The 55,626-nt window shown below is 60.4% G+C and carries 54 protein-coding genes and 2 pseudogenes (2 of these 56 only partly in view); 18 read left to right on the forward strand and 38 right to left on the reverse strand.

Going from position 1 to position 55,626, the window contains the following annotated elements; all coding sequences use genetic code 11:
• Together ptsP and HBO10_RS07075 are read right to left on the reverse strand one after the other, a co-directional pair.
• Nucleotides 1-1,488 carry the 5' portion of a phosphoenolpyruvate--protein phosphotransferase gene (gene ptsP / locus HBO10_RS07070; protein WP_014720364.1) on the reverse strand. The gene continues 792 nt to the left of window position 1, outside the view, so the window shows 1,488 of its 2,280 coding nt (coding positions 1-1,488); it begins with the start codon at nt 1,486-1,488; its stop codon lies beyond the left edge, outside the window.
• Nucleotides 1,489-1,510: 22 nt separating this feature from the next.
• Complete coding sequence (locus HBO10_RS07075) at nt 1,511-1,990, reverse strand: RNA pyrophosphohydrolase (RefSeq protein ID WP_003176750.1); 480 nt, start codon at nt 1,988-1,990, stop codon at nt 1,511-1,513.
• A gap of 143 nt (nt 1,991-2,133) precedes the next feature.
• On the opposite strand from HBO10_RS07075, the gene HBO10_RS07080 reads away from it, so the two are divergent.
• Nucleotides 2,134-2,790 carry an HAD family hydrolase gene (locus tag HBO10_RS07080; protein WP_034128976.1) on the forward strand — a complete coding sequence of 219 codons (657 nt, stop codon included), beginning with the start codon at nt 2,134-2,136 and terminating at the stop codon, nt 2,788-2,790.
• 105 nt (nt 2,791-2,895) lie between these two features.
• Here HBO10_RS07080 and HBO10_RS07085 read toward each other — a convergent pair whose 3' ends face one another.
• Nucleotides 2,896-3,309 carry a DUF2269 family protein gene (locus tag HBO10_RS07085; protein WP_034128977.1) on the reverse strand — a complete coding sequence of 138 codons (414 nt, stop codon included), beginning with the start codon at nt 3,307-3,309 and terminating at the stop codon, nt 2,896-2,898.
• Between the two features lie 40 nt (nt 3,310-3,349).
• Complete coding sequence (gene ilvA, locus HBO10_RS07090) at nt 3,350-4,864, reverse strand: threonine ammonia-lyase, biosynthetic (protein WP_034128978.1); 1,515 nt, start codon at nt 4,862-4,864, stop codon at nt 3,350-3,352.
• A gap of 138 nt (nt 4,865-5,002) precedes the next feature.
• On the opposite strand from ilvA, the gene rpiA reads away from it, so the two are divergent.
• Nucleotides 5,003-5,674, forward strand: coding sequence for a ribose-5-phosphate isomerase RpiA (rpiA, locus tag HBO10_RS07095; RefSeq protein WP_034128979.1), 672 nt, complete (start codon nt 5,003-5,005; stop codon nt 5,672-5,674).
• 333 nt (nt 5,675-6,007) lie between these two features.
• Nucleotides 6,008-7,954 carry an autotransporter domain-containing protein gene (locus tag HBO10_RS07100; RefSeq protein WP_034128980.1) on the forward strand — a complete coding sequence of 649 codons (1,947 nt, stop codon included), beginning with the start codon at nt 6,008-6,010 and terminating at the stop codon, nt 7,952-7,954.
• On the opposite strand, the gene HBO10_RS07105 is transcribed toward HBO10_RS07100, so the two are convergent.
• The 4 genes from HBO10_RS07105 to HBO10_RS07120 all read right to left on the reverse strand — a co-directional run bounded on the left by HBO10_RS07105 (nt 7,955) and on the right by HBO10_RS07120 (nt 12,238).
• Nucleotides 7,955-8,863, reverse strand: a complete 909-nt coding sequence (locus HBO10_RS07105; RefSeq protein WP_034128981.1) for an SdiA-regulated domain-containing protein — start codon at nt 8,861-8,863, stop codon at nt 7,955-7,957.
• Between the two features lie 121 nt (nt 8,864-8,984).
• Nucleotides 8,985-9,908 carry an SdiA-regulated domain-containing protein gene (locus HBO10_RS07110; protein WP_034128982.1) on the reverse strand — a complete coding sequence of 308 codons (924 nt, stop codon included), beginning with the start codon at nt 9,906-9,908 and terminating at the stop codon, nt 8,985-8,987.
• A gap of 247 nt (nt 9,909-10,155) precedes the next feature.
• On the reverse strand, nt 10,156-10,821 hold the full coding sequence (locus HBO10_RS07115; RefSeq protein ID WP_034128983.1) for a fumarylacetoacetate hydrolase family protein: 666 nt from the start codon (nt 10,819-10,821) through the stop codon (nt 10,156-10,158).
• 22 nt (nt 10,822-10,843) lie between these two features.
• Nucleotides 10,844-12,238, reverse strand: coding sequence for an FAD-binding oxidoreductase (locus tag HBO10_RS07120; RefSeq protein ID WP_034128984.1), 1,395 nt, complete (start codon nt 12,236-12,238; stop codon nt 10,844-10,846).
• 205 nt (nt 12,239-12,443) lie between these two features.
• Between HBO10_RS07120 and serA the strand changes: the two genes are divergently transcribed.
• On the forward strand, nt 12,444-13,673 hold the full coding sequence (gene serA / locus HBO10_RS07125; protein ID WP_003195214.1) for a phosphoglycerate dehydrogenase: 1,230 nt from the start codon (nt 12,444-12,446) through the stop codon (nt 13,671-13,673).
• A gap of 67 nt (nt 13,674-13,740) precedes the next feature.
• On the opposite strand, the gene HBO10_RS07130 is transcribed toward serA, so the two are convergent.
• Nucleotides 13,741-14,181 carry a DUF4399 domain-containing protein gene (locus tag HBO10_RS07130; protein WP_034128985.1) on the reverse strand — a complete coding sequence of 147 codons (441 nt, stop codon included), beginning with the start codon at nt 14,179-14,181 and terminating at the stop codon, nt 13,741-13,743.
• A gap of 134 nt (nt 14,182-14,315) precedes the next feature.
• Between HBO10_RS07130 and HBO10_RS07135 the strand changes: the two genes are divergently transcribed.
• Nucleotides 14,316-14,789 (forward strand): transporter substrate-binding domain-containing protein, encoded by a 474-nt coding sequence (locus HBO10_RS07135; protein ID WP_020301833.1) that lies wholly within the window; start codon nt 14,316-14,318, stop codon nt 14,787-14,789.
• Between the two features lie 48 nt (nt 14,790-14,837).
• Here HBO10_RS07135 and HBO10_RS07140 read toward each other — a convergent pair whose 3' ends face one another.
• Both HBO10_RS07140 and HBO10_RS07145 read right to left on the reverse strand, forming a co-directional pair.
• Nucleotides 14,838-15,320 carry a DUF523 domain-containing protein gene (locus tag HBO10_RS07140; RefSeq protein ID WP_034128986.1) on the reverse strand — a complete coding sequence of 161 codons (483 nt, stop codon included), beginning with the start codon at nt 15,318-15,320 and terminating at the stop codon, nt 14,838-14,840.
• A 2-nt stretch (nt 15,321-15,322) separates the two neighbouring features.
• Nucleotides 15,323-15,955, reverse strand: coding sequence for a 2OG-Fe(II) oxygenase (locus HBO10_RS07145; protein WP_003195222.1), 633 nt, complete (start codon nt 15,953-15,955; stop codon nt 15,323-15,325).
• A 131-nt stretch (nt 15,956-16,086) separates the two neighbouring features.
• Here HBO10_RS07145 and HBO10_RS07150 point away from each other — a divergent pair, with 131 nt between their 5' ends.
• Nucleotides 16,087-16,839: a DUF2059 domain-containing protein gene (locus HBO10_RS07150; RefSeq protein ID WP_034128987.1), complete on the forward strand. Its 753-nt coding sequence runs from the start codon at nt 16,087-16,089 to the stop codon at nt 16,837-16,839.
• 86 nt (nt 16,840-16,925) lie between these two features.
• Here the strand turns inward: HBO10_RS07150 and HBO10_RS07155 are convergent, their stop codons facing one another.
• Nucleotides 16,926-17,867 carry an alpha/beta hydrolase gene (locus HBO10_RS07155; RefSeq protein ID WP_034129074.1) on the reverse strand — a complete coding sequence of 314 codons (942 nt, stop codon included), beginning with the start codon at nt 17,865-17,867 and terminating at the stop codon, nt 16,926-16,928.
• Between the two features lie 98 nt (nt 17,868-17,965).
• Here HBO10_RS07155 and HBO10_RS07160 point away from each other — a divergent pair, with 98 nt between their 5' ends.
• Both HBO10_RS07160 and HBO10_RS07165 read left to right on the forward strand, forming a co-directional pair.
• The gene (locus HBO10_RS07160) at nt 17,966-18,541 is read left to right on the forward strand and encodes a DUF6436 domain-containing protein (protein WP_034128988.1); all 576 of its coding nucleotides are present in this window, start codon (nt 17,966-17,968) and stop codon (nt 18,539-18,541) included.
• A 26-nt stretch (nt 18,542-18,567) separates the two neighbouring features.
• Entirely contained in the window at nt 18,568-20,922 is a 2,355-nt protein-coding gene (locus HBO10_RS07165) for a penicillin acylase family protein (protein WP_169921959.1), read from the forward strand.
• 109 nt (nt 20,923-21,031) lie between these two features.
• Here the strand turns inward: HBO10_RS07165 and HBO10_RS07170 are convergent, their stop codons facing one another.
• Nucleotides 21,032-21,940 (reverse strand): AraC family transcriptional regulator, encoded by a 909-nt coding sequence (locus tag HBO10_RS07170; protein WP_034128990.1) that lies wholly within the window; start codon nt 21,938-21,940, stop codon nt 21,032-21,034.
• Between the two features lie 99 nt (nt 21,941-22,039).
• On the opposite strand from HBO10_RS07170, the gene HBO10_RS07175 reads away from it, so the two are divergent.
• On the forward strand, nt 22,040-22,393 hold the full coding sequence (locus HBO10_RS07175; protein WP_034128991.1) for a carboxymuconolactone decarboxylase family protein: 354 nt from the start codon (nt 22,040-22,042) through the stop codon (nt 22,391-22,393).
• Here HBO10_RS07175 and HBO10_RS07180 read toward each other — a convergent pair.
• Entirely contained in the window at nt 22,371-23,336 is a 966-nt protein-coding gene (locus tag HBO10_RS07180; protein ID WP_034128992.1) for a GlxA family transcriptional regulator, read from the reverse strand. The two genes, HBO10_RS07175 and HBO10_RS07180, sit on opposite strands and share 23 nt — an antisense overlap.
• 248 nt (nt 23,337-23,584) lie before the next feature.
• Here HBO10_RS07180 and HBO10_RS07185 point away from each other — a divergent pair, with 248 nt between their 5' ends.
• Nucleotides 23,585-24,226 carry an HD domain-containing protein gene (locus HBO10_RS07185; protein WP_034128994.1) on the forward strand — a complete coding sequence of 214 codons (642 nt, stop codon included), beginning with the start codon at nt 23,585-23,587 and terminating at the stop codon, nt 24,224-24,226.
• An 8-nt stretch (nt 24,227-24,234) separates the two neighbouring features.
• On the opposite strand, the pseudogene HBO10_RS31240 reads toward HBO10_RS07185, so the two are convergent.
• The 9 genes and pseudogenes from HBO10_RS31240 to HBO10_RS07225 all read right to left on the reverse strand — a co-directional run.
• Nucleotides 24,235-24,354 (reverse strand): annotated as a pseudogene (locus tag HBO10_RS31240) (outer membrane lipoprotein carrier protein LolA); the annotation flags it as partial.
• Nucleotides 24,355-25,239, reverse strand: a complete 885-nt coding sequence (locus HBO10_RS07190; RefSeq protein WP_003195236.1) for an ABC transporter permease subunit — start codon at nt 25,237-25,239, stop codon at nt 24,355-24,357.
• Complete coding sequence (locus tag HBO10_RS07195; RefSeq protein WP_003195238.1) at nt 25,236-26,156, reverse strand: ABC transporter permease subunit; 921 nt, start codon at nt 26,154-26,156, stop codon at nt 25,236-25,238. Before HBO10_RS07195 ends, HBO10_RS07190 begins: the two co-directional genes overlap by 4 nt.
• On the reverse strand, nt 26,153-27,295 hold the full coding sequence (gene potA / locus HBO10_RS07200) for a polyamine ABC transporter ATP-binding protein (RefSeq protein WP_003195240.1): 1,143 nt from the start codon (nt 27,293-27,295) through the stop codon (nt 26,153-26,155). The genes HBO10_RS07195 and potA overlap by 4 nt, the downstream gene beginning before the upstream one ends.
• Before the next feature lie 66 nt (nt 27,296-27,361).
• On the reverse strand, nt 27,362-28,456 hold the full coding sequence (locus HBO10_RS07205) for a polyamine ABC transporter substrate-binding protein (RefSeq protein ID WP_034128995.1): 1,095 nt from the start codon (nt 28,454-28,456) through the stop codon (nt 27,362-27,364).
• Between the two features lie 241 nt (nt 28,457-28,697).
• Nucleotides 28,698-29,792, reverse strand: coding sequence for a polyamine ABC transporter substrate-binding protein (locus HBO10_RS07210; protein ID WP_034129075.1), 1,095 nt, complete (start codon nt 29,790-29,792; stop codon nt 28,698-28,700).
• 183 nt (nt 29,793-29,975) lie between these two features.
• Nucleotides 29,976-31,340, reverse strand: coding sequence for an aspartate aminotransferase family protein (locus HBO10_RS07215; protein WP_014720386.1), 1,365 nt, complete (start codon nt 31,338-31,340; stop codon nt 29,976-29,978).
• A 57-nt stretch (nt 31,341-31,397) separates the two neighbouring features.
• Entirely contained in the window at nt 31,398-32,756 is a 1,359-nt protein-coding gene (locus HBO10_RS07220; RefSeq protein WP_003195249.1) for a glutamine synthetase family protein, read from the reverse strand.
• Nucleotides 32,757-32,835: 79 nt separating this feature from the next.
• A complete protein-coding gene (locus HBO10_RS07225) occupies nt 32,836-33,075 on the reverse strand; it encodes a hypothetical protein (RefSeq protein WP_080757756.1) in 240 nt (79 codons plus the stop codon).
• Between the two features lie 278 nt (nt 33,076-33,353).
• Between HBO10_RS07225 and HBO10_RS07230 the strand changes: the two genes are divergently transcribed.
• Nucleotides 33,354-34,730: a glutamine synthetase family protein gene (locus HBO10_RS07230; protein WP_003195252.1), complete on the forward strand. Its 1,377-nt coding sequence runs from the start codon at nt 33,354-33,356 to the stop codon at nt 34,728-34,730.
• A 229-nt stretch (nt 34,731-34,959) separates the two neighbouring features.
• Entirely contained in the window at nt 34,960-35,589 is a 630-nt protein-coding gene (locus HBO10_RS07235; protein WP_019817784.1) for a TetR/AcrR family transcriptional regulator, read from the forward strand.
• A 122-nt stretch (nt 35,590-35,711) separates the two neighbouring features.
• Here HBO10_RS07235 and HBO10_RS07240 read toward each other — a convergent pair whose 3' ends face one another.
• From HBO10_RS07240 to HBO10_RS07275, 8 genes are all read right to left on the reverse strand, one after another.
• Nucleotides 35,712-35,927 carry a TOBE domain-containing protein gene (locus HBO10_RS07240; protein ID WP_003176783.1) on the reverse strand — a complete coding sequence of 72 codons (216 nt, stop codon included), beginning with the start codon at nt 35,925-35,927 and terminating at the stop codon, nt 35,712-35,714.
• 19 nt (nt 35,928-35,946) lie between these two features.
• Nucleotides 35,947-36,753 (reverse strand): aliphatic sulfonates ABC transporter ATP-binding protein, encoded by an 807-nt coding sequence (gene ssuB, locus HBO10_RS07245; RefSeq protein ID WP_032902254.1) that lies wholly within the window; start codon nt 36,751-36,753, stop codon nt 35,947-35,949.
• Nucleotides 36,750-37,535, reverse strand: coding sequence for an aliphatic sulfonate ABC transporter permease SsuC (gene ssuC / locus HBO10_RS07250; protein ID WP_003195258.1), 786 nt, complete (start codon nt 37,533-37,535; stop codon nt 36,750-36,752). Before ssuC ends, ssuB begins: the two co-directional genes overlap by 4 nt.
• A 9-nt stretch (nt 37,536-37,544) precedes the next feature.
• Entirely contained in the window at nt 37,545-38,693 is a 1,149-nt protein-coding gene (gene ssuD, locus HBO10_RS07255) for an FMNH2-dependent alkanesulfonate monooxygenase (protein ID WP_003195260.1), read from the reverse strand.
• 26 nt (nt 38,694-38,719) lie between these two features.
• On the reverse strand, nt 38,720-39,688 hold the full coding sequence (locus tag HBO10_RS07260; protein ID WP_169921960.1) for a sulfonate ABC transporter substrate-binding protein: 969 nt from the start codon (nt 39,686-39,688) through the stop codon (nt 38,720-38,722).
• Between the two features lie 97 nt (nt 39,689-39,785).
• Nucleotides 39,786-40,379, reverse strand: coding sequence for an NADPH-dependent FMN reductase (gene ssuE, locus HBO10_RS07265; protein ID WP_014720392.1), 594 nt, complete (start codon nt 40,377-40,379; stop codon nt 39,786-39,788).
• A gap of 328 nt (nt 40,380-40,707) precedes the next feature.
• Nucleotides 40,708-41,346 (reverse strand): peroxiredoxin, encoded by a 639-nt coding sequence (locus HBO10_RS07270; RefSeq protein ID WP_034128997.1) that lies wholly within the window; start codon nt 41,344-41,346, stop codon nt 40,708-40,710.
• Between the two features lie 274 nt (nt 41,347-41,620).
• The gene (locus HBO10_RS07275) at nt 41,621-42,964 is read right to left on the reverse strand and encodes an OprD family porin (RefSeq protein WP_034128998.1); all 1,344 of its coding nucleotides are present in this window, start codon (nt 42,962-42,964) and stop codon (nt 41,621-41,623) included.
• Between the two features lie 370 nt (nt 42,965-43,334).
• Here HBO10_RS07275 and tauA point away from each other — a divergent pair, with 370 nt between their 5' ends.
• On the forward strand, nt 43,335-44,321 hold the full coding sequence (gene tauA / locus HBO10_RS07280; protein WP_034128999.1) for a taurine ABC transporter substrate-binding protein: 987 nt from the start codon (nt 43,335-43,337) through the stop codon (nt 44,319-44,321).
• Between the two features lie 113 nt (nt 44,322-44,434).
• Here tauA and argA read toward each other — a convergent pair whose 3' ends face one another.
• Both argA and argE read right to left on the reverse strand, forming a co-directional pair.
• The gene (gene argA / locus HBO10_RS07285) at nt 44,435-45,733 is read right to left on the reverse strand and encodes an amino-acid N-acetyltransferase (protein ID WP_003195273.1); all 1,299 of its coding nucleotides are present in this window, start codon (nt 45,731-45,733) and stop codon (nt 44,435-44,437) included.
• 133 nt (nt 45,734-45,866) lie between these two features.
• On the reverse strand, nt 45,867-47,015 hold the full coding sequence (argE, locus tag HBO10_RS07290; RefSeq protein ID WP_034129000.1) for an acetylornithine deacetylase: 1,149 nt from the start codon (nt 47,013-47,015) through the stop codon (nt 45,867-45,869).
• Between the two features lie 158 nt (nt 47,016-47,173).
• On the opposite strand from argE, the gene HBO10_RS07295 reads away from it, so the two are divergent.
• Nucleotides 47,174-48,541 (forward strand): CYTH domain-containing protein, encoded by a 1,368-nt coding sequence (locus HBO10_RS07295; protein WP_060763926.1) that lies wholly within the window; start codon nt 47,174-47,176, stop codon nt 48,539-48,541.
• A gap of 11 nt (nt 48,542-48,552) precedes the next feature.
• Here HBO10_RS07295 and HBO10_RS31245 read toward each other — a convergent pair.
• Together HBO10_RS31245 and HBO10_RS07300 are read right to left on the reverse strand one after the other, a co-directional pair.
• Nucleotides 48,553-48,663, reverse strand: a pseudogene (locus HBO10_RS31245) (outer membrane lipoprotein carrier protein LolA); the annotation flags it as partial.
• 5 nt (nt 48,664-48,668) lie between these two features.
• Complete coding sequence (locus tag HBO10_RS07300; RefSeq protein WP_003195279.1) at nt 48,669-49,139, reverse strand: Lrp/AsnC family transcriptional regulator; 471 nt, start codon at nt 49,137-49,139, stop codon at nt 48,669-48,671.
• Between the two features lie 127 nt (nt 49,140-49,266).
• Here HBO10_RS07300 and HBO10_RS07305 point away from each other — a divergent pair, with 127 nt between their 5' ends.
• From HBO10_RS07305 to HBO10_RS07320, 4 genes are all read left to right on the forward strand, one after another.
• Nucleotides 49,267-49,605: a hypothetical protein gene (locus HBO10_RS07305; protein WP_014720398.1), complete on the forward strand. Its 339-nt coding sequence runs from the start codon at nt 49,267-49,269 to the stop codon at nt 49,603-49,605.
• A gap of 79 nt (nt 49,606-49,684) precedes the next feature.
• Nucleotides 49,685-51,382, forward strand: a complete 1,698-nt coding sequence (locus HBO10_RS07310; protein ID WP_034129002.1) for a GspE/PulE family protein — start codon at nt 49,685-49,687, stop codon at nt 51,380-51,382.
• A 78-nt stretch (nt 51,383-51,460) separates the two neighbouring features.
• Nucleotides 51,461-51,775 carry a DUF2388 domain-containing protein gene (locus HBO10_RS07315; protein WP_003176799.1) on the forward strand — a complete coding sequence of 105 codons (315 nt, stop codon included), beginning with the start codon at nt 51,461-51,463 and terminating at the stop codon, nt 51,773-51,775.
• A 164-nt stretch (nt 51,776-51,939) separates the two neighbouring features.
• Nucleotides 51,940-53,082, forward strand: coding sequence for a DegT/DnrJ/EryC1/StrS aminotransferase family protein (locus HBO10_RS07320; protein ID WP_034129003.1), 1,143 nt, complete (start codon nt 51,940-51,942; stop codon nt 53,080-53,082).
• Between the two features lie 144 nt (nt 53,083-53,226).
• Here HBO10_RS07320 and gcvH read toward each other — a convergent pair whose 3' ends face one another.
• From gcvH to HBO10_RS07335, 3 genes are all read right to left on the reverse strand, one after another.
• Entirely contained in the window at nt 53,227-53,610 is a 384-nt protein-coding gene (gene gcvH / locus HBO10_RS07325; protein ID WP_003195293.1) for a glycine cleavage system protein GcvH, read from the reverse strand.
• Nucleotides 53,611-53,662: 52 nt separating this feature from the next.
• Nucleotides 53,663-54,745 (reverse strand): glycine cleavage system aminomethyltransferase GcvT, encoded by a 1,083-nt coding sequence (gene gcvT / locus HBO10_RS07330; protein WP_034129004.1) that lies wholly within the window; start codon nt 54,743-54,745, stop codon nt 53,663-53,665.
• 156 nt (nt 54,746-54,901) lie between these two features.
• Nucleotides 54,902-55,626 carry the 3' portion of an iron ABC transporter permease gene (locus HBO10_RS07335; protein WP_020301817.1) on the reverse strand. The gene runs 892 nt beyond the window's last position, so 725 of the gene's 1,617 nt are visible here — the last part of the coding sequence; its start codon lies off the right edge, out of view — the gene reads right to left on this strand; it ends in the stop codon at nt 54,902-54,904.

The raw sequence follows: 55,626 nt of genomic DNA on the forward strand, positions 1-55,626 counted from the left end.
TTGCAGTTGCTCGCGATAAATCGCCAGCTGCTCCTTCTCGCTCGGGAAACGCTGGTTGATCATGAACGGCACTTCGGTGCGGTACAGACCCACCCCTTCGGCGCCGCGTTGTTGCGCACGGGCTACATCCGCCAGCAGGCCGGTGTTGACCAGCAGCGGTACGCGGTGGCCGTCGGGGGTGACACACGGCAGCTCGCGCAGCGAATCCAGGCCCTGGGCCAGTTGCTTCTCTTCTTCCACCACCTCGGCGTATTGCTTGCGCAGCACGTCGCTGGGGTTGGTGAACACCTCGCCGCGATGCCCATCGACGATCATGTCGATGCCATCGACCTTGGAGTACGGCAGGTCCACCAGGCCCATCACCGTCGGGATACCCATGGCCCGGGCCAGGATCGCCACGTGGGAGTTACCCGAACCCAATACCGAAACCAAGCCCACCAGCTTGCCTTCAGGCACTTCGCCAAGCTGGGTGGCGGTCAACTCTTCACTGACCAGGATGGTGTTATCGGGGAAGACCATGTTGGTGCTGCGGTCTTCCTGCAGGTACGCCAACAGACGTCGCCCCAGGTCGCGCACATCCGATGCGCGCTCGCGCAGGTAGGCGTCGTCCATCATTTCGAAACGGTTGACGTGATCGGTGACCACCTGGCGTAACGCGCCCTGGGCCCACTGGCCGGTCTTGATCACGGTCTTGACTTCGTTACCCAGGGACGCGTCGTCGAGCATCATCTGGTACACGTCAAACAGCGCACGCTCTTCGGGGCGCAGCTGGGTGGCCAGCTTGGTCGACAGGTTGCGCATGTCGGCGCGCACGCCTTCGAGGGCGGTCTTGAACAATTTGATTTCGGCGTCGATGTCACTGACGGTCTTGTCCGGCACCACATCGAGGTCGGCGGGCGGCAGCATGACCACCGCGGTACCCACCGCAGCGCCTGGCGAACCCGGTACGCCGACGAACTTGGCTTCCTGGATGCCCTTGCCCTGGCGCCCCAGGCCGCGAATCGAGCCGGTCGCTTCGGCGTGGGCGATAACCCCGGCCAGTTGCGCGCTCATGGTCACCAGGAAGGCTTCTTCGCCTTCGTCGAACTGGCGACGCTCTTTTTGCTGGATGACCAACACGCCGACAACACGGCGGTGGTGAATGATCGGTGCGCCAAGGAACGAGGCGTAGCGCTCTTCACCGGTTTCGGCAAAGTAGCGATAACGCGGGTGATCGGCCGCGTTCTCGAGGTTCAGGGGTTCTTCACGCGTCCCCACCAGGCCCACCAGACCTTCATTGGGCGCCATGCTGACCTTGCCGATGGAGCGCTTGTTCAAGCCCTCCGTGGCCATCAGCACAAAACGGTTGGTCTCGGGGTCCAGCAGGTAAACCGAGCAGACCTGGCTGCCCATGGCTTCCTTGACGCGCAACACAATAATCCCCAACGCCGCCTTGAGATCCTTGGCGGAGTTAACTTCCTGGACGATCTTGCGCAGCGTATTGAGCATGGCTCGGGGTCGAACTCCGTCGTCAGTCGCGCGCTAAAAGGCGCGGGGCAAGCTCTTTGAGAGCGCGACGATAAACCTCGCGCTTGAATGTCACCACCTGGCCCAACGGATACCAATAGCTGACCCAGCGCCAGCCATCGAACTCCGGTTTACCGGTCAAATCCATCCGCACCCGCTGCTCGTTGGAGATCAGGCGCAAAAGAAACCATTTCTGCTTCTGGCCGATGCACAGCGGTTGGCTGTGGGTACGCACCAGGCGTTGCGGCAAACGATAGCGCAACCAGCCACGGGTACAGGCCAGAATTTGCACATCTTCGCGCTCAAGGCCGACTTCTTCGTTCAACTCACGGTACAAGGCGTCTTCAGGGGTTTCGTCGGGGTTGATTCCACCTTGAGGAAACTGCCAGGCATCTTGGTTGATTCGGCGAGCCCATAGCACCTGTCCGGCATCATTCGTCAGAATAATGCCGACATTAGGACGGAAACCATCGGGGTCGATCACGGCAACAACCTCGCAAACGCATGTCGCCGCATTGTTCCACAAAGGTTGTTCCAGCGGCAACGAGGCTTCTTACCTTATGTGCACTCTTGTGAAAAGACCGTATTCTGGACGCCTTTTTACAGACTTTTCAGCGAGTAACTGCAATGCGCCTGGCTTTATTCGACTTGGACAATACCCTTCTGGGCGGTGACAGCGATCACGCCTGGGGCGATTACCTGTGTGAACGCGGGATTCTCGACGCGGTAGCCTACAAGGCCCGCAACGACGAGTTCTACCAGGACTACCTGGCCGGCCGGCTGGATAACGCCGCCTACTTGAACTTCTGCCTGGAAATCCTCGGCCGCACCGAGATAGCCCAGCTGGACGCGTGGCACAACGACTACATGCGCGACTGTATCGAGCCCATCATGCTTCCCAAGGCCGTTGAACTGCTGGCCAGGCACCGCGCCGCCGGTGACAAGCTGGTGATCATCACCGCCACCAACCGCTTCGTCACCGCGCCGATTGCCGAACGCCTGGGCGTCGAGACCCTGATTGCCACCGAGTGCGAAATGGTGGATGGCCGCTATACCGGGCGCAGTACCGATGTGCCGTGCTTTCGCGAGGGCAAGGTGACACGTTTGAACCGTTGGTTGGAAGAAACCGGTTATAGCCTGGAAGACAGTTACTTCTACAGCGACTCGATGAATGATTTGCCGTTGCTGGAGCAGGTGACGCACCCGGTGGCAGTGGATCCGGATCCGAATCTTCGTGCTGAAGCCCAGAAACGGGGTTGGCCGGTGATTACGCTGCGCAGTTGACAACGCTATCGCAGGCAAGCCAACTCCCACATTTTGACCCTGTTTTCATGTTGGAATCCGGTCAAGTGTGGGAGCTGGCTTGCCTGCGATGAAGGCGACGCGGTTTCAAACAGGCTTGGCGCCCATGAGCCCTGCAATCGCCACAAACCCCACCAGGCTGACCACCGCCAGCACCAGGGTGAAATTCAGGCTCCCGCCCTCGCCCTTGCGCAGCCGATTGAGCCGCGCCACCAGCCAGAACCAGGCCAGCGCCGCCACGGTGTAGAGGATGCTGGAGCCCAAGATCCAGGTTTGCCCCAATGGCCAGCCGAGCAAGTGCACCAGCCACCATCCGGTAAAGGGCATGCTCACCAGGCAAATTCCCATCAGCAGCCATACAAATGCCCAGGGGCGCTGCACGGTCGCGGCCGGGCCGGCGCTGCGTTTACGCCACGCCAATACGGCCAGGCCGAGGCCGCTGAGCAGCAGCAATGCGGTGGCGGTGATGTGGATCACCTTGAGGGTGGTCAGCGTTTCCATGGTCTCTATTCCTTATAGGCCGCTCAGTCAGCGTAGTCGCTCAACCGAGGAACAGCTGGTAAGCCGGGTTTTCGCTTTCATCCCAGTACGGGTAACCGATTTGCGCCAACGCGGCAGGCACCAGGTGGCGCTCGTCCGCCGGTACTTGCAAGCCCGCCACCACTCGGCCGTCAGCCGCGCCGTGGTTGCGGTAGTGGAACATCGAGATGTTCCAGCGCCCGCCGAGCTTGTGGAGAAAGTTGAACAACGCCCCCGGCCGCTCCGGAAACTCGAAACGAAACACCAGCTCGTCGCTGACTTTGGCAGCATGCCCGCCGACCATATGGCGAATGTGCAACTTGGCCAGTTCGTTCTCGGTAAGGTCCAGCACCGGGAAACCCTGGCTGGTCAGGCTGGCCACCAACGCGCTGCGCGGGTCGTTCTCCGGGTGGGTCTGCACGCCGACGAAAATGTGCGCTTCGCTGCCGGAGTGGTAGCGGTAATTGAATTCGGTGATCTGGCGCTTGCCCACCGCCTCGCAGAAGGCCTTGAAGCTGCCCGGCCGCTCGGGGATGGTCACCGCGATGATGGCCTCACGACCTTCACCCAGTTCGGCGCGCTCGGCCACATGGCGCAAACGGTCGAAGTTGACGTTGGCGCCCGAGTCGATGGCGACAAAGGTCTGGCCGCTGACACCGCGGGTCTCGACGTACTTTTTGATCCCGGCCACGCCCAGCGCGCCGGCCGGCTCGGTGATGGAGCGGGTGTCGTCGTAGATGTCCTTGATCGCCGCACAGATTTCATCGGTGCTGACGGTGATCACTTCATCCACATAGTCTTTGCAGATGTCGAAGGTGTGCTGGCCGATCTGCGCCACTGCCACGCCGTCGGCAAAGAGGCCGACGGTCGGCAATACCACGCGCTCGCCCGCCGCCATGGCGGCTTGCAGGCAGTTGGAATCGTCCGGCTCCACGCCGATGATCTTGATCTCCGGGCGCAGGTATTTCACGTACGCCGCAATCCCGGCGATCAGGCCGCCGCCGCCCACCGGTACGAAAATCGCGTCCAGCGGCCCTGGGTGCTGGCGCAGGATTTCCATCGCCACGGTGCCCTGCCCGGCAATGGTGTGCGGATCATCGTAGGGGTGGATGTAGACGTAGCCTTTTTCGTCGACCAACTTGAGCGAGTAGGCCAGGGCTTCCGGGAAGGAATCACCGTGCAACACCACTTTGCCACCACGGGAGCGCACGCCTTCGACCTTGATCTCCGGGGTGGTCTTGGGCATCACGATGGTGGCTTTCACCCCCAGCACCTTGGCCGCCAGGGCCAAGCCCTGAGCATGGTTGCCGGCCGACGCGGTGACGACGCCGCGCGCACGTTCTTCGGCACTGAGCTGGGTCAGCTTGTTGTAGGCGCCGCGAATCTTGAACGAGAACACCGGCTGCAAGTCTTCGCGCTTGAGCCAAATCTTGTTACCCAGCCGCTCGGAGAGCTGGCGGGCAGTCTGCAAGGGGGTTTCGACAGCGATGTCGTAAACGCGCGAGGTGAGGATTTTTTTGACGTAGTGTTCAAGCATCGGCAGGCATCTACTTCACGGGTTGGGCAGGGCCAAGGAGTCTAACCCAGCGTTTGGCCGGGCGACCACACGAATCCCGAGGTTTTGTTGGGTTATACTCGCCGCCCTCGTTAACTCCCCGCCCGTTCCGGAGCCCGCATGACCCAGGATCAACTCAAACAGGCAGTGGCCCAGGCCGCTGTCGATTTAATCCTTCCTAAGCTCGACGACAAGAGCATCGTCGGTGTCGGCACCGGTTCCACCGCCAACTGCTTTATCGACGCACTGGCCCGGCACAAGGGCGCGTTCGACGGCGCCGTGGCCAGTTCCGAAGCCACCGCCGCCCGCCTCAAGGGCCATGGCATTCCGGTGTACGAGCTCAACACCGTGAGCGACCTGGAGTTCTACGTCGACGGCGCCGATGAAAGCGACGAGCACCTGAACCTGATCAAAGGCGGCGGCGCGGCCCTGACCCGCGAGAAGATTGTCGCGGCCGTGGCCAAGACCTTCATTTGCATCGCCGACGCGAGCAAGCTGGTTCCCGTGCTGGGCACGTTCCCACTGCCGGTGGAAGTCATCCCCATGGCCCGCAGCCACGTGGCCCGCGAGCTGGTGAAACTGGGCGGCGACCCGGTGTACCGCGAAGGTGTGTTGACCGACAACGGCAACATCATCCTCGACGTGTTCAATATGCAGATCACCAACCCGGTGGAGCTTGAGACGCAGATCAACGCCATTGTGGGCGTGGTCACCAACGGCCTGTTCGCAGCGCGCCCGGCGGATGTATTGCTGCTGGGCACCCCGGAAGGCGTAAAAACCCTCAAGGCCTGACCCTGTGGGAGCCGGGCTTGCCCGCGATGCAGACGACTCGGTGTATCAATGGATACCGAGGCGATGCCATCGCAGGCAAGCCAGCTCCCACATGTGTTAGCGCTCGACTCTAGAGCGATGTAACAAAAACGCTACTTTTCGCAGCACTCCTCGCCAAAACCGTGCGCTCTGTCACGGCATCCCCTGCCACGCCTGGTATCCAATCCGTTACAAATTACAGCCACGCGACCCACGCGTTTAACAATGCGCCAATTCGCAGCCGCCCATGGAATGAGGCGCGCATTGTGCAAAGGGTCTGGGCTTGCACATTCCCATCACCTCAAGGAAGACCTTGTGATAAAGCCTCTAGCCTTCGCCATCAGCGTTGCCGGTGCCCTGCTGTCCACGCATACCCAGGCCTACGATTACGGCCAGCACGCCAACACCACCCTGGAAAAACTGATCAACGACTACCCTGGCCGATATCGAGGCACGGCAAATTTTGCCGGGGCAGCCGACTGGATGCAGAGCCAGATGGGCACGGCCTATAGCTTCAGCCGCCAGGACTTCACCTGGAACAACGGCAGCCGGGCTTCGCAAAACGTGGTGGCCTCTGCCGCTGGTACCAAGGCCCAGTACGTGGTGATTGGCGCGCACTTCGACACTTACTTCGGCCGCCCGACCCTGCAAGGCCTGGATGACAACGGTTCCGGCGCCAGCGTGTTGACCGAGGTGGCGAAGAACCTCGGCGGCCTGTCACTGGAAAATGGCCTGCAAATCGTTGGCTTCGGCGCCGAAGAAGAAGGCCTGCGCGGCTCCCGTGCCTTTGTCGACTCACTCAGCGCCAGCCAGCGTGCCAACATGCTCGCGATGATCAACCTCGACAGCCTGATCACCGGCGACATGATGTATGCCCACGCCGGCCAGAACAGCACCGCCAACCCGGCCTTGGCCTCCTTGCGCGAGCACGCCTTCCAGATCGCCAAGGAGTTGAACATTCCCTTGTTCAGCAACCCCGGCCTCGACCCGCAGTACCCGAAGGGCACGGGCTGCTGCAGCGATGGTGAAGCGTTCGAACCGCTGAATATCCCGATCCTTTATATAGAGGCCACCAACTGGGAACTGGGCGACCTGGACGGCTACACCCAGACCGACAACCCGAAAATCCCCGGCGGCTCGACCTGGCACGACCCGAACGAAGACAACAAAGCCGTGCTGACCGATGCGTTCGGCCAGGCGCGCATCGACCAGCGCCTGCGCGACTATTCACGCCTGCTCAGCCGCCTGGTACTGGAACTGACCAACGCCGACCTGATGGCCTCGACCGCTTCTGGCGGTGCCGTTGCGCGCAATATGCAAGACAACCTGCAGCGCCAGCATCAGGCCCTGGTGCGCCTGCATGATCGCCGTTGGCTGACCCTGCAAGCGGCCAGCCGCGAGGTCGGCAGCTTCGATGGCGAGATCGGCGTGGATGGTGAATACAACCCGGACAGCGGCTTCGACAGTACCCCCAACCCCGAAGCCCGGCGCGTGGGCCTGCATGCCCTCGGCGACTACCAACTGACTTCAAGCCTGAATATCGGCGCCAGCCTCAGCTACCTCAATGGGCGCGACAAACTGGAGCATCGCGGCAAGCTCGACAGCGACACCTGGCAGGCAGCCGTCTATGCACTGCTCAACGATGGCGGGCCAAGCTGGCTGGCCGGTGACCTGAGCGTGGGCCACACGCGCTTCGACTCCAAGCGCAACCTGGTCATCCAGGCCAATGGCGGGCCGATCCTGCTCAACCAGCAACTGACGGGCGACACCGATGCCCTGGCGTTGGGCGCACGAGTGCTGGGTGGCTATGACTTTGACTTTGGCGCGATCAAGAGCGGGCCGTTCGCCGGCCTGGACTACAGCCATTACCGCATCGACAAGTTCCACGAAAAGCAGAGCCTGCGCACGGCCCTGGAGTACGAAGAGCAGTCTTTCGACTCGCTGGAAGCCAGCCTCGGTTGGCGCGTGCGCGGCGCTGTTGCCCTGCCCTATGGCCTGAACCTGATGCCCTACGGCGACATCGCCTGGGTCAAGGAATTGGCCGACGGCCGCCTGGACGACCTGCAACTCACCGCACGCGCCGATGGCCAGGCCCGCACCGCCAGGCTGGGTTCAGTGGATAAGAGCTTCGCTCGCGCACAACTCGGCAGCCAACTGGCGATCACCCCACAGTTGGGCGTGTTTGCCGAGGTCAATGGCCGCCTAGGGCATGCTGAAGGCAGCCAGACCGGTTATTCACTGGGTGTGCAATGGATGTTCTGATCAGGGTTTCTTGAACACGTAAAACAGGTTGGGCTCGCTGACCATGTACAGCGTGCCGTCGTCATCCATGGCGATCCCTTCGGCCTGGGGCACGCGCTTGCTCAGCCCATGACGCCCTTTAAGCAACGACAGACTGCTTAGAGGGCGACCATCAATATCCAGCTCCAAGACCAGGAACGACTCATCCGACAGCGCCAACAGATGGCCACTGCGCTCGTCGTATTGCAGGCTCGACAGGTCGCGCACAAACAGCCCGGCATCGCGCTTGGGGTTGTTGATCACATGTACCGAATAGGTTTTTTCCGGCTTGAAATGGGGAAACCCGTGCACCTCGTAGATCAGCATGGGGTCGCGTTCCTTGGCCACGAACAAGCGCTTGCCCACCGAGTCGTAGGCCAACCCTTCAAAGCCCTTGTTGCCGCCAACGTGCACGCCCAGGGTCATTTGCTCCGCATCGGCGGCGTCGAGGAACGTGGTGTCATCGTCCACATGCACTTTGATCAAGCGCTGCTGGCGCTCATCGCTGATGACGTAGATGTTGTCGCTGATAAATTCCACCGCTTCGGCATCGCCAAAGCCCACCAGCGGAATGCGCCGCAGGATCTTGCCCTCCAGCGACAACTCGACCAGTTCGGCGTTTTTATTGGTGACGGTAAACAGGCTTTTGCGCACGGGGTCGTAGGTCAGGGCCGAGACATCGTCGTCGAGCCCTTCGATCACCTGGCCTTCGAGGGTGACACGGTAGTCCGCCAGGCCAATGGCGCGCTCATCCGCAGGCTGGTACCACACCTGCCAGTTGAACCAGGCGCGTTCGAACAGACGGAACTGCTGTGCCACCAGCCCGGCAGCGACCAAGGCGAGCAATAGCAGGATAAAAACAGCAGGTTTGGGGCGGGCAAGTCGACGCATCGGGGCGGGCTCAGAGAAAAAACTGGCGAATAGATATCAAGGTCACCTGAATTTAAACTTAAACGCACCGGACTGCCTGGCGAATGCCGTTTATAAAGAAAACTCTGACGTAATTCGTCAGTTATTTCTGCTTTTCAAAGCGATAGAACAGGTTTGGCTCACTGACCATGTACAGATTGCCGCTCTCGTCCATGGTCACGCCTTCGGCACGTGGGATCGTGTCTTTCAGGCCATTGAAGCCGCCAAGCAAGGTCATGAAGCTGACTTGCTCGCCCGTTTCATCCAGTTCCAGCAGCAGGTGGGAATCGGCCGACAGCACCAGCAAATGCCCGGTACGTGGGTCGATGGACAGGGCCGACAGGTTGCGCACATCCAGTTCGGTGCTGGCCAGTTTTTGCTTGTCGCCGGTCAGCGTATTGCCATCGCTTTTCCAGGTGAACAAGGCCGGCGGACGCTCTTCGCCCAGCACCAGCTGCTGGTTGCGCTTGTCCCAAGTGACGGCTTCAAAGGCTTTGTTCTGATCTTTGGACGGGCCCAGGTCATGGCTGGGGAAATCGGCCTTGTTCAGCGCCGTAGTACCGGCGTCGACCTTGACCACGGTCAGGCTGTGATCGCGTTCATCGACTACCGCCATCAAGCCGTTTTCCATCACCGCCACGCCTTCCGGGTTGTTCCAACCGTTGAGCGGCATTTTGCGCAACACATCGCCTTGCAGGCTCAGTTCGACCAAGAAGGGGTTCTTGCCCATCACTGAAAACAGGGTTTTGGTCTGAGGGTTGTAGGACAGGTCCGAAGCCTCATCCTTTTCCATACCGGGCAGCAACTTGGCGTCGATCACCGCGTGATAGTCGGGCAGCCACACACTCTCCCGGCGCTCAGCCGAACTCTCGAAACGCTCCAGCACCCACAGCAGACCGCGATCGTCCCAGTGCATGGCCCAGGCCACGCCATACAAAATGGCACCGGCCAAGAACACCCAGGAATACCAGCGCATAGACAAGCGGGAGCGGAGCGAGGTTTTCGAAGTGGGCAGAGGCACGACCATTGAGCGCTTTTCCGGAAAGTCAGCTTTAGGGGACAGCACAGGATTCAAGGACCCGCGCGCAAGAGCAGGGAATTATCCGGATGGCGTGTGAAAAAAATGCAAAACGCCGAATCCTGCAGATGTACACAAACAACTGTGGGAGCGGGCTTGCCCGCGATTGAGGGTGTTCAGTCAACTATTCAGTGACTGTCACACTGCCATCGCGGGCAAGCCCGTTCCCACAGTTTAATTGCAGTTTGGCAGTGATTTAGCGCACAACGCTTTCGAAGCGATTGACACCCGCCAGCTCCAACACCACTTCATCCCCCACATTCAACGGGCCAACGCCCGCCGGGGTGCCGGTCAGGATCACGTCGCCCGCTTGGAGGGAGAAGCAACCCGCCATGTACTGAATCATCGGCACAATCGGGTTGAGCATCTGCGCGCTGTTGCCGTCCTGGCGCACTTCACCGTTGATGCTCAGGCGAATGCCGATATCGGTCACGTCTGCAAAGGTACTGCTGACCACGAAGGGGGCAATCACCGCCGCGCCATCGAAAGACTTGGCGATTTCCCACGGCAGGCCCTTGGCTTTGAGCTCGGCCTGTTTGTCGCGCAGGGTCAGGTCCAGGGCCGGGGCGAAGCCCGAGATGGCGTCCAGCACTTCTTCCCGGCTCGGCTTGGCGGACAAAGGCTTGCCGATCAATACGGCGATTTCCGCTTCGTAGTGCACCGAACCGCGCTCGGTCGGAATGGCAAAGCCGCCTTCCAACGGCACCACGCAACTGCCCGGTTTGATGAACAGCAGCGGCTCGGTGGGCACCGGGTTGTCCAGTTCCTTGGCGTGTTCGGCGTAGTTACGCCCGATGCACACCACTTTACCCACCGGGAAGTGGATGTTGGTGCCGTCGACATACTTGTGCTGGTAGCTCATGGAACGACTCCTTCAGGTGCGATTAAACAGCGAAGATCTTGCCGGGGTTCATGATCCCGTTAGGGTCGAACACGGCTTTGACGGCCTTCATGTATTCGATTTCAACCGGTGAACGGCTGTAGGTCAGGTAATCGCGCTTGGTCATGCCCACGCCGTGCTCGGCGGAGATCGAGCCGTTGTACTTGGCGACGGTCTCGAATACCCACTTGTTAACGGTGGCGCACTTGGCAAAGAACTCGTCTTTGCTCAGGTTTTCCGGCTTGAGGATGTTCAGGTGCAGGTTGCCGTCACCGATATGGCCGAACCAGACGATTTCGAAGTCCGGGTAGTGTTCACCGACGATCGCGTCAATTTCGCTCAGGAACGCTGGCACTTTCGACACGGTCACCGAGATGTCGTTCTTGTACGGCGTCCAGTGGGAAATGGTTTCGGAGATGTACTCGCGCAGTTTCCACAGGTTGTGCAGTTGGGTTTCGCTCTGGCTCATCACGCCATCCAGCACCCAGCCCTGCTCCACGCAATGTTCGAAAGTTTCCAGAGCGTGGTTGGCGACTTCTTCGGTGGTGGCTTCAAATTCCAGCAACGCGTAGAACGGGCACTCGGTTTCGAACGGCGCCGGCACGTCGCCACGGCCAAGGACTTTGGCGAGGGCCTTGTCGGAAAAAAATTCGAAGGCGGTCAGGTCCAGCTTGCTCTGGAAGGCGTGCAGCACCGGCATGATCGAGTCGAAATCAGTCGTGCCGAGCACCATCGCCGTGAGGTTCTTTGGCGCACGGTCCAGGCGCATGGTGGCTTCGACCACAAAGCCCAGGGTGCCCTCAGCGCCGATAAACAGCTGGCGCATGTCGTAGCCGGTGGCGTTCTTGATCAGGTCGCGGTTCAGCTCCAGCACATCGCCTTTGCCGGTGACGACCTTCATGCCGGCCACCCAGTTGCGGGTCATACCGTAGCGAATCACTTTGATCCCGCCGGCATTGGTGCCGATATTGCCGCCAATCTGACTGGAACCGGACGAGGCGAAGTCCACCGGATAATACAGGCCGTTTTCTTCTGCGACGTTCTGCAGTTGCTTGGTGACCACACCCGACTGGCACACGGCGGTGCGGTCGGTGAGGTTCACGTCGAGGATCTGGTTCATATAGTCGAACGACACCACCACTTCGCCGTTGGCGGCAACGGCAGCAGCCGACAAGCCCGTGCGCCCGCCCGATGGCACCAGCGCCACCTTGTGCTCATTGGCCCAACGCACGATGGCCTGTACCTGCTCGGTGGTCTTGGGGAACACGATGGCGCTAGGTGCGGGAGCGAAGTGCTTGGTCCAATCCTTGCCGTAAGCCTCCAGGGAGTCGGCGTCGGTCAGCACTTTGCCGGGCTCAACCAGGGTCTTTAGCTCATCAATCAGGGCAGGATGGGTCATCGACAGAACTCTCGAACAATTCATGGTCATCCTGAGAACGCTTCACGTCGCAGGAATAGGTGTTTAGCGGGGTGCGTATGCTAGCATACCGCCCCCGCAGGACAGACCCAAAGGGCGTTTCTGCGGTGACGGCTTTCCTGCCGTCCGGGTCAGCTTGCGCTGCTCGACTCCCTGCCAATTTTCTCCGGGATACAGGTTTACGCAGATGAGCAAGACTTCTCTCGATAAGAGCAAGATCAAGTTCCTTCTTCTGGAAGGCGTCCACCCATCGGCTGTCGACGTTCTGAAAGCCGCCGGGTACACCAGCATTGAGTACATCACCAGTTCTCTGCCGGAAGCCCAGCTCAAGGAAAAGATCGCCGACGCGCACTTTATCGGCATTCGCTCCCGCACTCAGCTGACCGAAGAGATCTTCGACCACGCCAAGAAACTCGTGGCTGTCGGCTGTTTCTGCATCGGCACCAACCAGGTCGACCTCAATGCAGCGCGCGAGCGCGGCATCGCGGTGTTCAATGCACCGTACTCCAACACCCGTTCCGTAGCGGAGCTGGTGCTGGCCGAGGCCATCCTGCTGCTGCGCGGTATCCCTGAGAAGAACGCTTCCTGCCACCGTGGCGGCTGGATCAAGAGCGCGGCCAACTCCTTCGAAATCCGCGGCAAGAAGCTGGGCATCGTCGGCTACGGCTCGATCGGCACGCAACTGTCGGTGTTGGCTGAAGGCCTGGGCATGCAGGTGTTCTTCTACGACACCCTGACCAAGCTGCCATTGGGCAACGCCACCCAAGTGGCCAGCCTGACCGAGCTGCTGGGCATGTCCGACATCGTCACCCTGCACGTTCCGGAAACGGCCGAGACCCAGTGGATGATCGGTGAGAAGGAAATCCGCGCGATCAAGAAAGGCGGGATTCTGATCAACGCCGCTCGCGGCACCGTGGTCGAGCTGGATGCCCTGGCCGACGCGATCAAGGACAAGCACCTGATCGGCGCTGCCATCGACGTGTTCCCGGTGGAGCCACGCTCCAACGATGACATCTTCGAAAGCCCGCTGCGTGGCCTGGACAACGTGATCCTGACCCCGCACATCGGCGGCTCCACCGCTGAAGCCCAAGCCAACATCGGCCTGGAAGTCTCGGAAAAACTGGTCAAGTACAGCGACAACGGTACCTCGGTATCGTCGGTCAACTTCCCGGAAGTGGCCCTGCCGGCTCACCCGGGCAAGCACCGTCTGCTGCACATCCACCAGAACATCCCTGGCGTGATGATGGAGATCAACAAGGTCTTCGCGGAAAACGGCATCAACATCTCCGGTCAGTTCCTGCAGACCAACGAGAAGGTCGGCTACGTGGTAATCGACGTCGACGCCGAGTACTCGGACCTGGCGCAAGAGAAGCTGCAGCACATCAACGGCACTATTCGTAGCCGCGTGTTGTTCTAAGGCTTCAAGCGCTGGATAAAAAATGGGAGACCCGCAGGGGTCTCCCATTTTTTTGCCCGAATAACGCTTATTTGACGTTAACGGTGATCACTTTCGAGGCGACTGTGGGTTCGAACTGGCGATGCACGTTGTCGCCGGCCACCAGTTGCAGGGTGTGCTTGCCTGGCGTCAGGGTCAGCTCGGTTTCGGTCTGCGCCTTGCCGAAGTGAATCGAGGTAGGCGTGGCCGGGATCGCCTCATTGGCGTTGAGCGACTCCACCTTCTGGTCTACCAACAGGTGGTGGTGCCCGGCGTTAGGCACTTGCTTGTCGATCGGTTCCAGGTCCAGCTTCTTGACGCCGAATTTGACGGTGAAGGTTTTATCAACGGTGGCGCCATCTTTCGGCGAGACGATGAACACTTCGGCACCTTCAGGCGCAGGCGTACGAGGAAGGTCTGCGGCACTGGCCAACATCGAGGTACCCAGCAAAAGGCTGGCAATCGTTGCACGGGACAAAAGGGCTTTCATTCGCTTCTCCAGTTTTTCTGTGAAATCTGTAGGGTTATGACAACTTCGCGATAAATTGCGGTCCAAGGCACCCGACACCATAACAAAACGTTGCTGAGCGGCGCCTCGCCTGTACGAATTCTTTAGGAGTGACCATGCGCTTTTCGCCTGGCCTGTTGCTGTTGCTTCCTCTTCTGAGCCCCTTGGCTCATGCCGAACTGATTGACGACGTCAACGATCGCGGTGAACTGCGCATAGCCCTGGAAGCCAATACCCCGCCGTACAATTTCAAAGAGGGCGACAAACTCGCCGGCTTTGAAGTGGAGCTGGGTGAACTGCTGGCCAAGGAAATGGAGGTGCGCTCCTCGTTTATCACCACCGATAACGCGGACCTGCTTTCCGGTGTGGAAACCGGCAAGTACGACGTGGCCATTAACCATATGGCTATGACTGCCGAGCTTGAGGATCGTTTCGATTTCAGTGAGCCTTATCACCAGAAGCCGGCATTGGCGATCCCCTTCCAGAAGGGCAACCCGGCGTTCAAGACCAGTTTGAACGGGGCGTTGAAGCGGGTTAAGGACGATGGCCGGTTGAAGGCGCTGTCGCAGAAATGGCTCAAGGCGCAATAAATGTGGGAGCTGGCTTGCCTGCACCCACATTTGATCTGTTTAAGCTTCTTAAAGCTGCGTGAGGGCAATCGCCGCCTGTGGCAACTCCAGCTCACTGAACACCTGCACACCATGGCGCTTGAGCAGCGCCGCCGTGACGCCTTCGCCACTGACCTTCACCCCGCTGAAGGTGCCGTCATAGGTCAACAGATTGCCGCAGGATGGGCTGTTGGCCTTGAGAATGGCGATGCGGATGTGATGGCGTTGCACCAGCGCCAAGGCTTGGCGGGCACCGTCGAGAAAGGCGCTGGTGAAGTCTTCGCCCTCGGCCGTCAGCACCTGGGCGCGGCCTTCCCACACGTCGATGCCCTGCCCGCCTGGGATTTCGGCCGAGGGCCGCGGTGTGGGCAAGCCGCCCGCCACTTCCGGGCAGATGGCAACCACGCGACCTTCAGCTTGCCACGCCGCCAGTTGATCGAACGGGCCGCTGGCCCCGCCGTCATAGCGCACCTTGTGCCCGAGCAGGCAGCGGCTGACCAGAATCTTTTCCATGTTTAAAACGGCTCGTTGCCCCGCCGGCGAAACCAGCCCGTCAAGGACAGGCGTTCGCGCGTAGCGGGCAGGACTTCGTGAGGCACCTCGCCCGACAGGAATACCACCAGGCAGCCCCCGGTGGGCACCACGTCGTATTCGACACCGCCCTTGAGGTACATGCGCAGTTGGCCGCCATGCTCGGGCAGCCAGGCGTCGTTCAAGTAGATCACCGCCGAGACCATGCGCCGGTCATCGTCGCGAAAACGGTCTACATGCTTGAGGTAAAACGCGCCCGGCGGATACATCGCGAAGTGGCTTTCGAAATCTTCCAGGCCCAGGAACAGGCTGCGATTCATCGCCAGGCGCAGGCCGTCCATCACGCCCATGTAGGTATCGCAGATAGGCGCGTCCCCCTCCTCCAACCACTGGATATGGTCACCGCGAATGCCCTCGCGAATCTCCTGGGCCGGCCCACGACCTACCGCTGCGGGCGCCAGTTCACCTTGTGCCGCACGTTTACGGCACTCAGCCGCCAGCTCCAGGGTCAGAGCCTGGGGCAGGAAGCCATTTTGCTGCGACCAGCCTTTTTCGGCCAGGTCGTCGACGATGCGTTGCAGCAGCGGGTGATCGAGGGGTATTTGCATGGCGCGCATAGTATCCATACGCCTGAAAATCCGACAGCGCCGTTGAGCGTCTGAATACACTTTAGTCAGGTGACTGATAGGACTTCTCGACAAATCCTACGCCCGACACGGACAATAGTGGCCGACTGACAGGAGTCCTTATGCGTCGTTTGTTTTTTTCTGTGTTGATGTTCTGCGTTTTGCCCGCCTGGGCAGACGGCCATGACCAGTTGTACAAGGTCGCCGGCTGGGCCGAACAACGTGCGCACTTCAATGACGCCCTCAGTGCCGCCCAGCAGCGCTACCGCAATAGCCTGCCGCCGGTGGTGTACCAGGCGCTGGTGGACAACAGTAATAAACGCTTTGCCGCCCAGGCCATGGACCAGCGTGCCGAGGCGCAATTGCGCAAGCACTTGCCCGACCCGAAACCTGCCCTGGCGTTTTTCCAATCGCCCCTGGGCCGCAAGATCGTCGCCGCCGAGTTGCTGGCCACGCGCCGCGACCAACTGGCAAAAAACGCCCAGGGTCTGCCTAAACTCGAAGCCGATGCCACCCGCAGCCTGATCATCGGCCACTTGGCCCAGGCCCTGCCCGCCCGCGAGGCCGGCGCCGAGGTCAGCCTGGCGATTGCGGGCGTGGCGGCCGACAGCTTGAGCCAGATGATCCCAGGCCTGCTCGGCGGCGATCAGGCGCAAGGAATGTTGAATGGCCAGCGTGAGCGGTTGATGCAGCAGATCGACAAGGATTTGAACAATACCTTGCTGTATGTCTATCGGGATTTGTCCGACCCGGAGCTGGAAGAGTTCGCCACCTTTGCCGAGTCGCCGGAGGGCAAGGCGTATTACCAGGCCGCCCTTGCAGCCATTCGCGCAGGGCTTGCCGTTGGTCAAAGCACCTCAAGCCTGACGCAGTAAACCCTGTCGGAGCTGGCTTGCCTGCGATTGCGCTGTGTCAGTGACACCGCTATCGCAGGCAAGCCAGCTCCCACATTTGGACTGCGTTATTTCAGGTGATCCGTGAGGAAGTTAAAATATGCTTCGCGAATCTGCGGAATTTCATTGGCCAAGTGATGCCTACCCCGCTTGAGCATCAACACCTCAGGCCGGTCGAACTTACCCCGCAACACCTGCAAATTGTGCTGCCAGTCCACCGTCATATCTTCCTCACCCTGCACGATCACCGGGCGCCGGGGGCTGCGTGGTGCGGCTTCGATGCGTTTGATCCAGCGCGCCAGCGACCCCACCCAGGCGGTCGGCAATTGGCGAGGCTGCAGCGGGTCGGCTTCCAGGAACGGCTTGAACGCAGGGTCGTTGGAGTTATCGCTGAAACGCCGGGCGATGCCTTTGACGAACGGGCGCAGCAGGTAATAGCTGACCTGCGACCAACCCCAGGCACGCGGCCGCACCAAAGGCGACAGCAGGAAAGTCTTGCCCTGGGCCGGACTCTGGGCGCCGTGGTTGAGCAGGTGGTCCACCACGATGGCGCCGCCGGTGCTTTGCCCGAACAGGTGCCAGGGTTGCGGCAATTGCAACGCCTTGGCCTCGACGAACAAGGCCTGCACCACGCTCTGGTACACCGCAAAGTCATCGATGCTGGCGCGTGCGCCGCTGGACAAGCCATGGCCAGGCAGGTCGCAGGCGATCACCACGAAGTCCTGGTCCAACGCCCAATCCACCACATGGCGATACAGCCCCATGTGATCGTAGAAACCGTGGAACAGGAACATCGTCGCCACTGGCGCTGGCGGCCACCAGACCTGGGCCACCACCTCGAACCCATCCACCTGCAAGCGCCCCAGGCGGCTCACCGCCGGCACCTGGCGTGCGGCCAGGTCGAGCCCGTAGAAACGCTGGTAAACCCTCGCCTCGGCTGACAGCGGTTGCGCATCCACCAGGGGGCGCAAGCTTTCGCGCAGATGATCAGGGTCAAAGGTGACGGGCATAAAGGTTTCCAGACTTGCGGTGAAGATGAATATCGAGCTGCGATATTCATCTGTCAGGACAAGCATGGCAAGCTACGCGACCTGCGAGGATACATTCAATGCGACCGCCCTACCGTAACGCCCTGTTCGCCAGCCTGATCCTGGTTATCTGCGCCGGGGTGCTGTGGGTGGCCTATGACTGGTTCCAGGGCCGCTACCTGCGCGCCTTCAGCGAACACACCGCGGTATTTTCCGGCGATGCGCTGCAACTACCCGCAGCTCTCAGCGGCCCTGGCCCGATTCGCCTGGTGCACTTCTGGGACCCGGCGTGCCCGTGCAATGTCGGTAACCAGCAACACCTGGGCGAGTTGATCGAGCAGTACGCGCCCCAAGGGGTGGAGTTCTATGCCCTGCAAAAACCCGGCAGCCACGGCCAGTTGCCCGAGAACCTGCGCCATCTGAAAGTCCTCGATTCCCTGCCCGGCGCGGACCAGATCCCCGCCAGCCCGGCCGTGGGCATTTGGGACCGCACCGGCAAGCTGGCGTATTTCGGCCCCTACAGCGAAGGCCTGACGTGCAACGCCAGCAACAGTTTTATCGAGCCAATCCTCAAGGCCCTCGGAGCCGGACGCGAAGTGAATGCCACTCACACCCTCGCGGTAGGCTGCTATTGTTCGTGGCCTAAGGATCTGTAGTCCGTCCACTTTGGTAAGGAATGTTCATGAAGCGCGTCTTGCAGGTTTTTGCGGTGCTGATTGTGCTGGTCGCCCTGGGCGTCGGTTGGTACGTCTACAGCAAACAACCCACGCGCCAGGGCACGGTGACGCTGGCGCACCTGCAAGGCTCGGTCACGGTGCGCTACGACGACCGTGGCGTACCGCATATACGCGCCGAAAACGAAGCCGACCTGTACCGCGCCCTGGGCTATGTGCATGCCCAGGACCGCCTGTTCCAGATGGAGATCATGCGGCGCCTGGCCCGTGGCGAACTGGCCGAGGTGCTGGGGCCCAAGCTGCTGGAGACCGATAAGCTGTTTCGCAGCCTGCGCATTCGCGAGCGTGCCTTGAGCTATGTGGAGCACATGGACCCTGGCTCAGCCTCGTCCAAGGCCCTGCAAGCCTACCTGGACGGGATCAACCAGTATCAGGACAGCCACGCCAGCCCCATGGAATTCGATGTGCTGGGCATCGCCAAGCGCCCGTTTACCGCCGAAGACAGCATCAGCGTCGCCGGGTACATGGCCTACAGCTTTGCCGCAGCCTTTCGCACCGAGCCGGTACTGACCTATGTGCGCGACCGACTGGGCAGCGCCTACTTGAACGTCTTCGATCTCGACTGGCAACCCAAGGGCGCCCTCAACCTGGCGGCCAGCGATTGGCAGACGCTTGGCGCCATCGCCGCCCTGAGCGAAAAGGCCCTGGCCGACAGCGGCCTGCCGCAGTTCGAAGGCAGCAATGCCTGGGCCGTCAGCGGCAGCCATACCCAAAGCGGCAAACCGTTGCTGGCGGGCGACCCTCATATCCGTTTCTCGGTGCCTTCGGTCTGGTACGAGGCGCAGCTGTCGGCGCCAGGCTTCGAGTTGTACGGCTACCACAACGCGCTGGTACCGGTGGCGTTCCTGGGGCACAACCTGGACTTCGGCTGGAGCCTGACCATGTTCCAGAACGACGACCTCGACCTGGTCGCCGAGAAGGTCAACCCGGACAACCCCAACCAGGTTTGGTATCACGGCCAATGGATGGACATGAGCAGCAGCGAGCAGCAGATCCAGGTCAAGGGCCAGGCGCCGGTAACCCTCACCCTGCGCCGTTCGCCCCACGGCCCGATCATCAACGACGTGCTCGGTGAGAACGCCGGCAGCACACCGATTGCCATGTGGTGGGCGTTCCTGGACAGTGAAAACCCGATCCTCGATGGCTTCTATCAGCTCAACCGTGCCGACACCCTGGCCAAGGCACGTGCCGCAGCCTCCAAGGTGTCGGCGCCAGGCCTGAACATCGTGTGGGCCAATGCCAAAGGCGATATCGGCTGGTGGGCGGCAGCGCAGTTGCCGATCCGCCCGGCCGGCGTCAACCCGGCGTTCATCCTCGACGGTAGCACTGCCCAGGCCGACAAGCTGGGTTTCTACCCCTTCAGTGCCAACCCCCAGGAAGAAAACCCACCGCGCGGCTATGTGGTGTCTGCCAATGCCCAGCCGGCATCGCCCACCGGCATGCCGATCCCCGGTTATTACAACTTGGCTGACCGCGGCCAGCAGTTGAACGCGCAGTTGAGCGACACAAGCGTGAAGTGGGATGTGACCAACAGCCAGGCCCTGCAACTGGGCACCACCACCGCCTACGGCCCACGCCTGCTGGCACCGCTGTTGCCGGTGCTGCGCGAGGTGGTCAAGGACCCGGCGCAACTCAAACTGGTGGAGCAGCTTGCCAACTGGAAGGGTGACTACCCGCTGGACTCCACCAATGCCACGCTGTTCAACCAGTTGCTGTTCAACCTCAGCGACGCAACCTTTCACCCCAAACTCGGCGATGCCTTGTTCAAGACCCTGCTCGGCACCCGCGTGATCGACGCCGCATTGCCCCGCCTGGCCGCGTCGGCAGACTCGCCCTGGTGGAACGGCAATCGGGCCGACACCGTCAAGCTCGCCTGGGACAATAGCCTGGCCCACCTCAAGGCTACGTTCGGCGATGACCCGGCACAGTGGCAGTGGGGCAAGGCGCACACCCTGACCCACGGCCACCCGCTGGGCCTGCAAAAACCGCTGGATAAAATCTTCAACGTCGGCCCCTTCCCGGCACCGGGCAGCCACGAAGTGCCGAACAACCAGACCGCCCCGATTGGCCCGGCGCCGTGGCCTGTGACCTACGGCCCGTCGACACGGCGCCTGATCGACTTCGCCGACCCGGCCCACGCCTTCACCATCAACCCGGTGGGGCAAAGCGGTGTGCCCTTTGATACGCACTATGGCGACCAGGCGCAGAGCTATATCGAGGGCAGGTATGAGCAGGCTCACTTCAGTGAGGAGGAAGTGACGGCCAATACCCGCGGCACCTTGAAACTGCTGCCCGCCCGATGATCGTTCCCACGCTCCGCGTGGGAATGCAGCCGTAGACGCTTCGCGTCCGCCCTTAGAAGCGGGACGCAGAGCGTCCCAAGAGGCGTTACCACTCAGAGCGTGGGAACGATCATCGGGTGTGAGCCCGCATGCGCCCTGGCGCTTGGCCGTAGGTGTCCTTGAATTTCTTGCTGAACGCCGCCTGGGACTGATAACCCACCTGGGCGGCGATATCGATCAGGCTCAGGCGTGACTGGCGCAGCAGGTTGAACGCCATCTCCATGCGCAATTGGGTGAGCAACACCCAGGGCGATACACCTGCCACTTTGACGAACGCACGCATAAAGGTCGCACGGGACATGCTGGCCGCCGACGCCAGACCATCGATGGTCCATTCATGCCCAGGTTCGGCCAGCATGGCTTGCCAGGCCTTGCTCAAGCGCTTGTCAGCGAGCAAGGCGAAGGTTCCCGCCCCTGGCGCCTGGTCGCTCAGCCAACTGCGCAGAATCAAGGTGAACAGGGCTGACGACAGTGCATTGATAAACGAACGGGCACCCACTTGCTGCCCGTCCGCTTCACTGCGCAGCAACGCTATCAACGCCGCCAGTTGCCCATCGCCTTGCCACTGGCGGCTGGACACCACCAGGTAGTCCGGCAACGCATCGAACAACAGCGATTGGCGGTTGTAGTGAAAGCTGCCACACAGCATATCCACATCCGGCTGTTCACCGCCCAAACGGTGCACGGTTAGCGCACCCCCTTCGATAACGCGAGGCTGCATCGGGCGGATCCGCGCGCCCTGGCTGCGCAGCAAGTGGGTACCGCCACCGGGCATCAGCAGGATATCGCCCTCCTCCAACGTTACATATTGCCCGCCAGACAACTCGGCGCGGCAGGTGCCGCTAAGCACGATGTGATAAGGCGCCACGCCGAGGTTTTCCGGCGCATGGTCCAACGCCCAGTCCCCTTGGAACTGGCAACGCAAATCCAGGCTGCCGCGCAGGTTGGCCAGCGCGATAAGGGTGTCGATGGCATTCATTTGCGAGCATCGGTCAAAAAAATGAGCGGATTGAACAATAGCCGCAGCCCTCAACGCTACAGACTGGCTTCACACCCAACCTGTTCAGGAGTTACCGCAATGTTCAATAACTGGTCCGACTTGCTGCCTACCGTGAAGAAAGCCTTTGGCTCACTGGGCAAGAGCAACCCGAAGATGGTCAAAGCCTACATGGCGCTGGGGGAAGCTGCCGAGGAAAACAATGTACTCGACGCCAAGACCCGTGAACTGATTTCCATCGCGGTGGCGATCACCACCCGCTGCGACGGTTGCATCGGCGTGCATGCCGATGCCGCGATCAAGGCCGGGGCAACCCGCGAAGAAGTGGCGGCCACGCTGGCCACCGCGATCTCGCTGAATGCAGGCGCGGCCTACATCTACTCGTTGCGCGCCCTGGAAGCCTACGACACGCTCAAACCGGCGCCGCAAAGTTAAGCCTGAACTGTTGCGGCGTGACGCCCAGCCGGCGGTTGAACACACTGCGCATGTGCTGGGCGTCGCGAAAGCCGCATTGATAGGCCACGGTTTTAAGCGGTGCGTGGCTGCTTTCAAGCATCACCCGTGCCGCATCCACCCGCGCCCTCTCGACAAATTCCGCCGGCGTAATCCGCGCTTCACGGGCGAACACCCGGGAGAAATTACGCGCACTCATATTGGCCGCCTTGGCCAGGTCGGCAATGGTCAAGTCTCCCGTCAGGTTGGCCAGCACGTACAACTGCACCAGCGCCACCGCCGAGGTGGTTTCGGCATGGGGCGTGAGGAACGGGCTGAACTGCGATTGCCCGCCCGAGCGCTGGGTGAACACCACCAGGCGCTTGGCCACGCTCAGGGCCACTTCCGGGCCGTGATCCTGGGCCAGCAAGTACAACGACAGGTCGATACCTGCCGTGACCCCAGCGGAGGTGTAGAGCTTGCCGTCCTGCACATAGAGACGGTCGGCTTCGACCTGGGCCGAGGGACACAGGCGCGCCAGGCTGGCGGCATCGTTCCAATGGGTAGTGACGGTCTTGCCGTCCAGCAGACCTGCACGGGCCAGCATGAAGGCGCCATTGCAGATCGAGCCGAAGCGCTGCGCCTTCGCGGCGGCCGCGCGCAGCCAAGCGTCAAACTCGAAGCCGAAATCCTCGAAGGGTAACTGCGGGCCACCGGCGACCAGCAACAGGTCATAGGGTTGCCGGGCTTCGCTGTAGTGCTTGTGCGCCTGCAGTGACAAACCGTTGGACGCCGCCATGGCGCCGTGGCCAAAGCCGAGTACTTCCAGCCGATAGTGATCCTCGGGCGCCAGGAAGCGGTTGGCCTCGCAGAACACATCCATCGGCCCGCTCACGTCCAGCGACTGGACACCGGGGAAGATCAGGATGGCGACGGTTTTGCCCATGGTCACAAACACCTTTTTCCAACTGGATAAACGCGACCCCCTTGTGGGAGCTGGCTTGCCTGCGATGCAGACGACTCGGTACCTCAGGTACACCGAGGTGATGCTATCGCAGGCAAGCCAGCTCCCACAGGGGATCGCCTACATGCTTGGCACGATGTGGCGGCACATTGGCCGGGATCGCCTCCCTGTCGCAATAGCCGCTTCAGGGTCATGGGACCAGACTGAAGTCTTTCCAGAGGAGATCCACCATGAGCATCACCATAGCCGGTATTCAGATCCCTGATAGCGCCTTGGCCAGGGCCACCACCGAATACATCCGCGACGTCGAATCGGACCTGCTCTACCACCATTCGCGCCGCGTCTTCCTGTTCGGCGCCTTGAGCGGTGAGCGCAAGCAATTGGCCTACAACCCGGAGTTGCTCTACGTCGGCGCGATGTTCCATGACCTGGGCCTGGTGGAAGGCCACCGCAGTGACGACGAGCGTTTTGAAGTGGACGGCGCCAACGCCGCCGCCGCATTTCTCAAGCCCTATGGGTTGAGCGATGACGATATCGAACAAGTGTGGCTGTCCATCGCCCTGCATACCACGCCGGGTGTGCCGCAACACCTGCGCCCCACCGTAGCGCTGGTTACCGCCGGTGTGGAGATGGACGTGCTGGGCATCGACTACGCCGCGTTCAGCAGCGCGCAGCGCGAAGCGGTGGTGCACGCGCATCCACGGGGTGAGGGGTTTAAGGAGTGCATTATCTGCGCGTTCGCCGACGGCTTGCGCCATCGCCCGCAGACCACGTTTGGCAATGTTAAGACCGACGTGCTGGTGGACCAGGAGCCGGGGTTCAAGCCGATGAATTTTGTGCAGGTGATCCGCACGTCGCCGTGGGCTGCATAGCTAAACCCCACTGTAGGAGCGAGCTTGCTCGCGAAAAACCTGAGAGCGCCGCTGGGTGTCAGGTACCCAGCGTCATCGTTAACGTTCTTCGCGAGCAAGCTCGCTCCTACAGTGGATCGCGTCGGCAGTCAGACCGGCGCTGGCGCCCGGCGCTTGTCCGGCTGCTGCCAGCCATCCGCTGCGGCTTCTTCAATCGCTTGCTGAATAGCCTTCTTGCGATGCTCTTCGGCCCGACGGCTGAAGAACCACACCAGGAAGGTCACCAGCGACACCGCCAACAGAATCAGGCTCGCCACGGCGTTGATCTCGGGTTTAACCCCCAGACGCACCGCCGAGAACACTTCCATCGGCAAGGTGGTGGAACCGGGGCCCGACACGAAGCTGGCCAGTACCAGGTCGTCCAGCGATAGCGCGAACGACATCATGCCGCCCGCTGCCAGCGATGGCGCGATCATCGGGATGGTGATCAGGAAGAACACCTTCCACGGCCGCGCGCCCAGGTCCATCGCCGCTTCTTCGATCGACAGGTCCAGCTCACGCAAGCGCGCCGACACCACCACCGCCACATACGCCGCACAGAAGGTGGTGTGGGCGATCCAGATGGTGACGATGCCACGCTCCTGGGGCCAGCCGATCATCTGCGCCATGGCCACGAACAGCAGCAACAGCGACAGGCCGGTGATCACTTCCGGCATCACCAACGGCGCCGTCACCAGGCCACCGAACAGCGTGCGGCCCTTGAACTGGCTGATGCGCGTCAGCACGAAGGCGGCCAGGGTACCCAACGCCACCGCCGCCACCGCCGTGTAGCAGGCGATTTCCAGGGAGCGGGCCACCGAGCCCATCAACTGGGTGTTGTCCAACAGGCCCACGTACCACTTGATCGACCAACCGCCCCACACTGTCACCAGCTTGGATTCGTTGAACGAGTAGATCACCAGGATCAACATCGGCAGGTAGATGAACAACAAGCCTGCGACCAGCATGAAGCTGGAGAAACGAAAGCGCTTCATATCTTGCCCTCCAGCTCTTTGGCTTGGCTGCGGTTGAACAGGATGATCGGCACGATCAGGATCGCCAGCATCACCACCGCCAGGGCAGACGCCACCGGCCAGTCACGGTTGTTGAAGAACTCTTGCCACAACACCTTACCGATCATCAAGGTTTCCGGGCCGCCGAGCAGTTCAGGAATCACGAACTCGCCCACCACCGGGATAAACACCAGCATGCAACCGGCGATGATGCCGTTCTTGGACAGCGGCACGGTGATTTTCCAGAAGCTGTTGAAGGTGCTCGACCCCAGGTCGGACGCGGCTTCCAGCAGGCTCTGGTCGTGCTTAACCAGGTTGGCGTACAGCGGCAGGATCATGAACGGCAGGTACGAATAGACCACGCCGATGTACACCGCGATGTTGGTGTTGAGGATCTGCAGCGGCTCGTTGATCAAGCCCATGGACATCAGGAAGCCATTGAGCAGGCCGTTGTTGCTGAGGATGCCCATCCACGCATACACCCGGATCAGGATCGCGGTCCAGGTGGGCATCATGATCAGCAGCACCAGCACGGTCTGCATCTCTTTGCGCGCGGTGGCAATGGCGTAGGCCATCGGGTAGCCGATCAGCAGGCACAGCAGCGTGCTGAAAAACGCCATCTTCAGCGAGCCCAGGTAGGCGGCGATGTACAACTCGTCGCCCGCCAGCAAGCTGTAGTTGGCCAGGTTCAGCACCACCTCCAGCTTTTGCTCAACGTAGGTATAGATCTCGGTATAGGGCGGGATCGCCACATCGGCTTCGGCAAAGCTGATTTTCAGCACGATGAAAAACGGCAGTGCGAAAAACAGGAACAGCCAGAGGAAGGGAATCCCGATGACCACCTGCTTGCCATTGGGCACGATGCGATCCAAGCGCCGCTTGAATTTCTTCATGTTCATGAGCGAAGTACCACGCCGCTGTCGTCTTCCCACCACACGTACACCTGGTCACCCCAGGTTGGGCGCTGGCCACGGCGTTCGGCGTTGGCGACGAAAGACTGCACCAGCTTGCCGCTCGGCAGCTCCACGTAGAACACCGAGTGGCCGCCCAGGTAGGCGATGTCGTGCACCTTGCCGCTGGACCAGTTGTGCTCGCAGGTTGGCATTTCAGTGGTCACCAGCAGCTTTTCCGGGCGAATCGCGTAGGTCACCGACTTGTCTTCCACCGAGGTGGCGATGCCGTAGCCCACGTAGATGTCGCGGTCCAGGTCCGGGCACTTGAGCACCGCGTGGCCTTCAGCGTCGTCCACCACTTGGGTGTCGAAAATGTTGACGTTACCAATGAACTCGCACACCAGGCGGCTGGTGGGCGTTTCGTAGATATCGATGGGGCTGCCGATCTGGGCGATCCAGCCCAGGTGCATGATCGCGATGCGTTCGGCCATGGTCATGGCCTCTTCCTGGTCGTGGGTCACCATCACGCAGGTCACGCCGACGCGCTCGATGATTTCCACCAACTCCAGTTGCATCTGCGAGCGCAGCTTCTTGTCCAGGGCGCCCATCGGCTCATCGAGCAGCAGCAGTTTCGGGCGCTTGGCCAGGGAGCGGGCCAGTGCCACGCGCTGGCGTTGACCGCCGGACAATTGGTGCGGCTTGCGCTTGGCATATTGGCTCATCTGTACCAGCTTGAGCATCTCGGCCACGCGTGCGTCGACTTCAGCCTTGGGGATCTTGTCCTGTTGCAGGCCGAAGGCGATGTTCTGCGCCACGGTCATGTGCGGGAACAAGGCGTAGGACTGGAACATCATGTTGATCGGCCGCTCGTAGGGCGGCATGTCGGTGATGTCCACACCGTCGAGGTAGATGCGACCTTCGGTTGGGCGCTCGAAACCTGCAAGCATGCGCAGCAAGGTGGATTTGCCCGAACCCGAACCGCCGAGCAAGGCGAAGATCTCGCCTTTCTTGATTTCCAGGGACACATCGTCCACGGCGATCGTCTCGTCGAACTTCTTCGTGACCCGGTCGATTTTGACCAGCACCTTTTTCGGTGTCTGGTCGCCCTCGAGGGCTTTCTTATAGGCGCCGGAGGCAACTGCCATTTACGAAACTCCCAAAAAAAACTGTGCAGCCGGCCCAATGCGGGCCAGCCTTGGATAGTTTTAGCCTTACTTGCCCGTCTTGACCTTGGTCCAGCTACGGGTCATTAAACGCTGCACTTTCGGGGGTAGCTCAAAGTTGACGAATGTCCGCTCGAGAACCGCCTGCGGTGGGTAAACCGCTTCGTCGGTGCGTATCGATTGCTCCATCAGTTTGTCCGCCCCTGGGTTAGGGTTGGCGTAACCGACTTGATCGCTGACCTGAGCGATCACCTCAGGCTGCAGCAAATAGTTGATGAAGGCGTGGGCTTCCTTGACGTTGCTGGCATCCTTGGGAATCGCCAGCACGTCGAACCACAGGTTGCCGCCTTCTTTGGGAATCGTGTAGGCGATGTTCACGCCTTTGCCCGCCTCCGCCGCACGGGCCTTGGCCTGGAACACATCGCCGGAGAAACCGGCCGCCACGCAGATGTTGCCGTTGGCCAGGTCCGAGATGTATTTGGAGGAATGGAAGTAGGTCACGTAGGGCCGCACTTTCAGCAGTTTTTCCTCGGCTTTCTTATAGTCGGCCGGGTTGGTGCTGTTGGGGTCCAGGCCCATATAGTTGAGTACCGCCGGTAGCATTTCATCGGCCGAGTCCATGAACGACACGCCGCAAGTGGCCAACTTCTTCATGTTTTCCGGTTCGAACAACACCGCCCAGGAGTCGATCTTGTCGACACCCAGCACTTCCTTGACCTTGTCGACGTTGTAGCCAATGCCGTTGGTGCCCCACAGGTACGGCACCGCGTACTGGTTGCCCGGGTCGTTCTTTTCCAGGCGCTTGAGCAGCACCGGGTCGAGGTTGGCGTAGTTTGTCAGCAGTGACTTGTCGAGCTTCTGGAACGCTCCAGCCTTGATCTGCTTGCCCAGGAAATGGTTGGACGGCACCACGACGTCGTAGCCGGTACGCCCGGCGAGCAACTTGCCTTCCAGGGTTTCGTTGGAGTCAAACACGTCATACACAGGCTTGATACCGCTGGCCTTTTCGAAGTTGGCCAGGGTGTCGGGGCCGATGTAGTCCGACCAGTTATAAATATGCACCGTCGGTGCGGCCTGTACGCTGGCAGCCAGCGTGATACCTGCACCCACCAGCATGGCTTTGCGAAATAAAGAAATTGGCAAGTGGAGGTCCTCTTGAATAGTTGGGGGCCTTGAAGTTGTTGCCCGGCAACAAAACCGGCGCGCAACTTACCGTCGATAAACCGATCCGGCAAAACTTTCTGTCATTTATTTTCTGTACGGCTGCCACTGTTTGTAGGAGCGAGCTTGCTCGCGAAGAACTCACAGGCATCGCGGGCTATCAGAGGCCCCGCGTTATCGTTGACGATTTTCGCGAGCGAGCTCGCTCCTACAGGTTTGTGCGTTATTTACCGGACTTGATCTTGGTCCAGCTACGGGTCATTTCACGCTGAGTTGCCGCTGGCATGTCGGCAATGGCGTAGAGCTTGGATTGCACTTCGGCCGACGGATAAATACCCGGGTCGCTGGTGATGTCTTTATCGACCAGGGCAGTGGCTTTCTCGTTACCGTTCGGGAAACGCACACTGTTGGTGATCGCGGCCATGACGTCTGGCTTGAGCAGGTAGTTCATGAATGCGTAGGCAGCCTCGACGTTTTCGGCATCCTTGGGAATGGCGACCATGTCGAAGAAGCTGCCAGCACCTTCCTTGGGAATGTCGTAGGCGATCTTGACCTTGCCACCGGCTTCAGCCGCGCGGGTTTTGGCCTGCTCGATGTCACCCGAGTAGCCCACAGCCACGCAGATGTTGCCGTTGGCCAGGTCGGAGATGTACTTGGAGGAGTGGAAGTAGCCGATCGAAGGACGGATTTTCATGAACAGGTCTTCGGCCTGTTTCAGATCAGCCTTCTTCGTAGTGTCGGTCGGCAGGCCCAGGTAATGCAGCGCTACCGGCAGCATTTCGGTTGGCGAATCGAGGAAGCTCACGCCGCAGCTTTTCAGCTTGGCGATGTTTTCCGGCTTCATCAGTACGTCCCAGGAGTCGATCTTGTCCACGCCCAGTGCGGCCTTGACCTTCTCCGGGTTGTAGCCGATGCCCATCGAGCCCCACATGTACGGGAAGGCGTGCTTGTTGTCCGGGTCGCTGACCGATACGGCCTTGAGCAGGGATTTGTTCAGGTTGTCGTAGTTGGACAGCTTGGACTTGTCCAGCTCCTGGTAGACACCGGCCTTGATCTGCTTGGCGAGGAAGCTGTTCGACGGCACAACGATGTCGTAGCCGGACTTGCCTGCCAGCAACTTGGCTTCCAGGGTTTCGTTGCTGTCAAAAACGTCGTACACCACTTTGATGCCCGACTCTTTTTCAAAGTTGGCGATGGTGTCCGGTGCAATGTAGTCGGACCAGTTGTAGACATGCAGCACTTTATTGTCTGCCTGGGCCGCGCCCGCCATTGCACCCATCAGGGACAAGGCGAGGAGGGTCTTGCCAGCGTTCTTCAAACCTAATGCCTTCATTTGGTGATGCTCCAATTTTTTCTTTTTTGGGCCACAAGCGTTGTATGTTTTACGGCCCAACCGAAGGGCAACAAAACAGGGCGACAGTCTGGCAAGTTCAGGGGCCGGCTTTCAACCAAAGCCCCTGCATTTTTAACTGCCCAGTGCACCGCGCACTGAGCCTAGCACTTAGCCCTGCAAGGCAGCCAAAGTCAGGTCCAGGCAATGGCGGGCCTTGGTTACCAGCTCGTCGATTTCAGCCTTGCTGATGACCAGTGGCGGCGAAATGATCATGGTGTCGCCCACGGCGCGCATGATCAGGCCATTTTCAAAGCAGAAGGTTCGGCAGATCATGCCGGCGCCTTTGCCTTCGTGACGCTTGCGCGTCGCCTTATCCTGCACCAGCTCGATCGCACCGAGCATACCGACGCCGCGTACTTCACCCACCAGCGGATGATCGCCCAGTTCCCTCAGACGCTTTTGCAAATACGGTGCCGTTTCGTCGTGCACACGGTTAACGATTTTTTCATCGCGCAGGATGCGGATGTTTTCCAGCGCCACGGCCGCGGCCACCGGGTGGCCGGAGTAGGTAAAGCCGTGGTTGAAATCGCCCCCTTCGTTGAGCACCGCCACCACTTCGTCACGCACGATCAGGCCGCCCATGGGCACGTAGCCCGAGGTCAGGCCCTTGGCGATGGTCATCATGTGCGGCTTGAGGTCGTAGAAATCGCTACCGAACCACTCACCGGTACGGCCGAAGCCGCAGATTACTTCGTCGGCGACAAACAGGATGTCGTACTTGGCGAGGATTTCCTTGATGCGCGGCCAGTACGTGGCAGGCGGCACGATCACGCCACCGGCACCCTGGATCGGCTCGGCAATAAAGGCGCCGACGTTGTCCACGCCCAGCTCCAGGATTTTCTCTTCCAACTGGTTGGCGGCCCACACACCGAATTCCTCGGGGCTCATGTCGCCGCCTTCGCCAAACCAGTAGGGCTGCGCGATGTGAGTAATGCCCGGGATCGGCAAGTCGCCCTGCTCGTGCATATAGGTCATGCCGCCCAGGCTGGCGCCGGCCACGGTAGAGCCGTGGTAGCCATTCTTGCGGGCAATGATGGTTTTCTTGTTGGGCTGGCCCTTGATCGCCCAGTAGTGGCGGACCATGCGCAACATGGTGTCGTTGCCTTCGGAGCCAGAGCCGGTGAAGAACACGTGGTTCATGCCAGCCGGCGCGACATCGGAAATGACCTTGGCCAACTCCAATACCGGCGGGTGTGCGGTCTGGAAGAACAGGTTGTAGTACGGCAGTTCTTTCATCTGCTTGGCGGCGGCATCGGCCAGTTCATCGCGACCGTAACCGATCGCCACGCACCACAGGCCGGCCATACCGTCGAGGATCTTGTTGCCTTCGCTGTCCCACAGGTAAACGCCGTGGGCTTTGGTGATGATCCTTGGGCCTTTCTCTTTCAATTGCTTGAAGTCGCTGAACGGCGCCAGGTGGTGATCATTGCTCAAGGCTTGCCATTCACGGGTTTGCGGGTTGTTGCTGGACATACCAATCTCCTAGACTTTTCAGTGAAGGCGCGCCGTTTGAAGGGCGCGCCCGGCGCATCAGACGGCGAAGAGCAGGAATTCCCGCTCCCACGAACTGATCACGCGCTTGAAGTTTTCATGCTCGGCCCGCTTGACCGCGACGTAGCCTGTGATGAATTTTTGCCCCAGATATTTCTCGATGGTCTTGCTGTTTTCCATACGTTCCAGGGCGTCTTCGATGGTCAACGGCAGGCGCAGGTTGCGTCGCTCGTAACCACGGCCCACCACCGGCGCGCTCGGGTTATGGCCCTCGACCATGCCGATGTAGCCGCACAACAGGCTGGCGGCAATCGCCAGGTACGGGTTGGCGTCGGCGCCCGGCAGGCGGTTTTCCACGCGGCGGTTCTGCGGGCCGGCATCCGGTACGCGCAGGCCGACGGTGCGGTTTTCTTCGCCCCATTCCACGTTCACCGGCGCCGAGGTGTCGGGCAGGAAGCGGCGGAACGAGTTCACGTTGGGGGCGAATAAAGGCAGCAATTCAGGGATGAATTTCTGCAGGCCGCCAATATGGTTGAGGAACAGTTGGCTCATGGTCCCGTCTTCATTGGAGAAGACGTTCTTGCCGGTGGCGATGTCGATAATGCTCTGGTGCAGGTGCATCGCGCTGCCGGGCTCGCCGGTCATGGGCTTGGCCATGAAGGTGGCGGCCACGTCGTGCTTGAGCGCGGCTTCACGCATGGTGCGCTTGAACACCAGGATCTGGTCGGCCAGGGACAGGGCGTCGCCATGACGGAAGTTGATTTCCATCTGCGCGGTGCCGTCCTCGTGGATCAGGGTGTCGAGGTCCAGCTCCTGCAGTTCGCACCAGTCGTAGACGTCTTCGAACAGCGGGTCGAATTCGTTGGCCGCTTCTATAGAGAAGGACTGGCGACCGGTTTCCGGGCGGCCGGAGCGGCCAATCGGCGGTTGCAGCGGGAAGTCCGGGTCTTCGCAGCGCTTGGTCAGGTAGAACTCCATCTCCGGCGCCACGATGGGCTGCCAGCCGCGGTCGGAGTAGAGTTTGAGGACTTTCTTGAGCACGTTGCGCGGCGACAGCTCGATCGGGTTGCCTTGCTTGTCGTAGGTGTCGTGGATCACCTGGGCGGTCGGCTCGATGGCCCAGGGCACCAGGAATACCGCGTTCTGGTCGGGGCGGCAGATCATGTCGATGTCGGCCGGGTCGAGCAATTCGTAATAGATGTCGTCTTCGACATAGTCGCCGGTCACGGTCTGCAACAGAACACTCTCGGGCAGGCGCATGCCTTTTTCGGCAATGAACTTGTTGGTCGGCGAGATCTTGCCCCGGGTAATACCGGTGAGGTCGCCAATCATGCATTCGACTTCTGTGATCTTGTGGTCTTTCAACCAATCGGTGAGCTGGTCGAGGTTGTTACTCATAAATGCCTCTGGGCTGGGTTTCCTGGCATCCATTAAAGGCCAGGCGTTGGTTGACGCAGCATCCGCGTCGTTTTTTCATTCAGGGTAGGAGCTTACCTGCCATTTGCCCATGGGTTGCATTCCTCAGGCCAAAGTTGTGCGCAATTATGATCGGCACGGCGGATGAGGGTCGCTCAGCGGCGTCGGAGATGGCAAAAAAGAGATCGGCCGGGCCGTCAAGAATATTGGCCGGTGCCTGGGCATTCACGCGGGGCGAACGAACTGCGGACAACGCCTGGCTGGAGCAGGCAGAGACGCCGATTGGCGGCAGGTGAAACATGAAGCACCCCGGTATTATTGCTGTTATGGGTTTGAATCGAGCTTAGCCTTGTTCATTTTTTTACACAACACCCCCGTAAAAAATCCTACACGGCCCGCTCAAGCCTGCAGGTCCCAAGCCCCTCAAACCCAAAAAATCGCCCCAAAACCCCGCAAAAAAGGCTTTGTGGCGCTTTTTTAGGGCAAAAAATGCCTCGCTTGACTTCGGCAGGCCGTTCGGGTTGACTGAAACCAGAAAAGATCAATGATTGATATTTTTAACAACAAAGGTGTTGCATCATGTCGGTACCCCCGCGTGCCGTTCAGCTTAACGAAGCGAACGCGTTCCTTAAGGATCATCCTGAGGTTCTGTACGTAGACCTTCTAATTGCGGATATGAATGGTGTGGTGCGCGGTAAGCGCATCGAACGCACCAGCCTCCACAAGGTTTACGAGAAGGGCATTAACCTGCCTGCCTCTTTATTTGCCCTGGATATCAACGGCTCTACGGTGGAAAGCACCGGCCTGGGCCTGGACATCGGTGATGCTGACCGAATCTGTTATCCAATCCCCGACACCCTGTGCAATGAACCCTGGCAAAAGCGCCCCACCGCGCAACTGCTGATGACCATGCACGAACTTGAAGGTGAACCTTTCTTCGCCGATCCGCGCGAAGTGCTCCGCCAAGTTGTCACCAAGTTTGACGACCTCGGTCTGACCATCTGCGCCGCTTTCGAGCTTGAGTTCTACCTGATCGACCAGGAGAACGTGAACGGCCGCCCACAACCGCCCCGCTCGCCGATCTCCGGCAAACGCCCGCACTCGACACAGGTCTACCTGATCGACGACCTCGACGAATACGTCGACTGCCTCCAGGACATTCTGGAAGGTGCCAAGGAGCAAGGCATTCCGGCCGATGCCATCGTCAAGGAAAGTGCCCCGGCGCAGTTCGAAGTGAACCTGCACCACGTCGCCGACCCGATCAAGGCCTGCGACTACGCGGTACTGCTCAAGCGCCTGATCAAGAACATCGCCTACGACCATGAGATGGACACCACGTTCATGGCCAAGCCTTACCCAGGCCAGGCAGGCAACGGGCTGCACGTACACATTTCCATTCTGGACAAGGACGGCAAGAACATCTTTGCCAGCGAGGATCCCGAGCAGAACGCCGCATTGCGTCACGCGATCGGCGGTGTGCTGGAGACCCTACCCGCCCAAATGGCGTTCCTGTGCCCCAACGTCAACTCCTACCGTCGTTTCGGCGCACAGTTCTACGTGCCGAACTCGCCGTGCTGGGGCCTGGATAACCGCACCGTGGCGATTCGCGTACCCACCGGCTCGTCCGATGCCGTGCGTATCGAACACCGTGTGGCTGGCGCCGATGCCAACCCTTACCTGCTGATGGCCTCGGTATTGGCGGGCGTACACCACGGCCTGACCAACAAGATCGAGCCGAACGCTCCAGTGGAAGGCAACAGCTACGAGCAGAACGAGCAGAGCCTGCCGAACAACCTGCGCGATGCGCTGCGTGAGTTGGACGACAGCGAGGTGATGGCCAAGTACATCGATCCTAAATACATCGATATCTTCGTCGCCTGCAAGGAAAGTGAGCTGGAGGAGTTTGAACACTCCATCTCCGACCTTGAGTACAACTGGTACCTGCATACCGTGTAAGCGGTTGCTGCAATAAAAGAACGCCGCTGATTTTGATCAGTGGCGTTTTTTTATGGGTTTCTACCGGTAGACCGAGTTGGCCTCTTCGCGAGCACGCCCGCTCCCACAGGGGTCGGGTTTCAACTTTGGAATGCAGTTAAATGTGGGAGCGGGCTTGCTCGCGAAGGCGGCTTGGCAGACAACACAGATTCCTGCTCATACAATGCCTGCTGCCTTGTAGGAGACATCCATGACCACCCGCCCCGCCACTGTTCGCAAACCCCGCGCCCGCAGCCAGGCCCGGATCGACGCGATCCTCGACGCCGCCCGCACCTTGCTGGCCGCCGAAGGTGTGGCCAGTTTGTCGATCTACAGCGTGGCCGAACGAGCACAGATACCACCGTCATCGGTGTACCACTTTTTCGCCAGTGTGCCGGCGTTGCTGGAGGCGTTGACCGCTGACGTTCACGCAGCCTTTCGCGCCGCCATCCAGGCGCCCATCGAGCATGAATCGCTCAAGCATTGGCGCGACCTGTCCTACATCGTTGAACAACGCATGCTCAGCATCTACAGCAACGATGCCGCGGCGCGCCAGTTGATCCTGGCCCAGCATGGGTTGACCGAAGTGACCCAGGCCGATCGCCAGCATGATCTGGAATTGGGCGACTTGATGCTGGCGGTGTTCAATCGCCACTTTGAAGTGCCAACGCTACCAAGCGATGTGGATGTGTTTGCCCTGGCACTGGAGTTGAGCGACCGCGTGTACGCGCGCTCGGTGCATCAGCATGGGCTGATTACGCCGCGCATGGCGGAGGAAGGGATGCGGGTGTTTGATGCGTATGTGGGGCTTTATTTGCCGGCCTATCTGCCCAAGCGCTGATCGTTCCCACGCTCTGCGTGGGAATACATCCGGTGACGCTCTGCGTCACCTTTGGCACAGCGGGACGCGGAGCGCCCCAGGCGGCATTCCCACGCAGAGCGTGGGAACGATCAGTGGGGTTATCACAACTTGGCAATCGACACCTCAGTGGATTTCACAAAGGCAATCACTTCACTGCCGATCACCAGCTCCAACTCCTTGACCGAACGGGTGGTGATTACCGAGGTGACAATGCCGGACGCGGTCTGCACGTCAATTTCCGACAGCACGTCGCCGACCACGATTTCCTTGATGGTGCCTTTGAACTGGTTACGCACGTTGATGGCTTTAATAGTCATGGTGTTTTTCCTGTGTGAGTTATTGAGCCCAACGCAATTGCGTCGGCAGCGGTGAAACAGGTTCGGGTTCCGGTGGGGAACCGGGTAGCGACAGCACGCGGTTGAGCACTTCGGCTTCCAGCGCGGCCAGGCGGTGTGAGCCACGGGCCCGTGGGCGTGGCAGGTCGATGTTCAGGTCGAGGCCGATTTCGCCGTTTTCAATCAGAATCACGCGGTCGGCAATCGCCACGGCTTCGCTGACATCGTGGGTCACCAGCAACACCGTGAAACCGTGCTTGCGCCACAGGTTTTCGATCAGTTGCTGCATCTCGATGCGGGTCAGGGCATCCAGTGCGCCCAGCGGCTCATCGAGCAGTAACAGGCGCGGCTGATGGATCAACGCCCGTGCGAGTGCCACGCGCTGTTTCTGGCCACCGGACAACGCCGCCGGCCATTCATTGGCGCGCTCGGCCAGGCCAACCGCTTCCAGCGCATCCAGCGCTTTGGGCCGCCAGTCGCCCTTGAGGCCCAGGCCGACGTTATCGATGATCTTCTTCCATGGCAGCAAGCGCGCCTCCTGGAACATCAACCGCGTATCTTCAATCGCTTCGTGCAGTGGCGCGGAGCCGGCCAGCAGCTCGCCGCCACTGGCTTTGTCCAGCCCCGCCAACAGGCGCAGCAAGGTACTTTTGCCGCAACCACTGCGACCGACCACGGCCACGAACTGCCCCGCGGGAATATGCAGGTCAATCTCTTTGAGCACTTCGCGGGTACCAAAGGCCTTGCGCAATTTGCGCACTGCCAGAGGGATGCCCTTCAACAGACGCGGAGGTTGTTGAGCCGTCATGCTGCGCCTCCTTTGACTTGGTACGCCGGGTGCCAGCGCAGCCACACACGTTCCAGCCCGCGGGCTGCCAGGTCTGCCAGTTTGCCGAGGATGGCGTACATGACGATGGCCAGCACCACCACGTCGGTTTGCAGGAATTCACGGGCATTCATCGCCAGGTAACCGATGCCGGAACTTGCCGAGATGGTTTCCGCCACGATCAACGTCAGCCACATGAAGCCCAGGGCAAAGCGCACCCCAACCAGGATCGACGGCAGCGCGCCCGGCAGGATCACTTGCCAGAACAGGCTGAAACCGGACAAGCCATAGCTGCGCGACATTTCCACCAGTGCCGGGTCGACATTGCGGATGCCGTGGTAAGTGTTCAGGTAGATCGGGAACAAGGTACCCAGGGCCACCAGGAAAATTTTCGCAGTCTCATCAATGCCGAACCACAGGATCACCAGCGGAATCAGCGCCAGGTGCGGCACGTTGCGAATCATCTGCACCGAGCTGTCGAGCAAGCGTTCGCCCCACTTCGACAAGCCGGTAATAAAGCCCAGGGCCAGACCGATGCTGCCACCGATCACAAAGCCCAGGCCGGCGCGCCAGCCGCTGATGGCCAGGTGCGTCCAGATTTCGCCGCTGACCACCAGGTTCACCCCGGCTTCGATCACCGCACTCGGCGCTGGCAGAATGCGCGTCGACAACCAACCCGCCGACACCGACAACTGCCACACCGCCAGCAATAAGATCGGCAGCACCCAGGGCGCCACGCGATGGCTGATTTTTTCTAAGTCCATAACGGCGCCTCAGCTCTGTGACGCAGCTTTGGGAAGGATGTCGTTGGCAACCATCTCGCCAAACGGGCTGACGTAGCCGGCGCTTTTTGGCAGCTCGGGACGTTCGATATCCAGGTGCGGGAACAACAGCTCGGCGACCCGATACGACTCTTCCAGGTGTGGATAACCGGAGAAGATAAAGGTATCGATACCCAGGTCCGCGTACTCCTTGACCCGCGCCGCAACCGTTGGGCCATCGCCCACCAGCGCCGTCCCTGCGCCGCCACGTACCAGGCCGACGCCGGCCCACAGGTTGGGGCTGACTTCCAGGTTGTCACGGCTACCGCCGTGCAAGGCTGCCATGCGTTGCTGGCCCACCGAATCGAAGCGCGCCAAGGACGCCTGGGCCCGGGCGATGGTCTCGTCGTCCAGGTGGGAGATCAGTTTGTCGGCGGCTTTCCAGGCTTCGTCGTTGGTTTCGCGCACGATCACATGCAAGCGAATGCCAAAGCGCACCGTGCGTCCCAGTTTTGCAGCCTTAGCGCGTACCTGCGCGATCTTTTCCGCAACGGCTGCCGGCGGCTCGCCCCAGGTCAGCACCATCTCGACCTGTTCGGCCGCCAGGTCCTGGGCGGCTTCGGAGGAACCCCCGAAATACAGCGGCGGGCGTGGTTGTTGAATCGGTGGGTAGAGCAATTTTGCGCCTTTGACGCTGATGTGCTCGCCGTCGTAGTCCACGGTCTCGCCTTCCAGCACACGGCGCCAGATGCGGGTGAATTCCACCGACGCCTGGTAGCGCTCTTCATGGCTCAAGAACAATCCGTCGCCAGCCAGTTCTTCCGGATCGCCACCGGTGACCAGGTTGAACAGCGCACGGCCACCAGACAGGCGATCCAGGGTCGCGGCCTGACGCGCGGCCACGGTTGGGGAGATGATCCCAGGGCGCAGGGCAACCAGGAATTTCAAGCGCTGGGTCACTGGGATCAGCGAGGCGGCCACCAACCACGAGTCTTCGCAAGAGCGACCCGTAGGGATCAACACCCCGCCGAAACCCAGGCGGTCAGCAGCCTGGGCCACTTGTTGCAAGTAACCGTGGTCGACAGCGCGGGCGCCTTCGGCGGTGCCAAGGTAATGACCGTCGCCGTGGGTGGGCAGGAACCAGAAAATATTGAGGCTCATGGAGTTGTCTCCTGAATGAAGTCGGATTACGGCGCTTTGGCAACCGCAGCGGGTGGCGTCCAGATCACGTCCTTGATGCTCAAGGGCTTGGGGATCAATTTGAGTTGGAAGAAGCTGTCTGCGATTTTCTGCTGGGCGGCGACCACTTCCGGGGTCAGGAACAGCGCGCCGTAGCCCTGGCGTTTCACCGATGTGAGGGTGATATCTGCCGGCAGGCCGAGCAGTGGGGCGACCTGCTCAGTCACTTCCTGCGGGTTGGCCTTGGACCATTCGCCTACCGCACGCACCTCTTCCACCAACGCCTTGATCACTTGCGGGTGTTGTTCGGCGTAGGGTTTGGTGGCCAGGTAAAACTGATGGTTGTCGGCAATCCCGGTGCCGTCTCGCAGGGTGCGCGCTTGCAGTTGCTTCTCGGCGGCGGCCTGGTACGGGTCCCAGATCACCCAGGCGTCCACGCTGCCACGCTCGAACGCAGCACGGGCATCGGCGGGGGGCAGGAACACGGTCTTTACGTCGGTGTAGTTGAGGCCGGCATCTTCCAGGGCACGCACTAGCAGGTAGTGCACGTTGGAGCCTTTGTTGAGCACGACCTTTTTACCCTTGAGCTCGGCCACCGATTTGATCGGCGAGTCCTTGGGCACCAGGATCGCTTCGCTGGTAGGCGCGGGTGGTTCGTAGGCGACGTAGAGCAGATCGGCGCCAGCCGCCTGGGCAAACACCGGTGGGGTTTCGCCGGTAACGCCGAAGTCGATGGAGCCAACGTTCAGGCCCTCGAGCAATTGCGGGCCACCGGGAAACTCGGTCCACTGCACCTGCACGCCTTGGTCGGCCAGGCGCTTTTCCAGGGTGCCCTTGGCCTTGAGCAGCACCAGGGTGCCGTACTTCTGATAACCGATCCGCAAGGTCTCGGCGGCTTGGGCTTGAACGATGGCGCCGAGGGACACAGCCGCAGCAAAGAGTGCGACCAGACCACGACGCAAGATGACAGTGCGCATGGCGCTCTCTCCAACTGTGCGATTAGGGTTTTGGCTGCACCTGCTTGGCCGTTGTCGGCTGAGTAAGGTGAGTGCTTCCAGCTTTTCGGGGTGAGGCTCAGATGCTCCAGCGAGCACTCAACAAACGTTCATTCAATACGTCAGGGTCCAGCGGTTTTGGCCGGCGCGCCATGGCGCTGTAGAGCTGCTCCAGGGCTTCGTGCAGACGCTGTTCGAGTACCGGCACCAGTTGCGCCTGCACGCTGCCTTCGCCATAGGCGATCTGGCTGTCTTCGGCAAAAATACCGTGGAGCAATTCCTGGGCCTTGAGGGCCGACAGCACCGGCTTCAGGGCGTAGTCCACCGCCAGCATGTGGGCGATGCTGCCGCCGGTCGCCATCGGCAGCACCACCTTGTGGGCCAACGCACGCTCCGGCAGCAGGTCCAGTACGGTCTTCAACGCCCCGGAAAACGACGCCTTGTACACCGGCGTGGCAATCACAAGGCCGTCGGCATTGGCGACTTGTTGCAGCAGGTCGATGACCTTGGGGCTGTCGAAGCGCGCATGCAGCAAGTCTTCAGCCGGGAAGTCCCGTACCTGGTAACTCACCACTTCCACGCCCTGCTGTTGCAGCCACTGACGGGTTTTATCCAGCAAGACCCCAGAGCGGGACCGCTGGCTGGGACTGCCTCCAAGTGTTACGACCAGCATGCAGGAGATTCCTTGAGCAAGTGTCGGCGGTTCGCTGTACGGCGATGGCGCCAAGATGGGATAGACCTTATCAGCAGATTTATATATCTATAAATCTTATTTATTCATTTGTTTATTCCATAAAAACATAAGCGATTGATCAATCCCCAGGCAAAAAAAAAGGCCGTGGAAACGGCCTGAAAACCCCTGCTGTGAGTCAGTGCTTTTTGGTAGGAGCGAGCTTGCTCGCGAAAAACTCACAGGCGCCGCGTTCATTCAGGAAGCACGCGTTATCGTTGACGTTTTTCGCGAGCAAGCTCGCTCCTACAGAGGGATGGTCCGTGATGCCTTAACGATTGGGTTGTGGGGTAAGACGCAGGTACGGCTTCACCGCGCGATAGCCCTTGGGAAAGCGTTTCTTGATATCTTCCTCGTCCTTGAGTGACGGCACGATGACCACCTCATCCCCATCCTGCCAGTTGGCCGGTGTTGCCACCTTGTGGTTGTCGGTCAGCTGCAGCGAGTCGATCACCCGCAGGATTTCATGGAAATTACGCCCGGTGCTCGCCGGGTAGGTGATGGTCAGGCGGATCTTCTTGTTCGGGTCGATCACAAACAAGGAGCGCACGGTGAGGGTATCGCTGGCATTCGGGTGGATCAGGTCGTAGAGGTCCGAGACCTTGCGGTCGGCGTCGGCCAGGATCGGGAAGTTGACCACGGTGTTCTGGGTCTCGTTGATGTCTTCGATCCACTTGTGGTGCGAGTCCACCGGATCTACCGACAGGGCGATGGCCTTGACGCCACGCTTGGCGAATTCATCCTTGAGCTTGGCGGTAAAACCCAGCTCGGTGGTGCACACCGGCGTGAAGTCCGCAGGGTGGGAAAACAGCACACCCCAGCTGTCGCCCAGCCATTCGTGGAAGCGAATCTTGCCGGCGCTGGAATCCTGTTCAAAGTCGGGGGCGATATCGCCCAGTCTTAGGCTCATGGTGTGGCTCCTGATGAGTGCTTATGGAGCCCACTGTGCATGGATTTTTTGTGATTTAAAAAGAATAACTATCGATTTATCTAGACGATAAAAGAATATTAAAAATCAGTTCATTGGACTTGGGAACGGCCTGAGGCCAACATCGCCTTCAAGGTTCGAGAAGGCCTTGAGACGCTGCAAAAAAGAGGGATTCAGGAAGGGCTTGCGGGGGTTGAGCCCGACTTGAATAGCAAGACACCTTGCCCGGCATTGCGCCGGGCAAGGTTTTACAGTCTTACAACAGCGGGATCGAGTAGCTGACGATCAAGCGGTTTTCGTCCTGGTTACGCGCGTTGGCGATGTCGCTGCGCCACATAGCGTTTTTCCACGCCACGCCGACGTTCTTCAGCGGACCTTCCGGTACGACGTAGGCAACAGTGATGTCACGCTCCCACTCGGACTGGCCGGTGAACTCGGTACGGTTGCTGGCGACGGTGTCGATATGATCACCTTTCAGGTAAACCACACCGGCGGTCAGGCCAGGCACGCCGACTTTGGCGAAGTCGTAGGAGTAGCGAGCTTGCCAGGTACGCTCGCCGGCACGGGCGAACTTCTGGATTTGCATGTCGGTGGTGATGTAAGCCGACGAGCCGTCACCCTGGTTCAGCCAAGGGAAGTCGCTGCTGCCGTTGCTGACCTGGTAACCGCCACCGAAGGTGTGGCCGGCAACCGAGTACAGGAACAGGCCGCTGTACAGGTTGTTGTCGACTTTGCCACGGCCGGAGTTCACGCCGCTGTAGTTGCCCGTCGAGAAGTAAGCGGACTGGTTGCCGTTGTTACCATCGTCGGAGCTGTTGAAGTAGCGCAGGTCAGACTTCAGCACGCCAGGACCAATGGCCCAGTTGTGGGTCAGGCCCAGGAAGTGTTGCTTGTAGAAATCTTCCAGGTTGCCGTAGTAGTACTGGGCGGTCAGATCCTTGGTGATCTTGTAGTCGCCACCGGCGTAGTAGAACTTGTTGCTCGAACGCCAGTTCACACCACGGCTGTTGGCGCCGGAGATGGACAGGCTTTCGTTGTTGCTGGAGTTACGGCCCTTGGCCTTTTCGATCTGGCCAGCAACCAGGGTCAGGTCCTTGATATCGCTGGAGGTGATCTGGCCACCCTGGAAGGTTTGCGGCAGCATACGACCATCGTTGGTGACGATGACTGGCAGCTTGGGCTGCAAGGTACCCAACTTCAGTTCGGTTTGAGAGATCTTGGCCTTGGCAGTCAGGCCCAGGCTGGAGTAGTTATCAACGGCTTCGCCATTGGACTTGCTCGGGAAGATCGTGCCACCGTAGGAGCTGGCAGTCGCGCCGTTGGTGCCACCGCCGGAATCCAGGCGAACACCCAGCAGGCCGATAGCGTCCAGACCGAAGCCGACGGTGCCTTGGGTGTAACCGGAGATGAAACGCAGATCGAAGCCTTGGCCCCACTCTTCGTTGCGGCTCGGGTTGGCCGTGCCTTCGCGGTTATCGGTGTTGATGTAGAAGTTACGCAGGCCCAGTGTGGCCTTGCTGTCTTCGATGAAACCGGCAGCGCCTGCTTGCTGGGCGATTGCGCCCAACGTTACAGCCACAGCCAAGGTGGACTTCTTCATGTACCGCTCCTCTCATTTCTAATTTTTGTATTTCTTTGGTCTCGGGTCTGACGCCCTCGATCCACAGATGCGCGATTAGCGCCAGATAGTGACCACCAAGTCAATCGTAACCTTGTGTGTCTACTACCTTCGTCTAATCGCAGTTGATTTGGTCCCTGCAGGGTAATGAGTTTTTCATACACCCAAAAAGAATTATTTCATTCTTTTTCATACGATCCAGGAATAAGACTTTCCGTGAAGCTGGCCGGTCAGGATAGACGCGCCGCTCCATAAGCTAATTCCTAAAGGGTATTTACTGATGCTTTTTTAGATCGATTAGTGTTGCCGTACGGTTGCATACGTCACTCACGATCAAAAAGGCGACGCCATCATGGCCAAACGCACATCCTCCCGTCAATTTGTTACAGTTTTTGTATCGCTATTACTTTCTTTTGGTGTCAATGCCGCCGACCTGACGGTGGGCTACCAGACCGGCATCGATCCCAGCAAGGTTCCCCAGGCCGACGGCCTGTACGAAAAAGCCATCGGCGAAAAAATCGCCTGGCGCCGCTTCAACAGCGGGCCAGAGGTAGTCACGGCCATCGCTTCGGGTGATGTACAAATCGGCAACCTCGGCTCCAGCCCGCTCGCGGCGGCGGCCTCGCGCAACCTGCCGATTGTGGCGTTTATCGTATCGGCACAGATCAACGCTTCTGAAGCCTTGGTGGTGCGCAACGGCAGTGGCATCGATAAACCCCAGGACCTGATCGGCAAAACCATCGCCACGCCGTTCGTCTCGACCTCCCATTACAGCCTGCTCGGCGCGCTGAAACACTGGGGTCTGAACACCCAGCAAGTCAAAGTGGTGAACCTGCAACCGGCCGAAATCGCCGCCGCCTGGAAGCGTGGCGATATTGATGGGGCTTTTGTGTGGTCCCCGGCCTTGGGTGAAATCCGCAAGAGCGGCAAGACCCTGACAGACGCGGCGCAGGTGGGCCAATGGGGCGCGCCGACGTTTGAGGTGTGGGTGGCGCGCAAGGATTTTGCGCAAAAACATCCTGAGGTAGTGGCCAAGTTCGCCAAAGTTACCCTGGATGCCTTTGCCGACTATGCCGCCCACAAAGACAGCTGGACGGTGGATTCCGAGCCAGTGCAGAAAATCGCCAAATTGACAGGTTCAAATGCGGATGACATTCCGGAACTCTTGGCCGGTACGACGTTTCCGGATGCGCAGGCACAGCAAACCGCTGCGCTGCTCAAGGGCGGCACGGCGAAGGCGATTGAGGAGACGGCGAAGTTCTTGAAGGAACAGGGGAAGGTGGAGACGGTGCTGCCGGATTATTCGGCGTATGTGACCGACAAATTCATCACACAATAAATACAGTCTTCGGTGGGAGCTGGCTTGCCTGCGATACCAGCAACTCGGTCCTTCAGATAAACCGAGGCGCCACTATCGCAGGCAAGCCAGCTCCCACACAGAGCCGTACTCTTTTACAGGGCCTTTTCAAAGATCTTGGAGTTGCGCTGATAGTTGTACAGCGACGCTCGCGCCGACGGCAGGCGGTCCACGCTGCTGGGTACAAAGCCGCGTTCGCGGAACCAATGGGCCGTACGGGTGGTGAGTACAAAGAGGGTTTTCAAGCCTTGGGCGCGTGCCCGGGTCTGGATGCGTTCGAGCAATACATCGCCTCGCGCGCCGTGGCGGTACTCCGGGTTCACTGCCAGGCACGCCAACTCCCCCGCATCCGAATCCGCGATCTGATACAGCGCCGCGCAGGCGATGATCATACCTTCGCGCTCGACCACGCTGAACTGTTCGATCTCACGCTCCAGCACTTCCCGCGAACGGCGCACCAGAATGCCCTGCTCTTCCAGCGGGCTGATCAGGTCCAGCAAGCCGCCGACGTCTTCAATCGCCGCTTCGCGCACCAGTTCGAATTGTTCCTGGGCCACCAGCGTACCGCCACCATCGCGGGTGAACAGTTCGGTAAGCAAAGCGCCATCTTCGGCGTAGCTGACGATATGGCTGCGCCCTACTCCACCCCGGCAGGCTTCGGCAGCGGCATCGAGCAGTTCGGCTTGATAGTTGCTGCCCAGGCGTTGCAGGTGCGCGGGTACTTGTTGTGGGCGCAATTCACGCACCAGGCGGCCGTTCTCATCGATCAGACCGGGATCGGCGCCGAACAGCAGCAATTTGTCGGCGCCCAGGTCGATGGCGGCGCGGGTGGCGACGTCTTCGCAGGCCAGGTTGAAGATCTCGCCGGTGGGCGAATACCCCAGGGGCGAGAGCAGCACGATAGAGCGCTCATCCAACAGGCGGTTGATGCCCTTGCGGTCAACCCGGCGCACTTCGCCGGTGTGGTGGTAGTCCACGCCTTCCAGCACGCCAATTGGCCGTGCGGTGACCAGGTTGCCGCTGGCCACACGCAGGCGCGAGCCCTGCATCGGCGATGACGCCATGTCCATGGACAAGCGCGCCTCGATGGCAATGCGCAAATGACCCACCGCGTCGATCACACACTCCAGCGTCGCAGCATCGGTGATGCGCAAGCCTTCGTGGTAAGCCGGGGTAAGGCCGCGTGCTTCAAGGCGGGTTTCGATTTGCGGGCGCGAGCCATGCACCAGCACCAGGCGCACACCCAGGCTGTGAAGCAGCACCAGGTCGTGGACGATATTGCCGAAGTTGGGGTGGTCCACACCATCGCCGGGCAGCATGACCACAAAGGTGCAGTCGCGGTGGGCGTTGATGTAGGGCGAAGCGTGACGAAGCCAGTTGACGTATTCGGGCATAACACCTGGGCCTGTAATAAAAAGCAGCCAAATAAAGGATCAATCGTGAAAGCGCACAGCGGCTGATGGTTATCGTCGGAACAGGCTTGGCGACACGCTCACTCTCCTTATGTACGAATGGGCAGGGGTTAATTTATGCAGGTTTCAGGCAGTAGTGTTCGATCAGTTCCCGCAATAGACGCACTGTAGGCGTCAAGCGTGACATTTCAAGGTACTCGCCAGGCTGGTGGGCGCAGGCAATGTCGCCAGGGCCGAGCACCAGGGTTTCGCAACCAAGGCGCTGAAGATAAGGCGCTTCGGTGCCGAACGCTACTGCTTCGGCACGATGACCGGTCAAACGCTCCGCCACCCGCACCAACTCGGCGTCTTCGGGCTGCTCAAAGGGTGGCACTTCGGGGAACAACGGCGCGTAGTCGATCTTGACCTTATGCCGCTCGGCCAGGGGTTCGAGCTTCTGGCGGATCGCGGCGCGCAGCACCTCGGGGTCCATGCCCGGCAGGGGTCGCAGGTCGAACTCCAGGGAGCACTGGCCGCAGATGCGGTTGGGGTTGTCGCCGCCGTGAATGCAGCCGAAGTTCATCGTCGGCTGCGGCACGCTGAATTGCGCGTTGCGGTACTCGCGCTGCCAGGCCAAGCGCAGGCCGCGCAGTTCGCCGATGGCGTCATGCATGGCTTCCAGGGCGCTGTGGCCCAGGCTGGGGTCCGACGAGTGGCCACTGCGCCCGAGGATCTCGATGCGTTCCATCATCACGCCCTTGTGCAGGCGGATCGGCTTGAGCCCGGTCGGCTCGCCGATCACCGCTGCACGACCTAATGGGCGCCCCGCCTCGGCCAGCGCACGGGCACCGGACATAGAGCTTTCCTCGTCACAGGTGGCAAGGATCAACAGCGGTTGCTTGAAGGGTTGGTCCAGCAGCGGCAACACCGCGTCGATAACCAGTGCGAAGAACCCCTTCATGTCACAACTGCCCAGTCCTACCCAGCGGCCGTCGACTTCCGTCAGCTTGAGCGGGTCGGTGTTCCACAGCGCCGCGTCATACGGCACGGTATCGCTATGTCCCGCCAACACCAAGCCACCGGGGCCGCTGCCGAAACTGGCCAACAGGTTGAACTTGCCGGGGCTGACTTGTTGGATATCGATGGCAAAGCCCAGGTCGCCCAGCCAAGCGGCGAGCAGGTCAATCACCGGGCGGTTGCTCTGGTCGAGAGACGGCTGGGTGCAGCTCACCGACGGCGCGGCGATCAAGGCGGCGAACTGCTCTTTCATGGACGGTAACGGCATGCGCGGTCTCCCAACTTCCCGGATGAACCTCACTATAGAGGCATCTGCGCAACACAATAAACCGTTGCGGCACGTTGCCGGGCTCAGTCCTGTACACTGCACGACCTTGGCAGCCACACTTTTCCCCGGCTGCGCTCCCGATCCTGGATTTTCCGGCCATGCAGAAAGAAACCGAAATCAAGCTACGCGTCAGCCGCGAAACACTCGCCGCGCTGCGTGAGCACCCGTTACTGAAAAAACGCAACAAAAGTGGCTGGGAACGCCGTGAGTTGATGAACCAGTACTTCGACACCCCCGAGCGTGACCTGGCCCAGGCCAAGGTTGCCCTGCGCCTGCGCAAGGACGGTGACGACATCATCCAGACCCTCAAGACCCGCGGCCAAAGCGTCGCCGGCTTGTCGGAACGCAACGAATACAACTGGGGCCTGCCCAAAGCCAAGCTCGACGTGAAGAAACTCGATGGCGAGTGCTGGCCCGAGCAACTGGCCGAGCTGGACAAAAAGACTCTCAAGCCGATCTTCACCACCGACTTCGTGCGTGAACGCGCCGAAATCGCCTGGGGCCGTGGCAAGGCCAAGGTGGTGATCGAAGCCGCCCTGGACCTGGGCCATGTGGTGGTCGGCAAGCAGAAAGAAGAAATCTGCGAGCTGGAACTGGAACTGCGCGAAGGCGAACCGGCGGCCCTGCTGGAACTGGCCGCCGAGCTGGCCGCAACCCTGGCCCTGATGCCGTGCGACATCAGCAAGGCCGAACGCGGCTATCGCCTGTATGACGCCAGTAGCTATTCCCTGAGCCTGCCGGCGCCACAGATCCACGCCGAAATGCCATTGGACGACGCCTTCGCCGCGATCCTGTGGCACCTGCTGGGCAGCAGCCAGCGCCTGGCTGAGCAATACCGCTTCAATGGCCACTGGCGCCTGTTGCAGGACTGGGTCGAGAACCTCGGCGAGTTGCGCGCCCTGATCGGCAGCCTCGGCCAGGCCGCGCCACGCCAATCCACCAGCGAACTGCGCAGCACCCTGGATGCGTTGCTGGAAGACTGGCGCCCGCTGGTCCAGGCCGGTGACGACGATGAAGACATTCGCAAAGCCGCGCCGGAACAGTTCATCGAAGAGCTGCAAGACGTGCGCTGGGGCCTGTTCTCACTCAACCTCTCGCGCTGGCTGCTGGCTCGCACCTGGACGGCCGAACGTAACGTGCGCGGCAACCGCCAGGGCGCTGCGCAAATTACCAACTGGCTGCCACGCCTGTTGGCCGACGACGCTGTCGCCCTGCAACTGCAGCGCTACCAGCAACAGCCGGAAGACCTGGCCGAGCAACTGCCGCGCATCGAACGCATCCAGGCCTGGCTGCACCATGCGCGCCATGTGGTGGACATTCCTGAGCTGGACCGTTTGTACGGCGAGCTGAACAAGCTGGCGCACCTGGCCAACCAGCCGATTACCGATGAATCGCTGGATGCGCGTATGCACCAGGCGATTGCGGTTTATCAGAATCGTGCCTGGAAGACCCTTCTGCGCCTGTAAGTCACTCTACCTGTAGGAGCGAGCTTGCTCGCGAAAAACCCGAGAGCGATGTGGGGAGCCAGGCTTCCCGCGTTATCGTTAACGATCTTCGCGAGCAAGCTCGCTCCTACAGTCAATGGCATGCCTGTCAGCGCAATACTGGCAGGCTGGTGGTGGACTTGATCTCCGACAGCGCCACAATCGAGTTGACCTCCTGAATCCCCGGCACCATCGACAACTTCTCGAAGAAAAACCGCTCGTACGCCTCGATATCCGAGGTGACGATACGCAGCAGAAAATCCACCGCCCCCATCAGCACATAGCACTCCAACACTTCCGGGAACCCGCGAATCGCCTCGGTGAACTCGGTGAAATTGGAGCGACCGTGGGCGTTGAGTTTGACCTCGGCGAAAATCTGCGTGTTGAGCCCGATTTTCTTGCGGTCCAGCAGGGTGACCTGGCCGCGGATCACGCCCTCCTCCTTGAGCCGCTGAATACGCCGCCAGCATGGCGACTGCGACAGGCCGACCTGCTCGGCAATCTGTGCACTGGAGAGCGAGGCATCCTCTTGCAGCAAGGCCAGGATGCGGCGGTCGTAGGCGTCCAACTCACTGTGCATAAAAGTACCCATGAATAGGCTTATCTTGAATTGTTCTGGTCGATTTATCGCCAAACAGGCTTATTTTAGATAAGAAATCTCCCCAGGCGAATGTAAAAATTTCTCCAGTCTAAACTGGAGAGTCAGCATGCATGCCGTCGAAACCGCCTACCCCGCCACCCGCGTCGATGCGTGGGCCGCCAATAGCAGCCACTGCCAGGCGCACTATCGCATCGTCGCCGAGGCTGAACCGGACGTGCTGTGCCGGGTGCTGAACTACTTCGCGCTGCAATTGCTCACGCCCACCCAGGTCAGCATGAACCGGGAAGCCGACCTGCTGAGCATCGATATCGTGATGACCGGCCTGAGCTGGCACCGCGCCCAGGTGATCGGTGAAAAGATTCGAAACCTGATCAGCGTCTGCACCCTGGAACTGTGGTCCGCTGATTCCGAGCGGCCTCAAGCGCTGGCGGCGATGGCGCAGTAAAAACCGGCAATACAAGCGCCAGCAGGATCTTCAGCGGCTGGCTAGCCTGGGATTACCCCCACGCCCCAGGAAAACCTGCATGCCCGTCGCCACTCACGATCACCCCTTGGAACTGCAGCAATTATTGCCGGCGTTGGTCGAGCAAGGGCTGATCACGGCGCAGGCGGCGCAAAAGGTGGCGCCAGCGTCCGGCAGCCAGCATCCCTTGGAATGCATCGCAGCCCAGGGCCCTTGTCTGGAGACCTTGATTCAATGGCTGGCCCGGCAGGTCGGCCAGCCTTACCTGCGCATCGACCCATTGAAGATTGATGTGGCGGCCGTGGTGCCCTTGATGTCCCACGCCTTTGCTCAGCGCCACGGCATTCTTGCAGTCGCGGTGGATGCCCACAGCGTGACGGTCGCCAGTGCCCAACCCCATATCACCACTTGGGAAGCCGGGCTGTCCCAGGTGCTCAGACGCACGATCAAGCGCGTGGTTGCCAACCCCAGCGATATCCAGCGCGGTATCAACGAGTTTTACCGTTTAGCCAAGTCCGTCAGCGGTGCGGATCAAAAAATGACGGCGCCTGGCAATGTCGACTTGCTCAGCCTCGGCGCCAGCGACAAGGAGCCGGACGCCAACGACGCGCATATCGTCAACATCGTCGACTGGCTGCTGCAATACGCCTTTGGCCAACGAGCCAGCGACATCCATATCGAGCCCTGCCGCGACCAGGGTCGGGTGCGCTTTCGCATTGATGGGCTGCTGCATGACGTCTATCAATTTCCCCCGCAGGTCACCATGGCCGTGGTCAGCCGCCTGAAAAGCCTGGGGCGAATGAACGTGGCCGAAAAACGCAAACCCCAGGATGGCCGCGTCAAGACCCGGAACCCTGCGGGTGTCGAAGTGGAATTGCGGCTTTCGACCCTGCCCACGGCATTCGGCGAAAAACTGGTGATGCGAATTTTCGACCCACAGGTGCTGCTCAAGGATTTCGACCAGTTGGGTTTGTCCAGCGCCGACCAGCAACGCTGGCACGCCATGACGCGACGCACCCACGGCATCATCCTCGTCACAGGCCCGACCGGCTCAGGCAAGACCAGCACCCTCTACACCACCCTCAGGCAACTGGCGACCCGCGAGGTCAACCTGTGCACGGTGGAAGACCCGATTGAAATGGTCGAGCCGGCCTTCAACCAGATGCAGGTCCAGCACAACATCGACCTCACGTTCGCCAGCGGCATCCGCGCCCTGCTGCGCCAGGACCCGGACATCATCATGATCGGCGAAATCCGCGACCAGGAAACCGCAGAGATGGCTATCCAGGCCGCGCTGACCGGGCACCTGGTTTTCTCGACCTTGCACACCAACGATGCACCCAGCGCCATCAGCCGCCTGCAGGAACTGGGCGTTGCTCACTATTTGATCAAAGCCACGCTCATAGGGGTGATGGCGCAGCGCCTGGTGCGGCTGCTGTGCAGCCATTGCAAGCGCCCGCTGGGCCAGGAGGACGCTGACGGCTGCGAAGCCGTCGGCTGTGCGCAATGCCGTGACAGCGGTTATCGAGGCAGGGCCGGGCTGTATGAAATCATGCTCATGGACCCGGCACTCCAAGCGCTGGTCACCCCGGGCGCGGACGTACAAGCGCTGCGCCGTGAGGCACTGGCGCAGGGCATGAGCAGCCTGCGCATGGCCGGCGTCGAGAAAGTGAAGGCCGGCCTGACCACGATGACGGAGGTATTGCGGGTCACGCCAGGGGATTCAGAAACAAATTCTTCGGGTTTGATCGAGTACTGAAACTGTTTAGTCAGTGATGGAACTGGATCGGGTTAACTACAATCAAAACGTACAGATAACCCACCGGAGTCACCCATCATGCGTCTCAAATATGCTGTCGCAACCCTCGCTGTGCTTTCCCTACCTGTCGGCTCAGCCATGGCCGATAGCTTCTGGCGTAATGTCATCTCGTCGGGCGCCACCACTGGCTCGACTTACCTGACCTTCAAGGACCACAAGCTGGTGGTCGCCGCCCAGGACGACGCGGGCAGCTTCGTCGCCAGCGACGGCGGCATTCGCGGCCCGTATCTGGAAGCGGCCATGCAGAAGGTCCGCGCCGATAACCCTGGCCTCCAAGCCACGGACATGGAACTGGCTAACGCCATCCTGGCGAAGAATGCTGTAACCGAGTAACAACTGCCCTCATAAAAAATGCCGCTTTCTCAAGCGGCATTTTTTTGCCTGCTGCATGACGAATCGTTCATGGATGACAGGCTATATTCAGTCTCAGCGTGCAACCATGCCCTACTGACTCGTCTATCTTTCATTGCCTACCTGAAACGGATGCCTTCTTCGTCATGAGCCAACAGCCCTTCCTGCCGTTTTCCAAACCGACCATTGATGAAGCCACCATTTCGGCGGTCGGCGATGTTCTGCGTTCCGGCTGGATCACCAGCGGACCAAAGGTGCAGGCATTCGAAGCACAGCTGTCGGACTATTTTGGCGGCCGTCCGGTACGCACCTTCAACTCGGGCACCTGCACCATGGAGATCGCCTTGCGCATCGCCGGGATCGGGCCTGGGGATGAAGTCATCACCACCCCAATTTCCTGGGTTGCCACGGCTAACGTGATTCTCGAAGTCGGTGCCACTCCGGTCTTTGCCGACATCGACCCGGTGACGCGCAATATCGACCTGGCCCAGGTAGAAGCGGCCATTACTCCGCGCACCAAGGCGATCATCCCGGTCTACCTGGCCGGCTTGCCTGTGGATATGCCGATGCTCTACGCGCTGGCCAACAAGTACAACCTGCGTATTGTCGAAGATGCTGCCCAGGCCCTGGGGTCCAGCTGGGATGGAGAACGCATCGGCGCAACCGGCGACTTCGTGTCCTTCAGCTTCCAGGCGAACAAGAACATCACGTCGTCCGAAGGCGGCTGCCTGGTGTTGAACAATGCCGAGGAGGCCCGTCTGGCAGAGAAGTACCGACTGCAAGGCGTCACCCGCAGCGGCTTCGATGGCCTGGATGTGGATGTGCTGGGTGGCAAGTTCAACATGACCGACATTGCCGCCGCCATAGGCCTGGGGCAATTTGCGCACATCGAGAAGATCACCGCCCATCGTCAGAACCTGGCACGGCACTACTTCAAATGCTTTGGCAGCGATTTCGAAGCCCAATACGGCGCGCAACTGCCGCCGGCCGACTTCGAAAACAGCAACTGGCACCTGTTCCAACTGGTATTGCCGGAGCGCCAGGATGGCCTGCCAGCCCGCGCCACGTTCATGGAACAGATGCAGGCCCACGGCGTGGGTATCGGCTATCACTACCCGCCGATCCACCTGCTGAGCCTGTATCGGGCACAGGGTTTCAAGGAAGGCATGTTCCCGGTGGCGGAGCGTGTTGGGCGTTTGATCGTGTCGTTGCCGATGTTCACGGCGATGACAGAGGCGGATGTGGAGCGGGCTGTAGCGGCGGTTAAAGCCGTATTGAAAAGAGACTGATCACAACCAGCAGACACACCCCAATCAACTGTGGGAGCTGGCTTGCCTGCGATGCTGGCACCTCGGTGTATCGGTGATACCCGGGTGATCCAATCGCAGGCAAGCCAGCTCCCACATTGATTTGTGTCGTTGTAACTATGGCGTTTATTCGCCGATGGCGGCTTTGTAGCCCGCGGCATCCAGCAGCTTGTCCAGCTCGGCCTTGTCGCTTGGCTTGAGCTTGAAGATCCACGCGCCGTACGGGTCAGAGTTCAGCAGCTCAGGGCTGCCACTCAGCTCTTCGTTGACAGCAATCACTTCGCCGGCAACCGGCGAGTAGATATCCGAGGCTGCTTTCACCGACTCAACCACACCCGCCTGGCCTTGCGCTTCAAAATTGGCACCCACTTCCGCCAACTCAACAAACACCACATCACCCAAAGCTTCCTGTGCATGGTCGGAGATCCCGACGGTCACGGTGCCGTCAGCTTCCAGACGGGCCCATTCGTGACTTTCGGCAAAACGCAGGTCGGCAGGGATATTGCTCATAGTCTGTGTCCTCAAGATGAAATGTCAGCGGCCTTTGGCCTGCCGGAATTGGTTAGATCAGGGTTTTGCCATGACGCACGAAGGTCGGCTTGACCACTCGAACCGGATACCACTTGCCGCGGATTTCCACTTCGGCCCGGTCGGCAGTCGCCGTCGGCACACGCGCCAGCGCAATGGATTTGCTTAGCGTAGGCGAGAAACTACCACTGGTGATCTCTCCTTCGCCAACATTGGCGATACGAACCACCTGATGAGCACGTAGCACGCCACGCTCTTCGAGGACGAGCCCCACCAGTTTGAACTGCACGCCGGCCGCTTTTTCTGCTTCCAGCGCAGCGCGGCCAATGAAGTTACGCTCGACCGGTTCCCAGGCGATGCTCCAGGCCATATTGGCCGCCAGGGGCGAGACGGCCTGGTGAATATCCTGACCATAGAGATTCATGCCGGCCTCAAGGCGCAAGGTGTCGCGCGCACCGAGACCGATGGGGGAAATACCCGCGCCCACCAGATCGTTGAAAAAGCCCGGTGCCTGATCGGCCGGCAACACGATTTCGAGGCCGTCTTCGCCGGTATAGCCGGTGCGGGCGATAAACCAGTCGCCGTCGGCCCGGCCTTCGAACGGCTTGAGCTGATGGATCAGGGTGCCACGGGACTGGGTCACCAGTTCGGCGATTTTCTGCCGGGCGTGGGGGCCTTGGATGGCGAGCATGGCCAACTCTGACCGCTCATGCAGCTGCACTGAGTAGGTGCCCAGTTGCGCCTGCATCCAGGCCATGTCCTGATCGCGGGTGGCGGCGTTGACCACCAGGCGGTAACCGGTTTCGGTGCGGTAGACGATCATGTCGTCCACTACCCCGCCCTGCTCGTTGAGCATGGCGCTGTATAACGCACGGCCACAGCCATGCAGTCGGTCGACATCATTGGCCAGCAGGTACTGGAGCCATTCCTTGGCCTGGGGGCCGGTGACATCGATCACGGTCATATGAGATACATCGAAGACCCCGCAGTCACGTCGCACCTGGTGGTGCTCTTCAACTTGCGAGCCGTAATGCAAAGGCATATCCCAACCGCCAAAATCGACCATTTTCGCGCCGAGGGCGAGATGCAGGTCATACAGAGGCGTACGCTGTCCCATGGGTTTCTCCTTCCGGGCTTGGCGAAGGCGCGCAGAGCTGCCACTTGCGCTGAACACCTCGTACTACAAGGCCCGCAGCCACATACAGCAGGTCGATCCGAAAGACGGAGCGCACCGAATGCCGCGCATTGTAGCCTCAAGCCGTAGGACTGGCACCTAACCGATTTGCCGAGCCGAGCGACGAATCAGCCCGATGACCGGCAACAAGCCAACCAGCACAAGGGTCAGCGCCGGCAAAGACGCCCGCGCCCATTCGCCTTCACTGGTCATTTCAAAGATGCGGACCGCCAGGGTGTCCCAACCAAACGGGCGCATCAGCAAGGTGGCGGGCATTTCCTTGAGCACATCCACAAACACCAGCAGCGCTGCGCTCAACGTGCCCGGCAGCAATAACGGCAGATACACTTTGCAAAACAGCCGTGGGCCGCTCACGCCAAGGCTGCGTGCCGCTTCGGGCAGTGACGGACGGATTCGCGCCAGGCTGTTTTCCAGCGGCCCGTAGGCCACCGCCAGGAACCGCACCAGGTACGCCAGCACCAGTGCCGACAGGCTGCCCAGCAGCAAAGGCTTGCCCGCCCCGCCCAGCCATCCGGAGAGCGGCACCACCAACTCGCGGTCCAGGTAACTGAACGCCAGCATGATCGACACCGCCAGCACCGAGCCTGGCAAGGCATAGCCGACATTGGCCAGGCTGATACCGGAGCGAATCGCCCGGGTGGGCGCCAGACGGTTGGCAAAAGCCAGTATCAGCGCCACGCTGACGGTGATCAGGGCTGCGATCCCGCCCAGGTAAAGGGTATGCACGATCAGCCCGGTGTAACGTTCATCCAGGTCGAAGCGGCCACGCTGCCAGAACCATGCCACCAGTTGCAGCATCGGAA

It is taken from the genome of Pseudomonas sp. WS 5503 (genome assembly GCF_012985385.1).
Classification (GTDB): domain Bacteria; phylum Pseudomonadota; class Gammaproteobacteria; order Pseudomonadales; family Pseudomonadaceae; genus Aquipseudomonas; species Aquipseudomonas paracarnis.

What these genes read in the sequence shown, in the direction of transcription:
- HBO10_RS07080 (WP_034128976.1), top strand. Translation starts at nt 2,134, where the DNA reads ATGCGCCTGGCTTTATTCGACTTGGACAATACCCTTCTGGGCGGTGAC.
- HBO10_RS07085 (WP_034128977.1), bottom strand. Translation starts at nt 3,309, where the DNA reads ATGGAAACGCTGACCACCCTCAAGGTGATCCACATCACCGCCACCGCA.
- ilvA (WP_034128978.1), bottom strand. Translation starts at nt 4,864, where the DNA reads ATGCTTGAACACTACGTCAAAAAAATCCTCACCTCGCGCGTTTACGAC.
- rpiA (WP_034128979.1), top strand. Translation starts at nt 5,003, where the DNA reads ATGACCCAGGATCAACTCAAACAGGCAGTGGCCCAGGCCGCTGTCGAT.
- HBO10_RS07105 (WP_034128981.1), bottom strand. Translation starts at nt 8,863, where the DNA reads ATGCGTCGACTTGCCCGCCCCAAACCTGCTGTTTTTATCCTGCTATTG.
- HBO10_RS07110 (WP_034128982.1), bottom strand. Translation starts at nt 9,908, where the DNA reads ATGGTCGTGCCTCTGCCCACTTCGAAAACCTCGCTCCGCTCCCGCTTG.
- HBO10_RS07115 (WP_034128983.1), bottom strand. Translation starts at nt 10,821, where the DNA reads ATGAGCTACCAGCACAAGTATGTCGACGGCACCAACATCCACTTCCCG.
- HBO10_RS07120 (WP_034128984.1), bottom strand. Translation starts at nt 12,238, where the DNA reads ATGACCCATCCTGCCCTGATTGATGAGCTAAAGACCCTGGTTGAGCCC.
- serA (WP_003195214.1), top strand. Translation starts at nt 12,444, where the DNA reads ATGAGCAAGACTTCTCTCGATAAGAGCAAGATCAAGTTCCTTCTTCTG.
- HBO10_RS07130 (WP_034128985.1), bottom strand. Translation starts at nt 14,181, where the DNA reads ATGAAAGCCCTTTTGTCCCGTGCAACGATTGCCAGCCTTTTGCTGGGT.
- HBO10_RS07135 (WP_020301833.1), top strand. Translation starts at nt 14,316, where the DNA reads ATGCGCTTTTCGCCTGGCCTGTTGCTGTTGCTTCCTCTTCTGAGCCCC.
- HBO10_RS07140 (WP_034128986.1), bottom strand. Translation starts at nt 15,320, where the DNA reads ATGGAAAAGATTCTGGTCAGCCGCTGCCTGCTCGGGCACAAGGTGCGC.
- HBO10_RS07145 (WP_003195222.1), bottom strand. Translation starts at nt 15,955, where the DNA reads ATGCGCGCCATGCAAATACCCCTCGATCACCCGCTGCTGCAACGCATC.
- HBO10_RS07150 (WP_034128987.1), top strand. Translation starts at nt 16,087, where the DNA reads ATGCGTCGTTTGTTTTTTTCTGTGTTGATGTTCTGCGTTTTGCCCGCC.
- HBO10_RS07155 (WP_034129074.1), bottom strand. Translation starts at nt 17,867, where the DNA reads ATGCCCGTCACCTTTGACCCTGATCATCTGCGCGAAAGCTTGCGCCCC.
- HBO10_RS07160 (WP_034128988.1), top strand. Translation starts at nt 17,966, where the DNA reads ATGCGACCGCCCTACCGTAACGCCCTGTTCGCCAGCCTGATCCTGGTT.
- HBO10_RS07165 (WP_169921959.1), top strand. Translation starts at nt 18,568, where the DNA reads ATGAAGCGCGTCTTGCAGGTTTTTGCGGTGCTGATTGTGCTGGTCGCC.
- HBO10_RS07170 (WP_034128990.1), bottom strand. Translation starts at nt 21,940, where the DNA reads ATGAATGCCATCGACACCCTTATCGCGCTGGCCAACCTGCGCGGCAGC.
- HBO10_RS07175 (WP_034128991.1), top strand. Translation starts at nt 22,040, where the DNA reads ATGTTCAATAACTGGTCCGACTTGCTGCCTACCGTGAAGAAAGCCTTT.
- HBO10_RS07180 (WP_034128992.1), bottom strand. Translation starts at nt 23,336, where the DNA reads ATGGGCAAAACCGTCGCCATCCTGATCTTCCCCGGTGTCCAGTCGCTG.
- HBO10_RS07185 (WP_034128994.1), top strand. Translation starts at nt 23,585, where the DNA reads ATGAGCATCACCATAGCCGGTATTCAGATCCCTGATAGCGCCTTGGCC.
- HBO10_RS07190 (WP_003195236.1), bottom strand. Translation starts at nt 25,239, where the DNA reads ATGAAGCGCTTTCGTTTCTCCAGCTTCATGCTGGTCGCAGGCTTGTTG.
- HBO10_RS07195 (WP_003195238.1), bottom strand. Translation starts at nt 26,156, where the DNA reads ATGAACATGAAGAAATTCAAGCGGCGCTTGGATCGCATCGTGCCCAAT.
- potA (WP_003195240.1), bottom strand. Translation starts at nt 27,295, where the DNA reads ATGGCAGTTGCCTCCGGCGCCTATAAGAAAGCCCTCGAGGGCGACCAG.
- HBO10_RS07215 (WP_014720386.1), bottom strand. Translation starts at nt 31,340, where the DNA reads ATGTCCAGCAACAACCCGCAAACCCGTGAATGGCAAGCCTTGAGCAAT.
- HBO10_RS07220 (WP_003195249.1), bottom strand. Translation starts at nt 32,756, where the DNA reads ATGAGTAACAACCTCGACCAGCTCACCGATTGGTTGAAAGACCACAAG.
- HBO10_RS07225 (WP_080757756.1), bottom strand. Translation starts at nt 33,075, where the DNA reads ATGTTTCACCTGCCGCCAATCGGCGTCTCTGCCTGCTCCAGCCAGGCG.
- HBO10_RS07230 (WP_003195252.1), top strand. Translation starts at nt 33,354, where the DNA reads ATGTCGGTACCCCCGCGTGCCGTTCAGCTTAACGAAGCGAACGCGTTC.
- HBO10_RS07235 (WP_019817784.1), top strand. Translation starts at nt 34,960, where the DNA reads ATGACCACCCGCCCCGCCACTGTTCGCAAACCCCGCGCCCGCAGCCAG.
- HBO10_RS07240 (WP_003176783.1), bottom strand. Translation starts at nt 35,927, where the DNA reads ATGACTATTAAAGCCATCAACGTGCGTAACCAGTTCAAAGGCACCATC.
- ssuB (WP_032902254.1), bottom strand. Translation starts at nt 36,753, where the DNA reads ATGACGGCTCAACAACCTCCGCGTCTGTTGAAGGGCATCCCTCTGGCA.
- ssuC (WP_003195258.1), bottom strand. Translation starts at nt 37,535, where the DNA reads ATGGACTTAGAAAAAATCAGCCATCGCGTGGCGCCCTGGGTGCTGCCG.
- ssuD (WP_003195260.1), bottom strand. Translation starts at nt 38,693, where the DNA reads ATGAGCCTCAATATTTTCTGGTTCCTGCCCACCCACGGCGACGGTCAT.
- HBO10_RS07260 (WP_169921960.1), bottom strand. Translation starts at nt 39,688, where the DNA reads ATGCGCACTGTCATCTTGCGTCGTGGTCTGGTCGCACTCTTTGCTGCG.
- ssuE (WP_014720392.1), bottom strand. Translation starts at nt 40,379, where the DNA reads ATGCTGGTCGTAACACTTGGAGGCAGTCCCAGCCAGCGGTCCCGCTCT.
- HBO10_RS07270 (WP_034128997.1), bottom strand. Translation starts at nt 41,346, where the DNA reads ATGAGCCTAAGACTGGGCGATATCGCCCCCGACTTTGAACAGGATTCC.
- HBO10_RS07275 (WP_034128998.1), bottom strand. Translation starts at nt 42,964, where the DNA reads ATGAAGAAGTCCACCTTGGCTGTGGCTGTAACGTTGGGCGCAATCGCC.
- tauA (WP_034128999.1), top strand. Translation starts at nt 43,335, where the DNA reads ATGGCCAAACGCACATCCTCCCGTCAATTTGTTACAGTTTTTGTATCG.
- argA (WP_003195273.1), bottom strand. Translation starts at nt 45,733, where the DNA reads ATGCCCGAATACGTCAACTGGCTTCGTCACGCTTCGCCCTACATCAAC.
- argE (WP_034129000.1), bottom strand. Translation starts at nt 47,015, where the DNA reads ATGCCGTTACCGTCCATGAAAGAGCAGTTCGCCGCCTTGATCGCCGCG.
- HBO10_RS07295 (WP_060763926.1), top strand. Translation starts at nt 47,174, where the DNA reads ATGCAGAAAGAAACCGAAATCAAGCTACGCGTCAGCCGCGAAACACTC.
- HBO10_RS07300 (WP_003195279.1), bottom strand. Translation starts at nt 49,139, where the DNA reads ATGCACAGTGAGTTGGACGCCTACGACCGCCGCATCCTGGCCTTGCTG.
- HBO10_RS07305 (WP_014720398.1), top strand. Translation starts at nt 49,267, where the DNA reads ATGCATGCCGTCGAAACCGCCTACCCCGCCACCCGCGTCGATGCGTGG.
- HBO10_RS07310 (WP_034129002.1), top strand. Translation starts at nt 49,685, where the DNA reads ATGCCCGTCGCCACTCACGATCACCCCTTGGAACTGCAGCAATTATTG.
- HBO10_RS07315 (WP_003176799.1), top strand. Translation starts at nt 51,461, where the DNA reads ATGCGTCTCAAATATGCTGTCGCAACCCTCGCTGTGCTTTCCCTACCT.
- HBO10_RS07320 (WP_034129003.1), top strand. Translation starts at nt 51,940, where the DNA reads ATGAGCCAACAGCCCTTCCTGCCGTTTTCCAAACCGACCATTGATGAA.
- gcvH (WP_003195293.1), bottom strand. Translation starts at nt 53,610, where the DNA reads ATGAGCAATATCCCTGCCGACCTGCGTTTTGCCGAAAGTCACGAATGG.
- gcvT (WP_034129004.1), bottom strand. Translation starts at nt 54,745, where the DNA reads ATGGGACAGCGTACGCCTCTGTATGACCTGCATCTCGCCCTCGGCGCG.